The sequence below is a fragment of the Nocardia flavorosea NBRC 108225 genome, from assembly GCF_001613385.1.
GTDB lineage: Bacteria > Actinomycetota > Actinomycetes > Mycobacteriales > Mycobacteriaceae > Nocardia > Nocardia flavorosea.
Genome location: NZ_BDCG01000023.1, coordinates 1 through 56,573 on the forward strand (window position 1 = coordinate 1; position 56,573 = coordinate 56,573).

At 68.4% G+C, this 56,573-nt stretch carries 54 protein-coding genes, 1 tRNA gene and 2 pseudogenes (1 of these 57 running past the window's edge); 24 read left to right on the forward strand and 33 right to left on the reverse strand.

What is annotated here, in order from left to right; translation table 11 throughout:
• Together NFL01S_RS29305 and NFL01S_RS35825 are read left to right on the forward strand one after the other, a co-directional pair.
• Positions 1-211, forward strand: a 211-nt coding sequence (locus NFL01S_RS29305) for a cytochrome P450 (RefSeq protein WP_157117075.1), incomplete at its 5' end; no start/stop codon positions are given.
• 361 nt (positions 212-572) lie between these two features.
• Positions 573-800: a hypothetical protein gene (locus NFL01S_RS35825; protein WP_157117077.1), complete on the forward strand. Its 228-nt coding sequence runs from the start codon at positions 573-575 to the stop codon at positions 798-800.
• Positions 801-1,085: 285 nt separating this feature from the next.
• On the opposite strand, the gene NFL01S_RS37720 is transcribed toward NFL01S_RS35825, so the two are convergent.
• A complete protein-coding gene (locus NFL01S_RS37720; protein ID WP_062979565.1) occupies positions 1,086-1,361 on the reverse strand; it encodes a hypothetical protein in 276 nt (91 codons plus the stop codon).
• Positions 1,362-1,649: 288 nt separating this feature from the next.
• Here NFL01S_RS37720 and NFL01S_RS29320 point away from each other — a divergent pair, with 288 nt between their 5' ends.
• The gene (locus tag NFL01S_RS29320) at positions 1,650-1,934 is read left to right on the forward strand and encodes an AbrB/MazE/SpoVT family DNA-binding domain-containing protein (RefSeq protein WP_062979566.1); all 285 of its coding nucleotides are present in this window, start codon (positions 1,650-1,652) and stop codon (positions 1,932-1,934) included.
• A complete protein-coding gene (locus NFL01S_RS29325) occupies positions 1,927-2,379 on the forward strand; it encodes a hypothetical protein (RefSeq protein ID WP_062979567.1) in 453 nt (150 codons plus the stop codon). The genes NFL01S_RS29320 and NFL01S_RS29325 overlap by 8 nt, the downstream gene beginning before the upstream one ends.
• Before the next feature lie 328 nt (positions 2,380-2,707).
• Here the strand turns inward: NFL01S_RS29325 and NFL01S_RS29335 are convergent, their stop codons facing one another.
• The 4 genes from NFL01S_RS29335 to NFL01S_RS29350 all read right to left on the reverse strand — a co-directional run bounded on the left by NFL01S_RS29335 (position 2,708) and on the right by NFL01S_RS29350 (position 6,262).
• Complete coding sequence (locus tag NFL01S_RS29335) at positions 2,708-3,028, reverse strand: hypothetical protein (protein WP_062979569.1); 321 nt, start codon at positions 3,026-3,028, stop codon at positions 2,708-2,710.
• Between the two features lie 237 nt (positions 3,029-3,265).
• Positions 3,266-4,036, reverse strand: a complete 771-nt coding sequence (locus NFL01S_RS29340; RefSeq protein ID WP_062979570.1) for an SDR family NAD(P)-dependent oxidoreductase — start codon at positions 4,034-4,036, stop codon at positions 3,266-3,268.
• 62 nt (positions 4,037-4,098) lie between these two features.
• Positions 4,099-5,460: a cytochrome P450 gene (locus NFL01S_RS29345; RefSeq protein ID WP_062979571.1), complete on the reverse strand. Its 1,362-nt coding sequence runs from the start codon at positions 5,458-5,460 to the stop codon at positions 4,099-4,101.
• A gap of 49 nt (positions 5,461-5,509) precedes the next feature.
• Positions 5,510-6,262 (reverse strand): SDR family NAD(P)-dependent oxidoreductase, encoded by a 753-nt coding sequence (locus NFL01S_RS29350; protein WP_062979572.1) that lies wholly within the window; start codon positions 6,260-6,262, stop codon positions 5,510-5,512.
• A gap of 406 nt (positions 6,263-6,668) precedes the next feature.
• Between NFL01S_RS29350 and NFL01S_RS29355 the strand changes: the two genes are divergently transcribed.
• Positions 6,669-7,337, forward strand: a complete 669-nt coding sequence (locus NFL01S_RS29355) for a nitroreductase family protein (protein WP_062979573.1) — start codon at positions 6,669-6,671, stop codon at positions 7,335-7,337.
• Here the strand turns inward: NFL01S_RS29355 and NFL01S_RS29360 are convergent.
• Positions 7,303-7,646: pseudogene (locus tag NFL01S_RS29360) on the reverse strand (hypothetical protein); the annotation flags it as partial. The gene NFL01S_RS29355 and the pseudogene NFL01S_RS29360 overlap by 35 nt on opposite strands.
• A 472-nt stretch (positions 7,647-8,118) precedes the next feature.
• Here NFL01S_RS29360 and NFL01S_RS29365 point away from each other — a divergent pair.
• Positions 8,119-8,538 (forward strand): annotated as a pseudogene (locus NFL01S_RS29365) (cytochrome P450); the annotation flags it as partial.
• 90 nt (positions 8,539-8,628) lie between these two features.
• Here NFL01S_RS29365 and NFL01S_RS29370 read toward each other — a convergent pair.
• Entirely contained in the window at positions 8,629-9,285 is a 657-nt protein-coding gene (locus NFL01S_RS29370; RefSeq protein WP_062979574.1) for a TetR/AcrR family transcriptional regulator, read from the reverse strand.
• 133 nt (positions 9,286-9,418) lie between these two features.
• On the opposite strand from NFL01S_RS29370, the gene NFL01S_RS29375 reads away from it, so the two are divergent.
• The 4 genes from NFL01S_RS29375 to NFL01S_RS34920 all read left to right on the forward strand — a co-directional run bounded on the left by NFL01S_RS29375 (position 9,419) and on the right by NFL01S_RS34920 (position 11,882).
• Positions 9,419-9,982 carry a nuclear transport factor 2 family protein gene (locus NFL01S_RS29375; RefSeq protein ID WP_062979575.1) on the forward strand — a complete coding sequence of 188 codons (564 nt, stop codon included), beginning with the start codon at positions 9,419-9,421 and terminating at the stop codon, positions 9,980-9,982.
• A gap of 120 nt (positions 9,983-10,102) precedes the next feature.
• Positions 10,103-10,291 (forward strand): hypothetical protein, encoded by a 189-nt coding sequence (locus NFL01S_RS29380; protein ID WP_157117079.1) that lies wholly within the window; start codon positions 10,103-10,105, stop codon positions 10,289-10,291.
• Complete coding sequence (locus tag NFL01S_RS29385; protein ID WP_062979577.1) at positions 10,291-11,199, forward strand: NADP-dependent oxidoreductase; 909 nt, start codon at positions 10,291-10,293, stop codon at positions 11,197-11,199. The genes NFL01S_RS29380 and NFL01S_RS29385 overlap by 1 nt, the downstream gene beginning before the upstream one ends.
• Before the next feature lie 275 nt (positions 11,200-11,474).
• Entirely contained in the window at positions 11,475-11,882 is a 408-nt protein-coding gene (locus tag NFL01S_RS34920; RefSeq protein ID WP_157117081.1) for a hypothetical protein, read from the forward strand.
• On the opposite strand, the gene NFL01S_RS29395 is transcribed toward NFL01S_RS34920, so the two are convergent.
• A tRNA-Pro gene (locus tag NFL01S_RS29395) sits at positions 11,864-11,937 on the reverse strand. The genes NFL01S_RS34920 and NFL01S_RS29395 overlap by 19 nt on opposite strands.
• Positions 11,938-12,362: 425 nt before the next feature.
• Positions 12,363-12,575: a PASTA domain-containing protein gene (locus NFL01S_RS36205; RefSeq protein ID WP_062979579.1), complete on the reverse strand. Its 213-nt coding sequence runs from the start codon at positions 12,573-12,575 to the stop codon at positions 12,363-12,365.
• 251 nt (positions 12,576-12,826) lie between these two features.
• Here NFL01S_RS36205 and NFL01S_RS29405 point away from each other — a divergent pair, with 251 nt between their 5' ends.
• The 3 genes from NFL01S_RS29405 to NFL01S_RS29415 all read left to right on the forward strand — a co-directional run bounded on the left by NFL01S_RS29405 (position 12,827) and on the right by NFL01S_RS29415 (position 14,638).
• Complete coding sequence (locus NFL01S_RS29405) at positions 12,827-13,297, forward strand: MarR family winged helix-turn-helix transcriptional regulator (RefSeq protein ID WP_062979580.1); 471 nt, start codon at positions 12,827-12,829, stop codon at positions 13,295-13,297.
• A 59-nt stretch (positions 13,298-13,356) separates the two neighbouring features.
• Positions 13,357-13,734, forward strand: a complete 378-nt coding sequence (locus NFL01S_RS29410) for a DUF5313 family protein (protein ID WP_062979718.1) — start codon at positions 13,357-13,359, stop codon at positions 13,732-13,734.
• A gap of 271 nt (positions 13,735-14,005) precedes the next feature.
• Positions 14,006-14,638, forward strand: coding sequence for a hypothetical protein (locus tag NFL01S_RS29415; protein ID WP_245670947.1), 633 nt, complete (start codon positions 14,006-14,008; stop codon positions 14,636-14,638).
• A 457-nt stretch (positions 14,639-15,095) separates the two neighbouring features.
• Here NFL01S_RS29415 and NFL01S_RS29425 read toward each other — a convergent pair whose 3' ends face one another.
• The 3 genes from NFL01S_RS29425 to NFL01S_RS29435 all read right to left on the reverse strand — a co-directional run bounded on the left by NFL01S_RS29425 (position 15,096) and on the right by NFL01S_RS29435 (position 19,409).
• Entirely contained in the window at positions 15,096-16,061 is a 966-nt protein-coding gene (locus tag NFL01S_RS29425; protein WP_062979582.1) for a hypothetical protein, read from the reverse strand.
• Positions 16,062-16,255: 194 nt separating this feature from the next.
• Complete coding sequence (gene hrpB / locus NFL01S_RS29430; protein WP_174555734.1) at positions 16,256-18,715, reverse strand: ATP-dependent helicase HrpB; 2,460 nt, start codon at positions 18,713-18,715, stop codon at positions 16,256-16,258.
• 151 nt (positions 18,716-18,866) lie between these two features.
• A complete protein-coding gene (locus NFL01S_RS29435; RefSeq protein ID WP_157117087.1) occupies positions 18,867-19,409 on the reverse strand; it encodes an STAS domain-containing protein in 543 nt (180 codons plus the stop codon).
• A 292-nt stretch (positions 19,410-19,701) separates the two neighbouring features.
• Between NFL01S_RS29435 and NFL01S_RS29440 the strand changes: the two genes are divergently transcribed.
• The 3 genes from NFL01S_RS29440 to NFL01S_RS29450 all read left to right on the forward strand — a co-directional run bounded on the left by NFL01S_RS29440 (position 19,702) and on the right by NFL01S_RS29450 (position 23,353).
• Positions 19,702-19,887 (forward strand): DUF2795 domain-containing protein, encoded by a 186-nt coding sequence (locus NFL01S_RS29440; protein WP_062979584.1) that lies wholly within the window; start codon positions 19,702-19,704, stop codon positions 19,885-19,887.
• A gap of 149 nt (positions 19,888-20,036) precedes the next feature.
• Positions 20,037-21,305, forward strand: coding sequence for an ATP-grasp domain-containing protein (locus NFL01S_RS29445; RefSeq protein ID WP_245670948.1), 1,269 nt, complete (start codon positions 20,037-20,039; stop codon positions 21,303-21,305).
• 2 nt (positions 21,306-21,307) lie between these two features.
• On the forward strand, positions 21,308-23,353 hold the full coding sequence (locus NFL01S_RS29450; protein ID WP_062979586.1) for a CocE/NonD family hydrolase: 2,046 nt from the start codon (positions 21,308-21,310) through the stop codon (positions 23,351-23,353).
• Positions 23,354-23,398: 45 nt separating this feature from the next.
• Here the strand turns inward: NFL01S_RS29450 and NFL01S_RS29455 are convergent, their stop codons facing one another.
• The 3 genes from NFL01S_RS29455 to NFL01S_RS35830 all read right to left on the reverse strand — a co-directional run bounded on the left by NFL01S_RS29455 (position 23,399) and on the right by NFL01S_RS35830 (position 26,424).
• Positions 23,399-25,387: an erythromycin esterase family protein gene (locus NFL01S_RS29455; RefSeq protein ID WP_062979587.1), complete on the reverse strand. Its 1,989-nt coding sequence runs from the start codon at positions 25,385-25,387 to the stop codon at positions 23,399-23,401.
• 67 nt (positions 25,388-25,454) lie between these two features.
• Entirely contained in the window at positions 25,455-26,174 is a 720-nt protein-coding gene (locus NFL01S_RS29460) for a PAS and ANTAR domain-containing protein (protein WP_062979588.1), read from the reverse strand.
• Between the two features lie 88 nt (positions 26,175-26,262).
• Positions 26,263-26,424, reverse strand: a complete 162-nt coding sequence (locus NFL01S_RS35830) for a hypothetical protein (protein ID WP_157117089.1) — start codon at positions 26,422-26,424, stop codon at positions 26,263-26,265.
• 151 nt (positions 26,425-26,575) lie between these two features.
• Here NFL01S_RS35830 and NFL01S_RS29465 point away from each other — a divergent pair, with 151 nt between their 5' ends.
• On the forward strand, positions 26,576-28,729 hold the full coding sequence (locus NFL01S_RS29465) for a catalase (RefSeq protein ID WP_371851875.1): 2,154 nt from the start codon (positions 26,576-26,578) through the stop codon (positions 28,727-28,729).
• 515 nt (positions 28,730-29,244) lie between these two features.
• Here the strand turns inward: NFL01S_RS29465 and NFL01S_RS29470 are convergent.
• From NFL01S_RS29470 to NFL01S_RS29520, 11 genes are all read right to left on the reverse strand, one after another.
• A complete protein-coding gene (locus NFL01S_RS29470; RefSeq protein ID WP_062979589.1) occupies positions 29,245-30,561 on the reverse strand; it encodes a UDP-glucose dehydrogenase family protein in 1,317 nt (438 codons plus the stop codon).
• Positions 30,554-31,504: a glycosyltransferase family 9 protein gene (locus tag NFL01S_RS29475; protein ID WP_062979590.1), complete on the reverse strand. Its 951-nt coding sequence runs from the start codon at positions 31,502-31,504 to the stop codon at positions 30,554-30,556. The genes NFL01S_RS29470 and NFL01S_RS29475 overlap by 8 nt, the downstream gene beginning before the upstream one ends.
• Positions 31,495-32,184 carry an SDR family oxidoreductase gene (locus NFL01S_RS29480; RefSeq protein ID WP_062979591.1) on the reverse strand — a complete coding sequence of 230 codons (690 nt, stop codon included), beginning with the start codon at positions 32,182-32,184 and terminating at the stop codon, positions 31,495-31,497. The genes NFL01S_RS29475 and NFL01S_RS29480 overlap by 10 nt, the downstream gene beginning before the upstream one ends.
• Positions 32,185-32,204: 20 nt before the next feature.
• On the reverse strand, positions 32,205-33,581 hold the full coding sequence (locus NFL01S_RS29485; protein ID WP_062979592.1) for a PfkB family carbohydrate kinase: 1,377 nt from the start codon (positions 33,579-33,581) through the stop codon (positions 32,205-32,207).
• Positions 33,578-34,141, reverse strand: coding sequence for a D-sedoheptulose-7-phosphate isomerase (locus NFL01S_RS29490; RefSeq protein ID WP_062979593.1), 564 nt, complete (start codon positions 34,139-34,141; stop codon positions 33,578-33,580). Before NFL01S_RS29490 ends, NFL01S_RS29485 begins: the two co-directional genes overlap by 4 nt.
• Positions 34,138-35,181 carry a glycosyltransferase family 9 protein gene (locus NFL01S_RS29495; protein WP_062979721.1) on the reverse strand — a complete coding sequence of 348 codons (1,044 nt, stop codon included), beginning with the start codon at positions 35,179-35,181 and terminating at the stop codon, positions 34,138-34,140. Before NFL01S_RS29495 ends, NFL01S_RS29490 begins: the two co-directional genes overlap by 4 nt.
• Positions 35,182-35,236: 55 nt before the next feature.
• Complete coding sequence (locus NFL01S_RS29500) at positions 35,237-36,736, reverse strand: HAD-IIIA family hydrolase (protein WP_062979594.1); 1,500 nt, start codon at positions 36,734-36,736, stop codon at positions 35,237-35,239.
• Positions 36,733-38,355: a carbamoyltransferase family protein gene (locus tag NFL01S_RS29505; RefSeq protein WP_062979722.1), complete on the reverse strand. Its 1,623-nt coding sequence runs from the start codon at positions 38,353-38,355 to the stop codon at positions 36,733-36,735. Before NFL01S_RS29505 ends, NFL01S_RS29500 begins: the two co-directional genes overlap by 4 nt.
• Positions 38,356-38,526: 171 nt before the next feature.
• On the reverse strand, positions 38,527-39,519 hold the full coding sequence (locus NFL01S_RS29510; RefSeq protein ID WP_062979595.1) for a UDP-glucuronic acid decarboxylase family protein: 993 nt from the start codon (positions 39,517-39,519) through the stop codon (positions 38,527-38,529).
• A gap of 87 nt (positions 39,520-39,606) precedes the next feature.
• Positions 39,607-40,827 carry a glycosyltransferase gene (locus NFL01S_RS29515; protein WP_062979596.1) on the reverse strand — a complete coding sequence of 407 codons (1,221 nt, stop codon included), beginning with the start codon at positions 40,825-40,827 and terminating at the stop codon, positions 39,607-39,609.
• A 44-nt stretch (positions 40,828-40,871) separates the two neighbouring features.
• A complete protein-coding gene (locus NFL01S_RS29520; RefSeq protein ID WP_062979597.1) occupies positions 40,872-41,843 on the reverse strand; it encodes a glycosyltransferase in 972 nt (323 codons plus the stop codon).
• Between the two features lie 124 nt (positions 41,844-41,967).
• On the opposite strand from NFL01S_RS29520, the gene NFL01S_RS29525 reads away from it, so the two are divergent.
• The 5 genes from NFL01S_RS29525 to NFL01S_RS29545 all read left to right on the forward strand — a co-directional run bounded on the left by NFL01S_RS29525 (position 41,968) and on the right by NFL01S_RS29545 (position 48,479).
• A complete protein-coding gene (locus NFL01S_RS29525; RefSeq protein WP_062979598.1) occupies positions 41,968-43,359 on the forward strand; it encodes an aldehyde dehydrogenase family protein in 1,392 nt (463 codons plus the stop codon).
• 303 nt (positions 43,360-43,662) lie between these two features.
• Complete coding sequence (locus NFL01S_RS29530) at positions 43,663-44,550, forward strand: polysaccharide pyruvyl transferase family protein (protein ID WP_062979723.1); 888 nt, start codon at positions 43,663-43,665, stop codon at positions 44,548-44,550.
• Positions 44,551-44,924: 374 nt separating this feature from the next.
• A complete protein-coding gene (locus tag NFL01S_RS29535) occupies positions 44,925-45,980 on the forward strand; it encodes a glycosyltransferase family 2 protein (RefSeq protein ID WP_245670949.1) in 1,056 nt (351 codons plus the stop codon).
• A 4-nt stretch (positions 45,981-45,984) separates the two neighbouring features.
• A complete protein-coding gene (locus NFL01S_RS29540) occupies positions 45,985-46,881 on the forward strand; it encodes a glycosyltransferase family 2 protein (protein ID WP_062979599.1) in 897 nt (298 codons plus the stop codon).
• 65 nt (positions 46,882-46,946) lie between these two features.
• A complete protein-coding gene (locus tag NFL01S_RS29545) occupies positions 46,947-48,479 on the forward strand; it encodes an FAD-dependent oxidoreductase (protein ID WP_062979600.1) in 1,533 nt (510 codons plus the stop codon).
• Between the two features lie 19 nt (positions 48,480-48,498).
• Here the strand turns inward: NFL01S_RS29545 and NFL01S_RS29550 are convergent, their stop codons facing one another.
• Complete coding sequence (locus NFL01S_RS29550; RefSeq protein WP_062979601.1) at positions 48,499-49,860, reverse strand: cytochrome P450; 1,362 nt, start codon at positions 49,858-49,860, stop codon at positions 48,499-48,501.
• 191 nt (positions 49,861-50,051) lie between these two features.
• On the reverse strand, positions 50,052-50,891 hold the full coding sequence (locus NFL01S_RS29555; protein ID WP_062979725.1) for a glucose 1-dehydrogenase: 840 nt from the start codon (positions 50,889-50,891) through the stop codon (positions 50,052-50,054).
• A 221-nt stretch (positions 50,892-51,112) separates the two neighbouring features.
• Between NFL01S_RS29555 and NFL01S_RS35835 the strand changes: the two genes are divergently transcribed.
• Complete coding sequence (locus NFL01S_RS35835) at positions 51,113-52,219, forward strand: hypothetical protein (RefSeq protein ID WP_157117091.1); 1,107 nt, start codon at positions 51,113-51,115, stop codon at positions 52,217-52,219.
• Positions 52,220-52,284: 65 nt separating this feature from the next.
• Here NFL01S_RS35835 and NFL01S_RS29565 read toward each other — a convergent pair whose 3' ends face one another.
• Entirely contained in the window at positions 52,285-54,066 is a 1,782-nt protein-coding gene (locus tag NFL01S_RS29565; protein ID WP_062979603.1) for a thiamine pyrophosphate-requiring protein, read from the reverse strand.
• A gap of 142 nt (positions 54,067-54,208) precedes the next feature.
• Between NFL01S_RS29565 and NFL01S_RS37215 the strand changes: the two genes are divergently transcribed.
• Entirely contained in the window at positions 54,209-54,598 is a 390-nt protein-coding gene (locus tag NFL01S_RS37215; protein WP_062979604.1) for a hypothetical protein, read from the forward strand.
• Positions 54,599-55,015: 417 nt separating this feature from the next.
• Here the strand turns inward: NFL01S_RS37215 and NFL01S_RS29575 are convergent, their stop codons facing one another.
• From NFL01S_RS29575 to NFL01S_RS29590, 4 genes are all read right to left on the reverse strand, one after another.
• The gene (locus NFL01S_RS29575; RefSeq protein ID WP_062979605.1) at positions 55,016-55,345 is read right to left on the reverse strand and encodes a hypothetical protein; all 330 of its coding nucleotides are present in this window, start codon (positions 55,343-55,345) and stop codon (positions 55,016-55,018) included.
• Positions 55,335-55,637, reverse strand: a complete 303-nt coding sequence (locus NFL01S_RS29580) for a hypothetical protein (RefSeq protein WP_062979606.1) — start codon at positions 55,635-55,637, stop codon at positions 55,335-55,337. Before NFL01S_RS29580 ends, NFL01S_RS29575 begins: the two co-directional genes overlap by 11 nt.
• A gap of 64 nt (positions 55,638-55,701) precedes the next feature.
• Complete coding sequence (locus tag NFL01S_RS29585; protein ID WP_062979607.1) at positions 55,702-56,151, reverse strand: SgcJ/EcaC family oxidoreductase; 450 nt, start codon at positions 56,149-56,151, stop codon at positions 55,702-55,704.
• Between the two features lie 88 nt (positions 56,152-56,239).
• A protein-coding gene (locus NFL01S_RS29590; RefSeq protein ID WP_062979608.1) for a fused (3R)-hydroxyacyl-ACP dehydratase subunits HadA/HadB crosses the window boundary here: on the reverse strand, positions 56,240-56,573 show its end. 722 nt of this gene lie beyond the right edge of the window; 334 of the gene's 1,056 nt are visible here — the last part of the coding sequence; its start codon lies beyond the right edge, outside the window; its stop codon occupies positions 56,240-56,242.

A 56,573-nucleotide genomic window follows, 5' to 3' on the forward strand; every position in this document is an offset into this window, starting at 1 on the left:
CAAAACACACCGATACGCCTGGATGCCGTTCGGCGGCGGCGTGCACAAATGCATCGGCTTGTACTTCGGTCAGATGGAAGTCAAGACCATCATGCACCACCTACTGCTGACCCACGAATGGTCCGTGCCCGCCAGTTACACGTGGCAGCTCGACTACACCACGCTTCCGGTGCCCAGAGATGGGCTGCCTGTGCGCCTGAAAAAGCTCTGAGGCGTCCTCCCTGTACTCGAGTGGTCCATCGGATCCGTGCGATCGATCCCGCCTGGGACGCCGAGGAACTGGGGCCGATCAGTGCTCCGAGGAGCTTCGCGGTCTGTCCCTGCGAGACCTCGAAGGCGGGGCACGTCGATACCGGCGGAACAGTTCGGTGATGAGCAGGCACAGCGCCGCCAGTATCCTTCCGATTGCGAACAGGTCTTTCGTGCTCGGCCAGATTTCCGCTGCCGCGACCAGTAGCGCGATGGATGCGATCAGATGCGGGGCTGCGGGCAGGAGCGCGGCCGTTGTCGGTCGTCTCATCCGGGGCCGTTCGGCGCGCACAGTAGGTGTTGACGACGCAAACGGCTGGCAAATGCGGTCGGATACGCGACTCCCAGCGAAGAAGGCGACCAGTGCTTCCACAGTTTCGGATCAGATACCGATATACCTTTCCGCTGCTGACCTCGGTGTTACGGTACTGACCTTCCTCGTCGGAGTCGGCGGGACCAGTGGAGCCTCGGCGATCGCGGCAGCGGTGGGCCTGGGCGCACTCGCCGCAGGGCTGCTGTGCCTGGGCTGGTATTTGTGGCTGCACCCGTGACATCGAAAAGCTGTCGAAACGGTGCGACCGGGCCTGCGCATCGACGACCGCACGCTCTCTGTGACGCGAGCGTGCGCTGGTCCTTCTCGTCGATGGGGGGCACGGCGCAGATGAAGCCGAGTACGGCGCACGGAGCGATCAGGACGAAAGCGGAGACGATGACGGTGTGGTAGGGCGTCAGGTTCGAAATCGTACTGATGGTCGAGGTAGCGGGAGCGCGCCGGGACGAACCACCTGGCCAGTGCGTAACCGAGGGGGTCGAGGGAAACGCCCACGAGCACGCTGTCACGGCGGATGTTGCGCAGGTCGTTGCGGCCGTAGGAGGCCATTACTGCGCTTTCCCTGGGAGGCGACGATATGACGGTCGAACATGCGGCGTGAGACCACGCCGAGTATGCCTATCGACACCAGCGGGTCGTTCGGTGGGGAGGCCAGGGCGGCGATCGTGTCGTCCACGACGAACGCCACCCGATCGCAGAGTTGGTCGGCGGTGGCCATGTCGCGAGTGGCAAGGAACATGGTGCGGCCCTCGGCGAGGCCGACGCGTTCCAGTAACGGCACCGGATCCTCGGTGGGCCGGAGTGCAACGAGGCGAAGAACTCGAGATTCTCGCGTCCGTCGGTTTCAAGTAGTGGTCCGGAGTTCGGCGGTCGGTGCTCGGGCGGTCGGCGGGGTGCGGGGGCCCGTCCTCAGGTGCCCGGTATCGGGGGAAGCGGAACACTCCTCGAACCCGGTGCCGGCGAGGTTCGGGCCATGACTCGCTCGGTGCTTTCTCGTTCGTTATCTGGGTGGGTCTACACGCAAAAACATGTATTATATGTATTTCATGCAATAGGAAGGGTGTGGTCGATGACCCAGGAGCAAGCAGCCTCGTATGGACCGGGCGGGCGCGGGTTCTACGGGGCGGTGACGGTCAGTGAGCGAGGACAGATCGCGATCCCCGCCCAGGCGCGCCGCGACCACGGCATCGTCCCCGGGGACAAGCTGTTGGTACTCGGAGATCCCGAACAAGGGTTGGCACTGATGAAGCTCGAAGTGCTGCTACGGAACCTGCACGGCTCCTCCGAGCTGCTCCAGCAGATCCTCAGTCTTTCGGGAAACGCCGAGACCGAACGGAAGACCGACCATGCGTGAGACCGCACCCGGCACGCGTCGCTCGGCACCTTGGCACCTCTGGATCGTTGCCGCCCTATTCCTGCTACTGAATCTGGGCGGTGTCTACGACTACGTCATGGCGCTCAGCGAAAACGCCGACTACTTCCGATCGCAGAACTACGACAGTCAACAGATCCGGTACTTCACCGACTATCCACTCCTCCCAGCTGTCTTTTGGACCATCGCCATCTGGGGCGCGCTGGTGGCGGCGCTCCTGCTGCTACTGCGCAGCCGGTGGGTACTGCCGGTGGCGATTACCGCACTGGCGGGCCAAATAGTCCTCGACATCCTGACCTTCGGGTTTCGCGACCGCTGGCAGATCCTCGGACCACGCCTGGCCATGTTCGATCTCGTGGTGCTCCTGCTGACAACAGGGTTCGTCATCTACTGCCGGACGTTGGCATCCCGGCAGATCCTGCGTTGAAACACCTGGACGGCCATGCCGACCGCCCTGACCCACGGTCCGATGCGAGGCGCCGGTAGTAAAGCGGGTGGGAACATACCGAGGTGAACCCGGCCATCGGACCGGCCGACCGGAACGACGGCTCGGCATCCTCGGGATCGCCGAACCTCCGGATACCGGAAATGCTCACGAAGTCCCCCGGATCACCGCCGATTCCCGGCCGCGTCCACGGGTTCAGACCCGGCGGCACGAACCCGGACAGGCGCTCGCGGCCGTCACGGCACTCTGCGGGAACCCTCACCCGGAATGACGGCCACTTCAACGCTCGGTCTGAGCGACCGCGGACCTCTCATGACAAGGGCGGCCCGGAAGTCTCGGCCTGTTCGAGGTCGATACGGTAGTCGTTCATCCACGCTTGGCTGCCGAACCGTGCGATCAGGGCGAACACCACTCGCAGTGTCGTGTCCCGGATCAGCAGCGCCGCGGGATTTGTCGAGCCCGTCTTCTGATTGCCGCGCCTGCGTCCCTCGGCTGCGATGCGTCCTGCCCGGGCACGGCGCCGGTGGATCCCGACCGAGAACACCAGCAGATACCCCGTGACGACCCACACCAACTCGGCCTCGGAGGCGCCGCATTGTTCTCCCGTCAACGGTAGGACGAGATTGACCATCTCGGATCGCTTCGGGGGTATACGCGGACAAGAACGATTGATTCGGCGCGGTTGCCGGCGAATTCGAGTCTCGCCGGCGCGCCGCCCGACGGGGCGAGGACCGGGGTGCGCTGGGGTAAGGGCTCATGAGGCTGAAACGTTGGCCTGGTAGCGCGGGGCCCTAGTGATCGAAATCGTGGATGCTGCGGGGGCGGCGTACACGCCCAGTTCAGGGTTGTCCGCAGATCGCGAGCCGCCTCAGATGCCGGCCGGACCTGGCCCGCCGTGCATGTAGAGGGTCTGGCCGGAGCAGAAACTCGATGCGTCGGAGGCGAAGAAGAGGACGCCGTAGCCGATTTCGTCGGGTTCGCCGAGGCGTCCGGAAGCGTTGGACATGGCGACTGCTTCGGGGTCGAGGCCGTAGCGGGCGGCGTCGTCGGTGAGCGTGGCGGCGCGTACCGCGCCTACCGCGATCGCGTTGACCCGTACCCCTTTTCGCGTCCAGGCGGCGGCCAGGGAGCCGGTGAGGTTGTTCACCGCGGCTTTCGCCGCGCCGTAGGGGGCGGCTTGCGGCATGGACAGCAGACTCGCGCCGGAAGATATGTTGACGATTGCGCCCCGGCCCTGCTCGATCATCGATGGGGCGGCGGCGCGGGAAACATGCCAGACCGCACCGAAATTGAGCGCGAGTGTTCGTTCGAAATCGTCGTCGGGCCATTTGAGGATCGATTTGGTCTCGGCGCCGCCGGCGCAGTTCACCAGAATGTCGATCCGGCCGAATTCTCCGAGCGTGGTGTCGATCAGTCCGCGGCAGGCCGCGGGATTGGTGACATCCGCCGGGGCGGCCAGCGCTCGCCGGCCCAGTGCCCGCGCCTCTGCGGCGGTGGATTCGAGGAGGTCCGGTCGCCGTCCGGCCAAGACGACGTCGGCGCCGTGCTCGGCCAAGACGAGCGCGGCGCCGCGGCCGATTCCGGTGCCGCCGCCGGTCACGACAGCGACGCGCCCCTCCACTGAGAATCTGTTGTTCACGGTGTTCTACTCCTTTTCGCGCCCTGCGGTGCGACCGCGGGGCGCCGGCTGGTCTCGCTGAATCAGTCGATCTGCGCGATGGTGGTTTGCTGGGTGACGGGCCGGGCCAGTCCTTGTTCGTCGCAGGCCCGTTGCAGTTTCTCCAGGGTCTGCGCGAGTCCCGGGCCCAGTGGTTGTCCGGGTGTGAATGTGGCGGGCAGGTGCCGCATGCCCTGGATGACTCCGATGGTGTCGTAGGCGACGGTGCCTTCGGGGTCGCAGCGGAAATCGGGCATGCGGTCGAGTACTGCTGTGAGCATGGCTTTGAATACGGTGCGCGCGAAGTTGGAGCCGATACAGCGGTGGGCGCCCAAGCCGAAGCTGAAGTGGCGGTTGCCGCGCCGATCCAGCACGATCGCGTCCGGTTCCTCGAAGATTGCGGGGTCGCGGTTGGCCATCGCCCACGACAGCCACAGCCGTTCGCCTTCTTCGAATCGGGTTCCCGCCACATCACAGTCCTCGGCGATGGTCCGGGCGTCACCTGGTGCGGGGGTGAAGTAGCGCAGGAATTCTTCGGTGGCCGAGTCGAGCAGGTCGTCGCGTTCGCGGTCGAGCAGGGTGCGTTGGTCGGGATGTGCCGAGAGCCAGTCCAGGGCGCGGGCGGTCAAGGCGGTGGTGGTGTCGAAGCCGCCACCGATGAGCAGGTTCAGCATTCCGAGCAGTTCCATATCGGATGGGGGGCCGCCGTCGATGCGGATCCTGGCCAGTGCGTCGATGATTCCGGGTCGCGGGTGTTCCCGGATCTCGTTGAGGTTGGTCAGCATGTTCAGCCCCATGGCCATGTACAACTCGGCCCCCCGGGGGGCGTCGGGGGAGTCCGGGGGTGTGTAGACCCCGGCGTGTGCGGGTTCGTTGTAGATTTCCCAGTTCTTCAGCGGTATGCCGAGCAGGGCGAGGGTGAGTACGGCGGGCACGATGTTGGCCAGGTCGTCGACGAAGTCGATCTGTCCCAGCTCGATCTTCTCGTCCAGGCAGGCGCGCACGATCTCGTCGATGAAGGGCACCCACCGTTCGATGGCGGCGGGGGAGAGGTAGGGGTTGAGCGCGCTGCGGTAGATGCGATGCTCCGGATCGTCCATCTCGAGCATGCCGCCGCGTGCCGGGCTGGACTCGATCATGGTCGGAATCGAGATGCCCTTGTATCCGCGGCGTTCGTTGTGGATGTCGTGATCGTTGGACACGTAAGGGCACCGGGCGAGTTCGAATACTGCGTCGGCGGATGCGGCGACCCAGTGACCGCCGTAGGTAGAGGTCCAGGCCACGGGGCAGTGTTGCTGCAGGTGGCGGGTGACTTCTTCGAACTGCTCCCGGTATTGCGGCGTGTGCCGGTCGAAGTGGAAGGTGTTCTTCTTGCGTTCGTCGTTCGGGGCGTTGTCGGTGCTCATGGTGCCCTCTCGGGGGAATTTCTCTGGAAACTGCGGGGTTCGGCGGCTGTTACAGCACTGCTCCACCGTTGACGGCGATGACCTGACCGGTGAGGTAACTTGCGGCCTCCGAGCACAGGAACGCGCAGACGGCGGCGATTTCGTCACCGGTGCCGACCCGGCCGGCGGGTATGAAGCGCGCCATCATCTCGGGGCCGGGCACCTGTTTCGCGCGTTGCGCCTCCTGCAACATGGGCGTGTCGGCGGTGAACGGAGGCACCGTGTTGACGGTGATCCCCCGTGCGGCGTATTCGAGTGCCACGGTTTTCGTCATCGCGATGACACCGCCCTTGGAGGCCGAATAATGCCCCTGGCGCAGCGCTCCGGCCTGCCCCGCGGCAGACGAGATGGTCACGATGCGGCCCCAGCCGCGCTCGGCCATGTCCGGCAGGCCCGCCTGCAGGCACAGAAAGGTCCCGGTGAGGTTGACTGCCAGGTAGCGGTTCCATTCGTCGAGCGAGATCTTCTCGAACGGTGTGAAACCGGAGATGCCGGCACTGGTCACCAGTATCTCGACCGGCCCCAGTTCGGTGCGCACGGTATCGAAGGCTGCGCGGACTTCGTCGTGCTCGGAGACATCGACCGGGATCCCGATCGCGGACCCGCCGTTGAAACGGATATCCGCCGCGACCTTTTCTGCCGCCTCGCCGTCGAGGTCCAAGACGCCGATCCGATGATGGGCGGCCGCGAGATGCTCGGCGACGGAACGGCCCAGGCCTGATCCTGCGCCGGTGACCACCGCGACGCGGCTCGGTACGTTCATATCTGTTCGGCTCCCTGTCGACTCGAAGATGGGTGACTTCGGCGCCGCGGTCCGGCCGCCGTGACTCGTATGAATCCCCGGCCGGCGCGGTGGCCTGATCGATGATGCGGCGTGCCATCGGTACGCCCTGGCTGCCCGGTCCGATGAATCCCACTCGCATCACCGCACCTCCTGCGGCGCGCCCGGTCGCTATTTGCCGATGGTGTGGGCCGGTAGTGGCCGCTGAGATTCTCGTCGATGATTCATGGAGGTCTCCAAAGTGGTGCTGTACGACTGTATAGCGTAATGGAGTATGCCTGGTTGCATCGCCGGATTCGATGAAAAGATCAGTGGCACTGGTGTCCACCGCGGCGGCGATGAACGCGTGGCACTCGACATCGCCGTGGACGTCGAGTAGACCGATGAGATGTCTTCACCGAGTCATGATGTCTGGGAAGTGCTTTCCACGGCGCGATCCATTCGCCGGTTCACCGACGAGCCGGTCGACGGAGCCACGCTGGAGCGGTGCTTGCAAGCGGCGACGTGGGCGCCGAACGGCGCCAACGCGCAACTGTGGCGTTTCATTGTTCTCGATGCGCCCGAGCAGCGTGCCGCCGTGGCGGAGGCGGCCCGTGTCGCCTTGCGTTCGATCGAATCGATCTACGGCATGAGCCGGCCTTCCGATGACGACCAGAGCCGGGCCGCGCGGAACAACCGTGCCACCTACGAACTACACGACCGGGCCGGAAATTACACCTCCGTGCTGTTCACGGCATTCAAAAACGACTTTTCCTCGGAATTCCTGCAGGGCGGGTCGATCTATCCCGCCATGCAGAACTTCTACCTCGCGGCGCGTGCGCACGGGCTCGGGGCCTGTATGACGAGCTGGGCGTCGTATGACGGTGGACAGGTGCTGCGCGAATCGGTCGGTGTACCCGACGAATGGTTCCTGGCGGGCCATATCGTGGTCGGCCGGCCGCGCGGGCGGCACGGACCGGTGCGGCGGCGGCCGCTGGAGGAGGTGGTGTTCCGCAATCGATGGAATCCCGAGCGCGCCGACATCACCTTCGGTAGGGGTGCCAGGCCGAGGAGTTAGCCGCTAATCGCATCAGGTCGGCCTGCTGCTCGAGCGGGTGAACGTCGAAAAGGTCCCGGTAGGAGGGGTGGTTGGCGGCCGTCCTCGTTCCGGATGCCGTATCGGCTCGCCGGTTCCGCGCCGATCAGAGTCTTACCGCTCGGATTCATCGGTTCGGGGTCGTTGCAGCTCCCAGGTGACATGTCCTGTCAATTCGGGTGTCTCGGCGGAGTCGAGGATATGCCCGAACTTCTCGGGATCGGCCGCGATGATCGTGCGAACTCGGTCGGTGAGCAGGGAATCCGTCCAGATCGACACCGCCGCCGGACCGCCACACCCTGTCCACCGGCTCGCGTCACGCCGCCGCGGCCGGCTCCCGTGACAACGGCGACGGTCTCGGCTTCGGGCATCTGTCCCTGCATTCGGCCGGTGGTCCGTATGGATTTGCTCAAAAGTGCCGACTGCCGGCATTCGGTCGGTGCCCGGCGCGGGACACCGTCACCGGGCGCGTGCGGGTATCTCGCGGTTGACGTCGACGGGACTCGCCTGCCCACATCGTTTCTCGTTCGTGCATGAGTGAGCGGCCGGGCTGCCGCGCCCGTCGAGCCCGGCGGCATGGCCGGTGACGCCCTGTCACCTCCGGACGCAAGGCGCCCGTGATGCCCGCGCAGGTACCCGCTCCGGGCTCGACGCTCCCTGGGGTGCTCGCGGCAGCTCGGTTTCCTCTGGTCTACCTGATGGACAGCCCTCGACGAATGCTATACAACCGTACAGCACCGTGCTGTACGGTTGTATAGTGCACCGCGCGGAACTGGCCGAGGACCACCAGCTGATACCGAACGCCATCGAAGAACTGTTGCGCTACGAGCCGCCGGGACCGCATGTGGCACGCTATGTCGCCACCGACGACGTCACATTCCAGGGGCAAGTCGTACCCGCGGGCAGCGCCCTGCTGCTGATGCTGGCCTCGGCCAACCGCGACGAGCGCCACTTCGGCCACCCCGACCGTTTCGATATCCACCGCAAACCGGGAGGTCATCTCACCTTCGGCCGTGGGCCGCACTTCTGTGTCGGCTCGCCCTTGGCCCGATTGGAGGGTCGTGTGGCACTCCAGGAGGTGCTGAAGCGGTGGCCCGCATGGGAGATCGATATGTCCGGAGCACGGCGGTCGCGGACCTCGACCGTGCGAGGCTGGGACAGCATGCCTGCGGTCGCCGCATGAGCGAGGCGACCCACCGCGTCGCCGTCACTACCATCGGCGGCCGGCGGCCAGGATTGGAGTGCGCTGGGGATCCGGCGATGTAGCTGGTGCCTACCGATCGGTGCTCGGCGTCGAGCGTCTGCGGCGTGCTCGGGACGGCAGGGCTCCAGATTTCGCTCCGGTGGCCCGGTGTGAATCCAGATAGTTCTCGAAGGTGTCGACGAGCTCCTGATGGGCGGTGCGGACGCCGATGCCCTCTTCGAGGTTGAGGAACTTCGGGATGCCGGTGATGAGTAGCAGTAGTGCGCCCGGGGTGAGTTGCTGATCGAGGAAATCCGGTCCCTCGAAACTCGTTGCTAGGGCGTCCAATTGGACCTTCCGTACCTGCTCGGTCGCTTCGGCGATCTCGGCTCGTACCGATTCACGATGGTTACCCAGCGCCATGAACTCTGTGGTCAGCGCGCTGGTGGCTTCGTCCCAGCTGTATTCCCAGAGCGCACGTGGAAGCTGATCGGCGGGTACGTCCAGGGCCTTGGTGAGGTGTCTGATATTGCGTTCGGTGTAGCGGCGGATCGCAGCGAGGAAGATGCCGTCGAGCGTGCGGAAGTAGTACTGGACCAGGCTCGGGGTGACCTCGGCTTTGGCTGCTACGGCGCGGAATGTCACCGCCGCGTAGCCCTCTTCGAGCATCAGCTGTTCCACGCAGTCCAGAAGGACGCTTCGGGTCTTCGACGTCTCGGTGCCGGTGCGCCGTGACGATGCCGCCATGTCCCGCCTCCCTGATCTTCCGGATGAACACATATCCTCTCACCTCTTGTGCTGTACGATCGTACAGCAAGGGGGTGGGGCCTCTGCGGGGTGCGCGGGTACCCGCGGGTACGACTTGTCACCGAGGAGAGTTATGGGCATCGACAGTGATGTGGAAGCGCTGCGGCGAGACGTGGGATACCTGATGGACCGGGCGGCGATCCTGGATTGTGTTGCGGGCCACGCGCGCGGCTGTGATCGTCACGATCCCGATCTCGTCACGGCCGCCTATCATGACGACGGAATCGACGAACACGGCGCCGCGGTGAATCCCGGCCCGGACTACGCCGAATGGGCCAACCGCACACACGCGGCGACCTCCCGCGTGCACACCCATCACATCACGACTCATACCTGCGAGATCGAGGGCGATACCGCCCATACGGAGAGCTATGTCATCGTCGTTCTGCTCGGGCTCGACGGGCGCAGCGCCCAGGTGATCACCGGCCGCTATCTCGATCGGCTCGAACGCCGGGAGGGCCGGTGGCGGATCGCGGTACGGCGCTCCACCGTGGAGACGATGTTCGGTGCCGACGCGTCGATGCTGCAGTCGAACTTTTTCAAGAAGGCGGGTTATCTCGTGGGCACGCGCGATGAAAGCGACCTGTCCTACCAGCGGCCGCTGTCCATGGATACCCCGGCGCCGGCGCGTTGGTGATTCGGTAGTCGGGGACGGCGTTGCTACTCGAGTTGATGGCCAGGCGTCGACCATCGATAGCTTCCGCGATCTGCCGGCGGCGAGCGGCTGCGCAGCGCGTCGGTGACCACACTCGAACCTGTGCTGCGTCAGTATCGGCTCTCCGGCCATGAGGTACCGGCGTCCGCGGTCGTCTTTCTCTTGTCCGCGATCCCCCGGATGATCCATCTCGAAGAATCCCTCGGCGCCTACACCGGTCACGCGGAAGCCGTAGACCTGATCGAGAGGTACCTGGACCGAGCGGAGCCGAAGAAGGCAGGCGACCAGTGATGAAGACCGTCAGTCAGCAGAGGTTCGGTGACCCGGATGTACTCGACACAGTGCAGACTGCGATGCCGGTCCCGGGTCGTGGGGAGGTTCTGCTCCGGCTCGGTGCGGCCTCGGTGAATCCGGTCGACTGCAAACTCAGGGCGGGCCGGGTGCGGTTCCTCGGTGATCCGCCGTTCACACTCGGCTTCGATGTCTCGGGGACGGTTGTCGCGATCGGTGCCGATGTCACCGGAATCCGCCGAGGCGACAACGTCTTCGGCATGGTGCACAGCCGCACCGGAACGTACAGCGAATTCGTCGTAGCGCGGGCGGACACACTCGTAGTCCACCCGCCGGGGTCGGACCATGTGACGGCTGCCGCCATACCTACCGCGGCACTCACCGCATGGCAGGCGTTGGATGCGGCAGATCCGAAACCGAACGAAACCGTCCTGGTGCACGCCGCGTCCGGCGGTGTCGGGCACTTCGCTGTCCAGTTCGCCGCCCGGCGCGGTGCGAAAGTCATCGGTACCGCACGCCGGCGCAACCATCACTTCGTGCGCGGACTCGGCGCAGCCGACGTTGTGGACTACACCGAAACCGACTTCACGACGGCTGTCGGTCGGGTCGATGTAGTGCTGGACCTCGTGGGCGGCGAGTATGGCAAACGATCACTCCGAGTACTGGATGACAGCGGCCGCTACATCACCGTCCAGGACTCCGATGCCCTCGGTGATCCCCGCTCCCGGTCGGTGACCGGCAAACCTTCGACGGTCTTGCTCACCGAAATCGGAACATCGGTCGCGCGAGGGCAGGTAACAGTACACATCGACCGCGTACTGACCATGGACGAAGTGCGGGAAAGCCACCGGCTGAGCGAATCCGGGCGAGTACGCGGAAAACTGGTACTCACCCCGTGGGTCGCCTGATCTCTTTAGCGAACCTGCCGAATAGGCGGCACGCGGTCAGCGGAGTGAGTGTTCTGGGGATGGCCGGCGCGGGGGCGTGCTCTGGGTGCTTGTTCGGGGCCGGCGGGCCTTAACCACGTGCCCAGCGGTAGATGAATGTTCCGGGTCGAACTCGTAGTCATCGCTGATGGGGAGTTCGGCCGCACAGTCGTTGCCCACGGTGGATCTCGGAATGTCTCTTTCGGGCTATTGCCGGTTCTGCGTACGCATCACCTCGGCCTGGCTGTCAACGCACCGTGACGCGAACCCTGCCGAGGTTGCGCCACGGCTCGGACGGCGATGTCGTCGGCCTGCATTATGCCGACGACATCGAGAGTTGCGGTGTCCCGCAACCGGACTGTGCCGGCATCGTCGGCGATGGCGAGGACTTCTCCGCCGGGACTCGCTACCAACGCGTCGATCGCGTCACCGCCGGCGGGCGGAATCGCCGTGACCTCACCCTCGTCCATATCCCAGCGATGCACTCTGCCATCGGCACCACCTGTGAACACGAGATTTTCACGCTGACCGAACACTACGGCATGGTGAGGACCGCTCTCGGCGGAATACTCGAGCGCATCCTCGCCAGGAGCGCACAGCCGAACCGTACCGTCGTCACCGGCCGTGGCCACGGTTTCCATCGCAGTCGGGCTGACAGGATTTGAACCTGCGACCACTTGACCCCCAGTCAAGTGCGCTACCAAACTGCGCCACAGCCCGTTGCACCCCGCCGGGGTGCTCGATGAGACTACCTCAGAGTCGTTTGCGACTACTAATCGGCAGGTCAGAGGAGTGTTGATCGGCTACACCGGACGACCGTCACCGTCTCGTACTGCGGCGTTCCCCCCGGGGCCCGCACGAAGGTCCCGGATACCCGGCCACAGGCCCTCGACGGCCTTGTCGAGTGACCGGCGATCGAGCTTCACGGTCCGGCGTGATCAACACCGACAGATGCGGAAAGCCGGGCATTCGTCCCGATACGCGCGCCCGAAGCCGTTCGGATCGCGGGAAACCGGCACCATCGATTCGGTGGCCTTCCACCATAGAAAATCCCTCCTGACCAGCGCGGGAGGGATTTGTCATCCATCTATCCGGAGAGTGGTACCGGAAGCGTACAGTCCACCGTATCGGACGTATGTTCGATTCTAGGCGTTGTCCTTCGTCATGGTGAGCACGACGACCGAGTCCGACGGGACAACCGTTCCCGGCCCCGGCTCGATCGACACCACTGTCCAGTTGGCGCGTAGCAGAACCACATCCTTACCCGGGGTAGCAGACGCGTAGTGCACGTTGGTGAATCCGAGGTCTTCCAGGCGGTCGCCTGCGACTGCGCCGTTGACGCCCACGAGATCGGGCACCGTCAAGTCCGTTACCGCTGCCGCGGTGCCGGCCGGGGTGGCAAGCTCGGGGGTGGCAGGTGCCGGCGCCCCAGGTGTGGAAGCGACGGGGGTTTCTCGGGCTGTCTCGTTACAGGTGTTCCCGGCGGTTGCTCCCAGTGGGTGCGGGCGTGGGCCGGTGATGGAACCACCCGGTGAGCGAGAACTCGCGCGAATAGTTTGTGCATTAATTATTCGCGGGTTATGTTGGAAACCGGATCGGTGGAGGTGTGATGACTGCGGAGAGCGATGATCCGTTGCGGTTGGAGCGGCAGGTGTGTTTCGCGCTTGCCGTGGCCAATCGCTCGGTGCTCGCTGTGTATCGACCGTTGCTGGAGCCGCTCGGATTGACGCATCCGCAGTATCTCGTCATGTTGGCGCTGTGGGGGGAAGCGCCGATGTCGGTCAAGGCGATCGCGGAGGCGATCCAGCTCGATTCGCCCACGTTGTCGCCGCTGCTCAAACGTTTGGAGGGCGCCGGTCTCGTCACCCGGCGGCGTGCCCCCGGGGACGAGCGGACTCTGGTGGTCGACCTCACGGAGGCCGGGCGTTCGCTTCGTCGCGAAGCCGAACGGATTCCGCCCGCTGTTGTCGAACGACTGGGTGTTGGACTGGGGGACCTCGAGGAGTTGCGTGAAGTGCTCGGCCGGGTCAATGAGGCGGCCCGCCGGGCGGCGCACGCGTATCCGGAGGGCAAATCATGAACGCGCCCGTGAGTCGCCGCAGTTCGGCGCCGCTTTCGGACCGCCGGCAGGAGGATCTTGTGACCGATCGGACTCCCACACCGATCCAGCGCATCCGCTACATTTTCGGCCGGCCGCTGCCGTCCTCTATGCAGGAATGGGTACTTCGGGACCAGACCGGCCCGGGCGCCACCCGGCGGTACCTGCAACGCTTCCTGTTGCCCCCGATTCCGTTGTTGTGCCTGTTCGCGCTGGTGCCGGGCCCGTGGTGGATGGGCGTTTCGATGGCCGCGCTGGTGTTCCTGCCCCTGGCCTTCTTCGCGGTCGCCCTGGTGTATGTCCATCGGCGTCATATGCTGGTCAAGCACGGGCTCGATCCGGTACTGGCCGACCCGGACCGGCATCGCCGCGCGGCTGAGGAACGCGCAAGCTACGAGAGGCGCCACAACCGCGGCTGATACCTCGTTTTCCGGTACCGGCGAAACATTCGCGGGCGAACCGCGTCGGAATGGTCTCCTCGGTTATGCCGCTGCATCCGCAGTCGCGACGGGTCGGAATGCGACCGGAAAACGGACTTTCTGGTGCAGTCGGCAGCGCCACGCCCTCGAACGGCGGCGCGGCACCGGGGCGGGCGCACGTTCGGCAGGCGATTCCGGCGCCGAGACCTGCGTAGATCTGCTCGATCCGGGTATTGCGTGGTCGGCATTGCTGTCGATGATTGGAGGCGTCATGCGAGACGTCGACGAAAAAGTTGCCGGCGGGCGCGGAGGGCGTCTGCATATCCCGCGTAGCCGCGGTGCCCTGGGCGGTCTGGCTGTCTTGTTGCTGGGTATCTGGGGTGCGCTGATCCCGTTCATCGGGCCGTATTTCAGTTTCGCCTACACTCCCGACGAGCCGTGGGCATGGTCGGCCGCACGCGGCTGGCTGCAGGTGCTGCCGGGGGTGGTGGCGATAATCGGCGGGCTGCTCATGCTGCTGAGCCGGAACCGGATCGTAGCGAGTACGGGTGCGTGGCTGGCCACGGCGGCCGGTGCGTGGTTCGTGATCGGCCCGCTGCTGGCAGGCCCGTTGGGTCTCGGCGATATCGGTGAACCGGTCGCGGGATCCGACTGGAAGCAGGCCCTTGTGCGGCTGACATTCTTCTACGGGCTCGGCGCGCTGATCCTGTTCTTCGCCGCGACGTCGCTCGGACGGCTGTCGGTGCGCAGTGTCCGCGATATTGCCTTCGACCGGCGTGAGGCCGATACGGTCGAGGGGCGTCGGGTCGCCGATGAGCCGGCGCACGCCGCAGCCGCCGGCGATCGCCGCGTCCGACGGCCCGGCTTCCGCGGGACACCGGGGCTACACGGTGGGCCGGCCTGATAGTCGGCCGGTCGGCGGGGGCCTCGCCGGTGCGGTTCTCGCGCGGCCGCGCTCTTCGCGGCCGCGGGGGCGCCGGCGGTGGCCGCTCCGGGCAGTGCACCGCCCGGGCAGCTCGTGGTACTGAACGAATATTGCGAGGAGCCCGGAGCGGTCGCACATGTGGCGGACGGCCGCGCTGCCTATTGCACGCAGGTGGAGGCGAACGATGCGTTCGTCTGGTCTTATTCACCGGAGCCGATACCTTTCGATCCCAACACTCGCGAGTACACGTGCGCCGAGGACGGCTGTCGCTATCCCGAGGGATCGGAGGTGCCGGGATATCAACGGTGCGGGATTCTGTGCGGTGAACCGCCTACATCCGGCGATGTGCAGAGTGGCTTGGCCGAGTGCTTCGACTCGGGTACGCCGTTCGAGGAATGTGAACGACGGCTGCCCGAGTGAGCCGCCGACGGTGCTTTCACTGCGGGAAGAGTGTCAGAACCTGCGACATCACCTGGCGAGCGACGTCGTCGGTGGCCGAGGTGACTTCGACCGCCGGTACACGGGGGACGAAAGCCGTGCTGCCGGCAGGTAGTTCGGGGCCGACGACCGCGGAGTAGATCGGGATACTGCTGTCGTAGAGGGAGGTCGTGCGGAACACGGTGCGGTCGTCGATCTTCTCCTCGGTGGCGCGGGCCCGCACCTGGTCGGTGACGCGGTAGTCGTAAGCCACGGTGACGGTTTCGTCGCGATACCGGAACAGGCATTGGGTCAGGCGGCGTTCGTCGGTATCGGCGGTGCCGTCCAGTTTCGCGCGAACCGCACACGGGTCGGCACCGAGCAGGACGGTGTCGACGGTGTCGGGGGAGGTGCCCTGGACCGGCGACTGCCGCCAGCGATCGATCATACCGGGCAGCAAACCATCAGCGATCGCACACGAATCGCGGTTCGGGATGGAGAGTCCGAGGTAGAACGCTGCGCCCGACGCGAAGCGGGCGGTCGCGCCGCATGCGCGTGCGCCGGGGGCGCGGTCGGGGACCAGCAGGAGGTGCACGTCGCCGAGATGTTTGTCGATACCGAGTCTCGGAGCCAGCGGGGGCAGCAGGGTCGAATGCCAGGTGAGGGTGGCGGCTTCGGCGGGGGCGGGATCGCCCAGGACGGCGCGACACGAGTCCAGGCCGATCGTCACGTCCTGGATCTCGCCGAGGTCGAGGTCGACGAGGGTATCGCGGGGGAGCAGGGCGCAGACGTCGATCTGGCGGGTTGCCCGGGCGACAGCGGCCTGCTGCTGCGGGGTGTCCGCGGGCGCCGACCAGAAGTGCGGCGGCGGGGCGGGGATCGCCGGCGACCGGGCGGCGCCTTCGCCGGTGTTCGGTTCGTCTCCGCAACCCGCCACGGCGAGCAACACGGCTGCGACAAGTGCGAGCGTGCGGTAAACCGTCACCCGTGACCTCCCGGTGCGAGCTGAACAGGACGATCGCCCGCATCGAGTCTGCGGCACCGGCAACCTCTGCGCAAATATGTCGAGGGCATCGGCACTCGCTCGGGGTCATCTGCAGGTCGCGGTGCGATCCCTGCTTCCGCACTCGGCTCGGGACTCGGGCCGTGGCCCCGCCTGCCCGGTCGACGGAGTAAGGCTCAGCGTGGTGCCGCCGGCCGTTCGCGACCTGCGTTGCGGGCCGTGCCCCGGTGGGCGGGCACGGTGGTGGGATCTTCCGGCCAGGCGTGCTTGGGATAGCGGCCGCGGAGGTCGGCGCGCACCTGCGGCCAGCCGGTCTGCCAGAACGAAGCCAGATCCGCGGTGACCGCGACCGGGCGCCGGGCGGGGGAGAGCAGGTGCAGCACGATCGGAATACGTCCCCGCGCCAGGCGCGGAGTCTCTTTCCAGCCGAAAACTTCCTGCACTTTGACGGCCAGTACCGGTTGGTCGGCCGCGTAGTCGAGGCGGAGGCGGCTGCCGGAGGGCACCTCGATACGGTCCGGTGCCAGCTCGTCGATCCGGGCGGCGTCCGGCCAGGGCAGGAGACGCTGCAGTGCCTGTCCGGTGTCGACGCGTTCGAGGTCGGCGCGCCGGCGGGCGGCGGCGAGTTCGGGCCCCAGCCACGTGTCGGCGGTGGCGAGCAACGATTCGTCGTCGACCGGTGGCCACGGGGCCCCGAGGGTGCGGTGCAGGAAATCGAGGCGCTGCCGCAGGGCGACGGCGTCCGCGTCCCAGGGCAGCAGGCCGACCCCGGTCGAGGTGAGCCCGCGCCGCACCGCTGCGGCGAGCAGGGGGCGCTCGGGGTCGCGGAGCGGTCGTTCGGACAAAATGATTGCGCCCAGGCGTTCGATCCGTCGCGCGACCACATCGCCGTCGACCCACTCGATTTCGTCGGCGGTGGTGATCAGGTTCGCCGCCGCGCGGCGCGCGAGCTGTTCATCGGCGACCGCCGCGAGCCGGATATTTCCCTCGGACCGGCCGGGGTCACGCGTCGCGACACCGACGGCCAGCCATTCCGGGGCGCCCGTTCCGGCGCCGGCGGGCAGGGTCACGGCGGTGCCGCCGGCCATGAGGTAGCTCGCGGAACCCGGGCCGCGGCGGCGGGCCAGCCGCTCGGGATGGGCCAGTGCAACGACATAGGCGGGATCGTCGTCGCCCTCCGGTCCCTCGACCGTCCGGGCCAGCCGCTCGACCTCGCGTCGCCAGCGTGCCGGCTGCTCGCGCCGCAGCGCACGCAGGCCGGCCGCCAGATCGACCCCGGCCGCGTGGGTGTCGTCGTCGAGGACGGTGACCACTTCGGCGGCCGTGCGGGCCCCCACCGCGGCCGCACCGTCGAGCAGTGCGCGTGCCAGCCGCGGATGCAACCCGATACGTGCCATCCGCCGCCCGCGGTCGGTGACCACGCCGCCTTCGTTCACGGCACCCAGTACTCGCAGTACTTCGCGTCCGGCGGCAAGTCCGCCGGCCGGCGGGGCATCCCACCAGATGAGGCCGTGCCCGTCGGCGGTGCCCCAGCATGCCAGCTCCAAGGCCAGCCGGGTCAGGTCGGCCGTGCGGATCTCCGGCTCGGGGTAGGCGGGCAGTGTGGCGTGCTCGAACTCCGGCCAGCAGCGCCACACCCGCCCCGGGGCCTCGCGGCCCGCCCGCCCCGCGCGCTGGCCGGCCACCGCCGCCGAAACCCGCACCGTCGCCAGGCCGGACAATCCCCGAGATCGGTCGATCCGCGGTACGCGGGCGAGCCCCGAGTCCACGACGGCCCGGACGCCGGGCACGGTCAGACTGGACTCTGCTACCGCCGTGGACAGCACCACGCGCCGTCGTGGGCCGGGCCGCAACGCGGTGTCCTGGTGCGCTGTCGACAGCCGGCCGTGCAGCGGAACGATATCGACGTCGTCGAGGTCGGCCAGAAGTGCCGTCGTCCGCCGGATCTCGGCTGCGCCCGGGAGAAAGACCAGGACGTCACCGTCGGTTCCGGCGAGCGCGGCCCGGGCAGCGCGGGCGACCTGTGCTTCCTTGCGCTCACGCGGCAGTGGCGGAAGGTATGTCGTGCTCACCGGATGAGTGCGGCCCTCGACCTGTACCACCGGCGCCGGAACGGGGTCGCCGAGCAACGTTGCCAGACGGTCGGCGGCCACGGTCGCCGAAGTGGCGAGCACCCGCAGATCCGGTCGCAATCCGGCCCGGGCGTCCAGGAGCAATGCCAGCAGCAGGTCCGCGTCGAGATGGCGCTCGTGACATTCGTCGAGAACGACGGTAGTGACGCCCGCCATCTCGGGATCGTCCTGCAACCGCCGGACCAGCAGGCCGGAGGTCACGACCTCGATCCGGGTCCGCCGCCCGACCCGGCGATCTCCCCGGACGGAGTAGCCGACGGTTTCCCCCACCTGCTCGCCCAGCAGCGTGGCCATTCGCCCGGCCGCGGCCCGCGCGGCCAGCCGGCGGGGCTCGGCCACGAGCACCCGGCCGGTGCCTCCCGCGGCCAGCGCCAGCGGGACGAGCGTGGTTTTGCCGGTTCCGGGTGGTGCGACCAGGACGGCCGTCTCGTGTTCGGTCAGCGTCTCGACAAGACGATCGAGAACACGACGGATCGGTAGATCGGGAAGCTCGGGCAGTTTCATCACTGAACAGTGTGATACCTCGGCTCCGAGCCGCCACATCCACCGCTCGACCAGCCCGGCCGGGCGGGCGGGCGTGCGGTACCGGGCTGCGTGCAGGTATGCCGTTCACCCGGGTGCCGAGCGGTCGCCGGATCGACGGCCGGTATCCGGGTCAATTGCGCTGCGCGAGCTCACGGAGCAGTCGGTCGTGCTCGGCGTCCGGTTCCTCGCGGGTGATCTGCGGGGGCCGGTAGGGTTGCGGTCGAGGGGGCCGGGGTTCGTTCTGCCGGCGAAGCTGCAGGGAGGTCAGTGCGCTGACCACCGTCGTGCAGACCGGGAGGTGGCGGATCCGCGGATCGTCGCCCGCGAGGCGGGCGATGCGCGGGTTCGGGGTGACCAGGCATATCTCGATGCCGTCGCCGCGATAGTGTTGCGCGTCCTCGGCCAGCGCCGCGAGTGTGCGCAGCGACAGGAATTCGAGTCTGGTGGTGTCGACGATCAGTGCGCCGCGCCCGGCCGCCGCCATCTCGACGGCCTTCCCTACCTCCTGCCGCCACAGCGGCAACGTATACGCGTCGGCTTGCCCCCGGGCCGACAGGACGACGATCTCGCCGCGGCGCCGGATCCGGAAGAGTAGTTGCTGCTCGGGCGAGCGCGTATACGGCGACGCGGCATGGGCCGAAGCGAAGGACGAAGAGTTGGTATCGGAGTTCATACTGCACCCGACTCGGCTCAGGATGCGTTCGCGCATCGCGGTCACGCCGACCCTGGATGTCTCAAGGTGAATCCGCGACCATGTCCCACCCTAGCCCACACGGCCGGTTACGGGCGGGTCGATGCGATCTCGGTGCCTTCGCTCGGATGCGGGTTTGCCCGGTTCGGAGCCGGGTAGGCCGCTCGCCGGCGGCAGTGGGCCGTCGCCGGCCGACAGCGGTGGGGACGAGCATCGCACCGGCCGGTCCGTTGTCGCACTGTGCGTTCCCCAACCTTCGAGAAGGGAGTTCACCATGAGCCAGATCAGCCCCGTTCAGGTCCAGAAGTATCTCTCCGGTATCGACTATCCGTGCAACCGTGACGGCTTGGTCGCCGCCGCGGAGAACAACGGAGCCGACGCGGAGGTCCTGCACGCCCTCGAGGCGCTTCCGGACCGGACATTCGACGGGCCGAGCGCGGTCAGCCAGGCAATCTTCTGAACCGCGAGCACAGCGAGTTGTCCGGGTGGGGCCGCACCGGCACGGTGGGCCCCACCCGGTTCCTGCCGCAGACTGTCACGGCGCGGCCGCGACAGACGTTTGGCCCGGTTCATCCGGGATATCCGGCGCGGGTGAAGTAGAATATTTTCGTGCCGGCTCTCACCGAGACCCAGCGCGGGGAAATAGGAACGGTCGATATCCCCGATGGAATATCGCTACACGGACTGCTCGATTACGAATCGCTGATATCCGCCGAAGAATTGGATTTCGACGAATTGCTGGATCGGGCTCGCCGGGAACTACGCGCCTTCGACGGCCCGGTGGATGCCATTATCGCGCATTGGGATTTCCCCACCAGCGTTATCGTACCTGTTCTCGCGCATGAATTCGGGCTGCCCGCGCCGACTCTGGAAAGCGTCTTGAAGAACGAGCACAAATACTGGAGCCGGGTGCTGCAACGCGAAGTCGTACCCGAGTGTGTTCCGAAATTCTGTGCATTCGACCCGTTCGACGACAACGCGCTCGACAGTATCGATATACCGTTCCCGTTCTGGGTGAAACCGATCAAATCGCATTCCTCCCAGCTCGGTTTCGAGGTCCCGGACGCGGATGTCTTCGCCGCCGCGGTACAGCAGATCCGGGAGGAGATCGGCCGGATCGCCGACCCCTTCGACCAGGCGCTGGCGCGGGTGGAGGTGTCCGGCGACATCCGGATGGCCGGTGGGCGCACCTGCCTGGCCGAGGAGATCGTCACCGGGACGCAGGCCGCGCCCGAGGGGTCGATGTTCCGCGGTGATTACCACGTGCACGGGGTGTTCGATATGCGCCGGGATGCCGAGGAACGCAGTTTCACCCATCTCGACTATCCCGCGCGCACGGTGCCGCCGGACGTACAGCAGCGGATGATCGACGTGACCGAGCGCTATCTGCGCCATACCGGCTTCGACAACGGCTGCTTCAACTCCGAATTCATGTGGGACGGCGAAACCGGGAAGCTGTGGCTCATCGAGGTCAACACCCGCATCTCACAATCGCACAGCGATCTGTTCGCAAAGGTGGACGGTAGTTCCAATCATCTCGTCGCCATCGATGTGGCATTGGGCATCCCGCCACGGATGCCGCATCGGAAGGGCGAGTTCGCGGTGGCCGCGCAGTGCCTGGTGCCGCGCTACGAGGACGGGTTCGTCACCAGGGTTCCGAACGAGGAAAAGATCGCCGCATTGCGCAACCGTTTCCCGGGCACCGTGGTGAAGATCGATGTCGAGGTCGGGGAGAAGCTCTCGGAAATGCCCAATCAGGACGCCTACCGCTACAAACTCGCCACCCTCTATATCGGTGCCCCCGGCGCCGACCAGCTCGAGCAGCGCTACCACGATGCCATCGCGGCGCTGCCGTTCGAATTCGAGGAGGTCCACTGAGGTTGCGCACCGTCGATACTTTTCCCTACCGGGTCACCGAGACCGAGAACGTATTCATCCCGATGCGCGACGGCGCGCGTCTCGCGGCCCGTATCTGGCGGCCGGATACCGGCGAACCGATGCCCGCGGTATTGGAGTACATCCCTTATCGGAAGCGGGATCTCACCCGCGCCCGGGATGCCCTGAACCATCCGTACCTGGCCGGGCACGGCTATGTCAGTGTGCGCGTGGACCTGCGCGGCAGTGGTGATTCCGACGGTGTCCTGACCGACGAATACCTGCCGGTCGAACACGAGGACGCCTGCGAGGTGATCGAATGGCTGGCCGCGCAGCCGTGGTGCGACGGAAATGTCGGAATGATGGGAATCTCCTGGGGCGGTTTCAACAGCTTGCAGGTGGCCGCGCGGCGGCCGCCGGCGTTGAAGGCGATCATCAGCGCGTCGGCGACCGAAGACCTCTACGTCGACAATATGCATTACATGGGCGGCTGTCTGCTCTCGGACAATCTGTCCGAGGCGACGGTGATGTTCGCATTCAACAGCCTGCCGCCGGATCCCGCGATCGTCGGGCACCGCTGGCGCGAGCTGTGGCACGAACGCCTGGCGGGCAGCGGCCTGTGGATCGAGAGCTGGCTGGAACACCAGCATCGCGACGACTACTGGAAACGGGCCTCGGTGAACGAGGACTACCGCGCGGTGCATTGTCCGGTGCTGGCCGTCGGTGGGTGGGCCGACGGATACACCAACGCGATTTTCCGGTTGCTGCAACATCTCGAGGTGCCCCGGCGCGGACTGATCGGGCCGTGGGGGCACAAATACCCGCATTTGGGTGTGCCGGGGCCGGCGATCGGGTTCCTGCAGGAGGCGGTGCGCTGGTGGGATCACTGGCTCAAGGGGCGTGATACCGGCGTCATGGACGAGCCGATGTTGCGGGCGTGGATGCAGGACAGTGTTTCGCCGCTCCCGTCCTACGCCGACCGGCCGGGCCGCTGGGTGGGGGAACCGGTCTGGCCGTCGCCGAACACGACCCCGCGCCGCTTCACGCTCACCCGATACGCACTGACCGAGGACGCCGATCATGCCGAGCACCGCCGGATGGATGTGCAGTCACCGTTGAGTGTCGGTATGTTCGCCGGGAAATGGGCGTCCTATGCGGCCACTCCGGATCTGCCCGCGGATCAGCGGGAGGAAGACGGCGGCTCGCTGATCTTCGAAACCGAACCGCTGGACGAGACGTTCGAAGTGCTGGGTATCCCCACCCTGGATCTGACGGTGTCGGCCGACGGGCCCGATGCGATGGTGGCGGCCCGGCTGTCCGATGTCGCACCCAACGGCGAGGCCACCCGGGTGACCTATGGGCTGCTGAACCTGACCCACCGGGACGGCAGCGCGGCGCCGGAGGCGCTGCAACCGGGCCGCGATTATCGGGTGCGGGTGCCGTTGAACGGGATGGCGCACTCCTTCCCGCCCGGCCACCGGATCCGGTTGTCGATCTCGTCGTCGTATTGGCCGCTGGCCTGGCCGTCACCGGAAGCGGCGATGCTCACGATCACCACCGGGGAGAGCGCGCTGATGTTGCCGCATCGCCCGCCGCGTGACGAGGACCGGAAGTTGCCCGCGCTCGGCCCGCCCGAGGGTGCGCCCGAGGCGCCGTCGACGCATCTGGAACCCGGGCGGCATCATTGGAAGGTCGAACGTGACCTGGCGACGGGGGTTTCGACCCTGGAGATCGAGAACGACCAGGGCGCGATCCGGCTCGACGACACCGATACCGTCGTGCGCCGGGCGACCACCGAATGGTTCAGCTTCCGCGGTAACGACCCGGAATCGGTCTGGGGCGAGACGCGGACCGTGCGCCGGCTCGAGCGCGCGGACTGGCGTACCGAGGTCACCACGCACACCACACTGCGCTGCACCGCGGAGGAATTCCTCCTCGATGCCGAACTCGACGCCTACGAACTCGACGATCCCGCCGCCGACCCGCGTACGGCCCAGAAGCGGGTGTACTCACAGAACTGGCATCGCCGGATCCCCCGTGACCTGGTGTAGCTCGAGCGCGCGGACCGGACGGGTGGTGTAGCGCAGACCTGCGGCTCAGACAGCGTGGGGGTAGGTGTCCCCGGGTTCGTCCGGCCCCCGGTGTGCAACGAGGTCCAGGGGGGTCAGGGCCGTGGTTTCGTCGATATGCAGCAGGGCGTCGAACCGGTCCGCCGGCCGGGCGTGGAAGTAGTGGCTGCGTCGTTCGTTGTCCGGACGGTAGACCACCCCGATCGCACGTTCGAGCTGCGGCGCGTCGAGCGCGGCGACCGGTTCGCGATCGAAACGCAGCAGGAACCGCTCGATCCCGGTGCGGTGCAACAGATTTTCCACGCTGCCCGGGAGCGACGGCCGTACCCGCTTCACCCGGGGCGGGCCGTCCCATGCGTCGGCGGCCAGCACGGTGCCGGTGTGGGTGGTGAAACCCAGGATGCGGGATTCCCCGGGGCAGTTCTGCCGGACCAGTTGGCCGAGATTCAACTCCCCGGCCGACCCGAGCTCCGTAGCGCGTGCGTCGCCGAGGTGCGAGTTATGGGCCCACACCACGATTTTCGCGTCGGAGCCGATGCGCTGCCGCAGATGTCCGCGTAATGCCGTGAGGGTGGCGAACATATGCTCGTCGCGTAGATTCCACGACGATACGCGGGAACCGAACATCGCCCGGTAGTACTGTTCGGCCGCCGCGACCAGGCGGGCGTTCTGTTCGGCGTAGAACTGTTCGTCGGGGTCGCCCTGCCCGTCGGTGCGCAGATCCCGCATGCTCATCCGCTGCAGTTCCGCCAACTGGGCGACCACCGCGTCCGCACACTCCTCGCCGGCGCCGAACGCTGCGGCGTAACCGTAGTGCTGTTCATCGGTGTGCTGGTCGAAACAGGCGTACCGGTCGCGGGCGCGCTGTGCGGCGGCCGGGTCGACGCGGTCGAGGTAGCCGATCACCTCGGCCGCGGAGCGGCGCATGCTGTACAGGTCGAGTCCGTAGAAGTCGACGGTGCGCGCCGGATCGCGGCGGTTGTATTCGCGCAGCCATTCCACGAAATCGCGGACCACGGTATTACGCCACATCCACATCGGGAAACGCTGGAAACCGCGCAGTGCCTGCTCGGCGTCGCCGTCGTCGCCGCGGCTGCGGATATAGCGGTTTGCGCGGTGGGCGTCGGGCCAGTCGGCCTCCACGGCGACGGCGTCGAAACCGGCGTGTTCGATGAGGGTGCGCGTCATCCGGGCCCGCGCGGCGTAGAACTCCGACGTGCCGTGGGTGGCCTCGCCGATCAGCACGTACCGGGCATCACCCACCAGGTCCAGCAAGACCTCCTCGGACGGGACGCCGTCCGGCAGCGGGGTGAGGGCGGACCGGACGCCCACCTCCGGGCCGGTGGCGGCGGCCCGCTGTTCGCCCGCCGGAAGCCGCGCAGCGCGGTCGAGCAGATCGCGGATCTCCTCGTCGGAGCTCTGGGTGAAGTCCTGGTACTCCGCGCTCACCCCGGCGAACCCCGCGGGTACACGCGCGCAGACCATCTCGTCCACCCGTCCGCGCAGCCCGGCGCAGGTGGCTTCGAGGGCGACGGGTACCGCGACGACCACCCGCGCCGGATCCATCCGGTAGACCGTCCGGACAGCCGCATCCATGGTCGCGCCCGTCGCCAGGCCGTCGTCCACCAGGATCACCGTCCGTCCTGTGACATCGAGCAGCGGCCGCTCCCCCCGGTAGACTTGTTCCCGCCGGCGCAGCTCCCGGCCCTCTGTACGGGCTATCCGTTCCAGGACATCCGGGCCGACCTGTTCCGCGGCCAGGACATCCCCATTGGTGACCAGAACACCGCCGCTGGCGATCGCACCCAACGCCAGCTCGGAGTTACCAGGTGAGCCGAGCCTGCGGACGACCAGCACATCGAGGGGCACCTCCAGGGCCTGCGCCACCTCATAGGCCACCGGCACACCACCCCGGGGCAGACCCAGGACGACGGTATCCGGATCGCGGAAACGGCCGAGTAGCGTCGCGAGTGTCCGGCCGGCCTCACGGCGGTCACGGTAAGCGCTTGTCGCCATGGGAGCGCGCTACCCGATGCGGTCCTGGGCAAACAGGGCAGGCCGGGGGCGCGCCGGGCCGGTCCGGTCAGCGCTGACGAGAAGGCGCCGCGGCCGCATCGCCGTCGGTGCCGCCTGCGCCGATATCGTGGTGCAGCGTCAGCAGTACATGGTCCAGGCGGGTCCGCAGCCGGACCTCCTCATCGGCGATACCCGGAAGTGCCGCGACCATCCGCTCGGCGACCCGGCGCAGCTTGATATTCGTTTCCTGCGACCGCCAGCGCAGCACATGGAAGGCCTGGTCGGCATTGATCCCGTAGGCGAGCATGAGCGCGCCCTTGGCCTGCTCGATGACCATCCGGGCGTCCAGCACCTGCGGCAGCGTGTCGTCGAGGGCCTCGCGGCGAAATTCGTCCGCAGTGGCCGACAGGTCGATATAGAAGCCCTCGGTACCGATCGCTGCACCGGCCTCGTCCAGCATGGGCTCGGAGACCACGAGCACCTCCTTGACGTCGCCCGCCGTATCGATGATGCGGTGGCGGCTGGAGAACGGGCCCCCGTCCTCGACCGACAGGATCATGGCCTCGAGCCGGTCGCGATCGTCGGGGTGCTTATGGGAGAGCAGCAGCTCGGTGGTGGGGCGGGCCTCCGGAGGGTGGCCGTGGATCCGGGCGGCCTCCGCCGACCACTCCCAGGTCCGGGTCGCGAAATAGTACCGGAACCGCCCCACTTGCAGGGGGTCGCCGGCGCCGACCACCCGTTCCACGAGTTCGACTTCGGATTCCGGCAGCTCGTCCCGCGCGTTCATGGCTGTGATTATTCCCCGCGCTGCCCGTGGGGTGGCGGCCGACCGGTGTCGTGGCCCGGCGGTGCTCCGCTGGGCGGCGGAAGAGCGGTTATGAATCCATACCGCTGTGCCCCTTCGGAGTGGATTCGTCGGTTTCGATCTGTTCGCCGGTGGGGTGTTCGTCGGCGTGGGTGGGTTCGGCGTGCTCCTCGGCGAAATCGGGTTCGTCCCGATCGGCCGCGGCCCGGGGGCCGGGATCCGGTGTGGTCATAGGAGGGCGGGTACCCCGTCGGCGGCCGGCGACACAGCCCCCGATGCTTCGGTGTTTATCGCCCGCGGATCCGGGAAGCCGCCGACCGGGAAACGACCATGCTCACAGGCCGGTACGGCACGGCCGCGCACGCCATCGAGGAGGACAACTCGTGGACCGAACATCGGATCAGGGATCTGCGACACCCGCCGCATCCGAGGCGGCGCAGCGCCCGCTCGGCGAAGGCCGGGGCGATACCGACCCCAAACAACAACAGCTCGATCCGCTGCGGCAGGACCGGGAGAGTGGGTACCTCACGACACAGCAGGGCGTCCGGGTGGATCACACCGACGATGCGCTGAGCGTCGGTGCGCGCGGGCCCACACTGCTCGAAGACTTCCATGCCCGCGAAAAGGTCACCCATTTCGACCACGAACGCATTCCGGAACGCGTCGTCCACGCCCGCGGCGCGGGTGCCTACGGCTACTTCCGGCCCTATGACGATTCGCTGGCGGAATACACAGCCGCGAAGTTCCTGACCGACCCCGGTACCCGGACCCCGGTGTTCGTCCGTTTCTCCACCGTTGCCGGATCCCGCGGCTCGGCCGATACCGTGCGCGATGTTCGCGGGTTCGCCACGAAGTTCTACACCGAACAGGGAAATTACGATCTGGTCGGAAACAACTTCCCGGTGTTCTTCATCCAGGACGGAATAAAATTCCCGGATTTCGTGCATGCGGTGAAACCCGAACCGCACAACGAGATCCCGCAGGCGCAGTCGGCGCACGATACGCTCTGGGATTTCGTGGCCGAACAGCCCGAAACCCTGCATGCGATCATGTGGCTGATGTCGGACCGCGCCCTGCCGCGTAGCTACCGGATGATGCAGGGGTTCGGCGTCCACACATTCCGGTTCGTCAACGCCGAAGGCCGCGGAACCTTCGTGAAATTCCACTGGAAGCCCGCCCTGGGCGTGCACTCCCTGGTATGGGACGAATGCCAGCAGGTCGCCGGGCGCGACCCGGACTACAACCGGCGCGATCTGTGGGACAGTATCGAAGCCGGCGATTTCCCGCGCTGGGAACTGGGCGTGCAGCTGGTACCGGAGGAACAGGAATTCGATTTCGATTTCGACCTGCTCGATTCCACCAAGATAATCCCGGAAGAACAGGTCCCGGTGCGCCCGGTCGGTGAGATGGTGCTGGATCGCAACCCGGACAATTTCTTCGCCGAAACCGAACAGGTCGCCTTCCATACGGCCAATGTCGTACCCGGTATCGATTTCACGAATGATCCGCTGCTGCAGCTACGGAACTTCTCCTATCTGGACACCCAGCTCATCCGCCTCGGCGGGCCGAATTTCGCGCATCTCCCGGTGAACCGGCCGCTGGCCGATGTCCGCACCCATCAGCAGGACGGCTTCGGCCGCCACGATATCCCGCACGGCCAGGCGTTCTACACCAAGAACACCCTCGGCGGCGGCTGCCCGGCACTCGCCGACGAAGAGGTGTTCCGTCACTACACCCGGCGAGAGGAAGGCGATACGCTGCGGATCCGCAGCGACAGCTTCAAGGAGTACTACCGGCAGCCCCGCATGTTCTGGCGCAGTATGACGCCGACGGAGGCCGAGCACATCGTCTCCGCGTTCGCCTTCGAACTCGGCAAATGTAAACGTGTGGAGATCCGCTCGCATGCGCTCGAGCAGCTGGTCCGGATCGACCCGGATATGGCGAGCCGGGTCGCCGGCCGGCTCGGCCTGCCCACCCCCGAGGCCGGCCCGGTGGAGGATGTGCCGTTGTCGCCGGCGTTGTCACAGGTGAAGGATCCCCCGGCCACCATCGCGACGCGCAAGATCGCCGTTCTCGCCGCCGACGGAGTCGATGTGGCAGGCGTCGAACGGTTGCGTACGGCGCTGCGCGAACGCGGCGCCGAGACCGAGGTGCTGGCCGAACACGGCGGCGAACTCCGCGGTGCCACGGAGGGGGGCCTGACCGTGGACAAAACCCTGGCGACCATGGCGTCGGTGCTCTACGACGCGGTGGTCGTGGCGGGCGGTGACACCGCCGCCCGCACTCTCGCCGCCGCGGGTCCCGCGGTGCATTTCGTGACCGAGGCGTACAAGCACTTCAAACCGGTGGCAGTGCTCGGTGCGGGCGCCGAAGTCCTGCGGGCCGGCGGTATCGCAGTCCCCGCCGAACCGGACACTCCGGTCGACGGTGTACTCCAGTCCGGCGACGCGGTGTCCGACGGTTTCGTGGAATCCTTCGCCACGGTGCTCGCGGGCCACCGCATCTGGGAGCGGGACACTACGGCGATACCCGCCTGAAGCGCGGCGTCTCAGACGAAGGGCAGGGCCCGGCCGCCGCGAGACCACGCCCCGGCCGGGTCCTGTGCGCATGCAGCGAGAAAGGCGAAGGGGCGCCACCGGTCGATCGCAGCCGCCGCACAGGGCGGCAGGGTTCCCGGCGGACCGAGAGTATGCGTATGAACAGTTGGCCGGCGCCCGGACAGGGTGCCGGCACGGGCCTGCACGTCCGGTGACCCGGGCCGGGGAGTGGTACGTGACCGGTCTGTTCGCCGGTCGGCATGCCGAACGTGTTCGCACCTGCTCTGCCCGCCGGCCATTCGACAGACGCCTGCGAGTCGACAGACGGCGAGACCGCGGCGGCCGCGACGGCGTCGCCGATGCGGAAGCGGGCCGAGAGATCAGGTCCTCGTACGCCGGTAGGCGCGTGCATGCCCGCACGATCACGGTGTGGGGCCGAGAGTCGTTCTGGGCCGGCGCGCGGGTGTCCGGTTTACGGTGCGCGCCGGGTGCCGGCGTCTCGGGAAAGCGGACTCTCAGGCGTGTGTGCCCGGCTCGCCGGTGCCGATGCCGATTACTCGGAAACCGGTGTGGCCGAGCGTGGTTCCGCCGAGCAGGTTACGGGTGTCGACGATGATCGGCTGGGCGGCCACGGCCTCCAGTCGCTGCCAGTTCAGGGTCAGGAACTCTGGCCATTCGGTGAGAACCACGAGTGCGGAGGCGTCCTTCGCCACCAGATAGGGGTCGTCGACCACGTGCACCGGATCCAGCCCCGGTGTCCCGGCGGGTACGCACGGATCGTGGGCGACGACGGTGACCCCGTGGCGGCACAGCTGCTGCGCGACCGCCACAGCGGGGGAGTCGCGGAGATCGCCGGTTCCGGCTTTGAATGCGAGGCCGAGCACACCGATTCGGGTGCCGGTGAGAGTGCCGTCCACCGCGCCGGTGACCGCATAGCGGATTTTGCGCACCACCATCGCCTGCTGGCGCTCGTTGGCTCTCACCGCATCGCGGACGAGCGCGAAATCCACGCCCTCGGCCTCGGCGGCACGCAGGAGCGCGTGGGTGTCCTTGGGTAGGCAGGAGCCGCCCCAGCCCGGGCCGGGGGCGAGGAAATCGGGGCCGATGCGGCCGTCCATGCCCATGGTGTCGGTGACCCGGGTGATATCGGCGCCGACCCGTTCGCACAGATCGGCCATCGTGTTGACGAAGGAGAGCTTCACCGCGAGGAAGGCGTTGCTCGCGTATTTCGCGAGTTCCGCACTGGCCGTATCGGATCGGACGACCCTGGCGCCGGTGCCCGCGTACAGTCCCGCGACCCGGTCGGCGGCCTCGGTATCCCCGTGGCCGGCGCCGACGAGGATACGATCCGGGTGCAGGAAATCGTGCACCGCGTGGCCTTCCCGGAGGAATTCGGGGTTGCTCACCACGGCCCGGCCGGCGAGACCGGGTGCTTCGGTGAGACGGGCCGCCGTTCCGACCGGAACGGTGGATTTGGTGACCAGCGTGCAGTCCGGGCGCAGGACGGTGGCCAAGGTGTCCAGGGCACGGTCGAGCACTTCCAGATCGGCCTCGCCGCCGTCACCCATGGGCGTCGGCAGGCACAGCAGCACTACTTCGGCCTCGGTCAGCGCGCACGGATCGGTGCTGAAGGCGAGCCGCTCCTCGGCCAGGCCCTCGCGCACGAGTTCGGCCAGCCCGGGCTCGACGATCGATACCGAACCCGCCCGCAGCCGTTCGACCTTGGCCTCGTCGTTGTCCACACAGATCACGTGGTGCCCGAGATGGGCAAGACACGCGGCGCTGGTGAGTCCTACGTATCCGGCGCCGACGACACCGACGCGACTACCCATGGTGTGCCCCCTTTCCGAGGACTTCGGCCGCGGCGGTGAGCACCCGTTCCGGTCGCACCATGAGAAGGCCGGAATCCGGGCGGTCGGCATGCGGATCACCGGTTCTGCCCGCCCACAACGCGATATGGTGCCGTGCGGTGACCGGCGGGCCCCAGGTATGGGGCGGGGTGGGGCCGAACAGCAGCACCGAGGGCGTCCCGTAGGCGGTGGCCAGATGGCCCACGCCGGTATCGCCGCAGATCACCAGCTGGGCCTCGGCCACCAGTGCGGCCAGTTCCAGCAGATCGGTACGACCCGCGTACACCGCCGAGGGCGGTAGGCCTGCCTGCGCGGCAACGGTATTCGCGAGCGGAACCTCCGCGCGCGACCCGGTGATCACCACGGGCCGGCCGCCGGCGCTCAAGGTCCGCGCCACCCGCGCGAATCGCTCGGGCGGCCAGCGGCGTGCGGGATAGGCGGCACCGGGATGGACCACCACTGCCCGCGATACCGGCGCCGGCACCGGTGGAGCAGGTAACCACAGCGCGTCACGATCGGTCGCGATCCCGCGGTACTCCAGCAGCCGGCACCAGCGATCCACCTCGTGCAGCCTCGTGGGCCAGTCCGGGCCGGCCGACCCCGGATAGGCCGGATGACGATGGGTCAGCAGCGATTCCGGGTCGGCCGACAGGAGATCGCGGATACTCTCCGGACCTCTGCCGTGCAGGTTGACCGCCAGCCGGGGGGCTGCACCCGGCCACCGTAGCGCTCCCAACCCGGGGGTCGGCAGCAGTTCGTCGACCGCCTCGATCGACGCCACCAGCCCACGCAGCGGTTCGGGCGCGGCGAGTACCAGGCGATCGTCCGGGTAGGCGGCGCGCAGCGCACGTAAGGCGGGCACCGCGGTCAGCAGATCGCCGAGGCCGAGTGCCCGCAGTACGAGTATCGATCCGCTCAGGGCCACGACCCCTCTTCCGAGGTGCAGACGACCAGTTCGCGGACCTCGCAGCCCGGCGGCTGGCTCAGCGCGAACAGGACGGATTGCGCGACATCGGCGGGCTGGTTGAGTTTCGCGTCCGGCGGCGGTTTGTACTGTTCGGCGCGCCCGTCGAAGAAGGCCGTATGCATACCGCCGGGGATCAGCAAGGTCACGCCGACGTCACCGGCGGTTTCGGCGGCCAGCGCCCGGGTGAAGCCGACCACGCCGAATTTCGAGGCGCAGTACGCGGTGGCGTCGCCGACCGCCTTGATTCCCAGCGTGGACGCACAGGTCACCACGGTGCCCCGGTGGGCCCGCAGGGCCGGCAGGGCGGCCCGTACCACGGCGACCGTACCCAGCAGGTTCACCTGGACCACCCGCTCCCAATCCTTGGCCGGCACGTCGTCCAACCGCCCGCAGGCATCGGTGCCCGCGGCGGTGAACACGCCGTCGATCCGGCCGTCCACGCGTTCGGACAGTTCCTGTACCGCGTTCTCCGCGGCCGCGGTATCGGCGAGATCGGCCCGCACGAAATCGACGGTGGTCTCCGGTTGTTCGCGGTCGATCACGAGGGGACGGCCCCCGCGTTCGAGGACCGCCGCCGTCACTGCCGCGCCGAGTCCGGACGCGCCGCCGGTGACCAGGATATTGCCGAGTGTTCGCATCGCGCTCCTTCGTGGTCGGGTCAGCCGCGGGACCGGCTGACCAACTGAGTCGTCGAATAACCGCGGACTGTGGGGATCAGCGCTATGTCGCCGCCGTGCCGGCGCACCACCTCGGCTTCGGGCAGTTCCGCCTCGGCGTAGTCGCCGCCCTTGACCCAGATATCGGGTCGCAGCCGATCCAGCAGCGCGCTCGGCGCGGATTCGTCGAATACCGCGACGGCATCGACCGAGGACAGTTCGAGCAGCAGCCGGGCGCGGTCGCGGGCGGCGACGATCGGCCGGCTGGGGCCTTTCAACCGGCGCACCGAATCATCGGAGTTCAGGCAGACGATCAAGGCATCGCCCATGGCCCGCGCCTGGCGCAGCAGGCTCACATGGCCGGGATGCAGCAGATCGAAACAGCCGCCGGTGGCGACCAACCGCCCACCCCTGTCCCGGACCGCCGCCGCCAGCTCGAATGCCGAACCGGCGGCATCGGTTTCCCCGGTGGCGGTCGCCGCGGGACTGTCGCAGGTCGACAGGGTGGTGGCGGCACCGGTGGCGACGAATCTGGCGGCCGTATCCACGGCATGGGTCACCGCCTCGGCCACCGTCGACCCGTCCAGCAGCGCCGCCGTCGCCGCGGAAGCGAATCGGTCGCCGGCACCGCAGGTATCGGGAGCGATACGGTCCGCGCTGCGGATCGACGCGGGAACGGGAACCGTCGCCAGCCGTTTACCGTTGGCCAGGACCGCCCCGGACGAACCGAGCGTCACCGCAACCGAATCGGCGGACCATTCGTCGCGCAGGACCTTCGCCAATTCGTCGGGTTCGGCGTATCCGGGCGCGAACTGCCGGGCCTCGTTCAGATTCGGTGAGACCAGCGATACGCCCGCTGTCGGCGCCGGTCCGCGCGGATGCGGATCCCACACCACCGGCACGGCCCGGGCGAGTTCGGTGAGCAGGCGCCGGATCCGCGGATGCGCGGCCACCCCGCGGCCGTAATCGGCGACCAGGATCGCCCCGGCCGACCGCAGCATCCGCACCACCGCCGAACTCACCGGCCCGGCATCGGCGGTACCGTCTCCGGTGTCCAGCCGCACCAGCGACTGGCCGCCCGCCCGAACCCTCGTCTTCCGTACTGTTTCCCCGCGCAACACCATGGGCACGACGTCGACCTCTTCACCGAGCAGCCGCAGCAGACTGCGACCGCCGTCGTCCTCGGTGAGGGCCGTGATCAGCGCGACCTCGGCCACGGACCGGGCGGCCAGCAGCGCGGCCAGCCCGGCGCCACCGGGGCGCAACCAGCGGCGTTCCACATCCACCACGGGGACCGGCGCCTCGGGGCACAGCCGGTCGGCGGCGCCCTCGATATCGACGTCGAGCAGGGTATCGCCGAGGACGACCAGCGGTTTCACGCCGGAATTCCCAATGCCTCGTCGAGCGCCGCGCACAAGGCGTGCACCAGCGCAAGATGCACTTCCTGCACCGTGGCGGTGGTTGCCGCCTCCACCGCGATGGCGTCGTCGCACAGCGCCGCCAGCGGATTCGGCATCGGACCGGTCATCGCCCAGGTACCGACACCCAGTTCCTGGGCGGTTTTCGCGGCGGCCACCACATTCTGGCTGGTACCGCTGGTGGACAACAGGACCAGGACATCACCTGGCCGGCCGTGCGCGCGGACCTGACGGGCGAACAGTTCGTGCCCGCCGTAGTCGTTCACGATCGCGGTACCCGCCGAGGTATCGGCGTGCAGGGCGATCGCCGACAGCGGTTGCCGTTCGTGGTGGAACCGGCCGACCAGTTCCCCGGTCAGATGCTGGGCTTCCGCCGCGCTACCGCCGTTACCGCAGGCGAGCAACCGGCCGCCGTTGTCGAGCACGGCCGCCAGCTCACGCCCCCATCCGCTGATCTTCGGAGCGAAGGAACTGGTGCGCTGCAGCGCTGTGCACAGCGCCGCGAAATGTTCCTCGATCACGACACACCTCCTGTCTGCAGACCCCCACCCCGGTCCGCGCTGAGTTCTTCCGCCGCCTGTACCACCTGATCCGGGGTGATGGATTCCAGGCACGGATGCCCCGCGATCGGGCAGTTCCGGACCCGGCTGTCGCGGCACGGTGCCGCCTGATCGCCGAGGACGATCACCGGAACGCCGTAGGGCGCCCACCGTGCGGCGGGTACGACCGGCGCGAACAGCGAGACCACCGGCGTACCGACGGCCGCGGCCAGATGGGCGGGTCCGGTATTCGGTGCCACCACTACGGTCGCGTCCTGGAGCACGGCGGCGAGTTCGGGCAGGCCGGTCCGTCCGCCGAGATCGACGGCATGGTTGCCCGCGACCGCGGCGGTGAGCGGGCGGTCGCCGGGGCCCCCGGTCACGACCACCCGGTGACCGGCCCGGACGAGGGCGGTCACCGTCGCCGCCGACCGCAATGCCGACGGTTGCCGGGCCGGTACCGACGCGGCGGGATGCACCACCACATAGCCCGGCCGGCCGGTGAGCGCGTGGGTATCCGGCAGCGGTCGGCGCACGGCGAGTTTCCCGTCGTCGCCGGGCGGCAACCGGAACCCGGCCGCCGTCGCAAGGGACAGTGCGCGCTCGGCCTCGGGCGGATCGCCCTCGACCCGGTGCCGCAGATCCAGCAGCGAACCCGGATAGTCTTCGGAGATCGCGCCGACCCACGGGATCCCCGCCATTCGGAGCAGCAGTGCGAGCGGGAGCGGCGACTGGTGGAACGACGTGAGGATCAGTGCGCGATCCAGTTCGAGGGCGCGCAGCCGGTCGACGAAGGCGCTGGTATCGGCCGGCGAGACCGGCGCCGGCTCCGGGTCGATCCACGGTGCGCACCAGGTGAGGATTCGGTCGACACCGGGTAGTAGCTCCGCTCCGGCACGGCCGCGGGGTCCGGCGAGCAGGGTGACGTGGCCGGCGCCCGCGGCGACCGCGCGGACACACGGCCCGGCCAGCAGGACATCGCCGACGTTGTCCATGCGCGCCACCAACACTCGGCCCGTCACAACACACCTCCCCACGTCGATCCAGGCGTTCCGGTGCGGTTCCGCCTCGGCCGTGTCATGAGGCACCCGCCAAGGCCAATCGGACCGCTTCGGTGAGATCGGGTGCGACCAGCGCCTCGGCCCGCGCCTGCTGCACCTCTTCGGGACGTGTGCGTGCGGTGGGGACCAGAATGGCCCGTGCCCCGGCCGATAACGCGGCGGCGATATCGGCGCCCGTATCGCCGATGAGCACGCACCGGCCCACCTCGACACCGAGATCGGCCGCGGCGCGGCGCACCATGGCGGGCGCCGGTTTACGGCAGGCACAACCGTCGTCCTCGCCGTGCACACAGACCTGCCAGGTCGCGAACGGGCCGAGTAGTTCCTCGACCCGCCGATTCACCGCTGCCAGTTGCCCGGGGGTGATCAGCCCTTTGGCGACACCGGACTGGTTGCTGACGACGCCGAGCTGGATGCCGGCCGCGCGCAACATCCCGAGTGCGTCCGCGGCGCCCGGGACCGGTTGCACACCGGTCGGGTCGGCGAGATAAGGAATATCGACGATCAATGTGTCGTCGCGGTCGAACAGCAGCGCATGGGGTGCGGGATGCGTGGCGTGGCGGTGCCGCAGTTCACCGCGCAGCCGATGCCAGCATGCGGCCGGGGGGATGAGCGCACTGGTCACCGTCATCCGGGTGATCTCGCCGGGCGTGCGGGGTCCGGGCAGGATTCGGCGGATCGCGAACTGGGCGGTGAGTGCGGTCCAGACAGCGGCGAATCCCAGTGCGGGGCGGGTTCGTCCGGCGAGGCCCGCCCCCACGCTCGCCGCGCCCAGCGCCGTGGTGAGGGCATGCCGGGGGAGCAGGCCGGAGCCTTCGCCGATGCGCCGGCGCCAGTGGGCGCCGAATTTGCGTCGCATCAGCGCATTGTCGGCGTTTCCGCGTTGCGCGCGGAGACTGGCCAGTGGCCCCGAGTTCCGCGCCGGGTGGACGGTGACCCGCTCGCCGTCCGCAATGGCGTAACCGGCCAGACAGACCCGGAGGGCGAGGTCGGCGTCCTCGCGGTAGGCGCGGGGGAACCGCTCGTCGAAACCACCCACCACGTCGAGCACGGAGCGGCGGTAGGCCATATCCGCGGTGATCCAGCGCGCGCTCGCCAGCCCCGCGGTACCGCGCTCGTCGTCGGTCGGCCGGCGATCGGGCGGCAGCGGGACCTCGATCCGTGCGGTGGACGCCCCGGTCGTCTCGTCGAGTCCGAGCAGATCACCGGCCAGCCGTGCCGGCCAATCGGGGGCGACGAATACATCGTCGTCCAGGAAAGCGATCCAGGTTCCCGTGGCGTGCCGCCATCCCGCATTGCGCGCGGCGGCCGGACCCCGGCCACCGGAACGGATCACCTGCGCAGGCGGACACCCTTGCGTCAGTATGAGTTCCGTACCGTCGCGGCGGTCGTCCACCACGATGATCTCCCGCGGCGCGGGGCCGGTGGCGGTGGCGAGCGCTTCCAGTAGCAGCCGGAGGCTGTCCCGGCCCATGGTCGGGATGACGATGCTGTAGTCGAGCTGCGGCCCCTTCATCGGCGACGCACCAGGAACGGGCCGAGAGCGAGTAGGTCGATGGGCGCGGAACCGAAACATTCGAGGGCATCGCGCGGCGAATCGACCATCGGCCGGCCGGCGGTGTTGAGGCTGGTGTTGACCACGATGGGCAGCCCGGTGCGGCGCTCGAACTCCGTGAGCATCCGCGCCGTCAGCGGGCTGTCCGCGGAATCGACAGTCTGGACTCGCGCCGTGTGGTCCACATGGGTCACGGCCGGAATCCGGTCGCGCCAAGCCGGATCCACATCGTGGACGAACAACATGTACGGGCTGGGCAAGGGGCCGCGATGGAAGATGTCGGCCGCCCGATCGGCGAGCACCATCGGCGCGACGGGCCGGAACTGCTCGCGTCCCTTCACATCGTTGAGGCGTTCCAGGTTGGCCGCCCGGCCGGGATGCGCCAGCAGGGACCGGTGCCCGAGCGCGCGCGGACCGAATTCGGCCCGGCCCTGGAACCAGGCCACCACCTGATCCGCCGCGAGCGCCTCTGCCACCTCGTCCGCGATATCCGCGGGTCGCGTGTAGCGGACCCGTGCTGTGCGCAGTACGGATTCGAGCTCCCCGTCGGACCATTCGCGACCGAGATCGGCCCCGCGCATCGGGGCACCACGCTCCCCGAATTCGGCGGCCAGCTGGAGTGCCGCGCCGAGTGCGGTACCCGCATCGCCCGCCGCGGGCTGTACCCAGATCCGGTCGTAGGGTCCTTCGGCGTGCAGCCGGGTATTCGCCACACAGTTGAGTGCGATACCGCCCGCCAGCGTCAGATTCGGCTGACCGGTCTGCCGGTGCAGCCACGAGGTGAGCTCCAGCAGTACTTCCTCGAGCCGTTGCTGCACACTCGCCGTCAGATCGGCGTGGTCGCGGCCGAGTTCCCCGCGGGTGACGGCGGGCGCGAAATCGTCCCAGCGCACCGGTTCGGTTCGGAAACCGCCGTCGGCGGTGGTGTAGATCAGTTCCCGGAAGCGATCGAGGAACCGCGGCGTACCGTAGGACGCCAAGGCCATCACCTTGTACTCGTCGCTGGAGCGGGCGAAACCCAGATGTTCGGTGAGGTCCTCGTACAGCAGCCCCAGCGAATGCGGCAGCCGCTGGGCGGCGAGTTCGACGAATTTGCCGTCCCGGTACTCCCCGGCCAGATACGACTGGCTCTCACCGCGGCCGTCGGCCACCAGGACGGCCGAATCGCCGAACGGAGCGGCGAGTGCGGCCGAGGCCGCATGCGCGACATGGTGGCGGACGAAACGCACGATCGACGGGTCCAGTCCGGGCAGTGCCGTTCGCAGGAAAGCGGGCGCCCGGCGCGCGTAGTCGGTGCGGGTCTCCTCACTCGACGCGTCGAGACCGCCCAGCGAATGATCGACCAGACCCGGGTCGTAGGAATAGCCGACCGCATCGAGCTGGTCGGGCCGGAGACCGGCCCGCTCCAGGCACCAGGCTGCGGCCTGTTCGGGCATCTCCCACGCCGAGAACGGCACGGGCCGCTTACCGTGCTTACGACGGCTGAACCGTTCCTCTTCCGCGGCGGCGACGATTTCGCCGTCCACGACCACCGCGGCCGCGGGATCGTGGAACACTGCGTTCACACCTAGTATGCGCACCGGCTGCCCTTCCACTCGGAACGCGGGCTCGGCCCGCCGATTCGTTCTAGGCGCTACCCGGCGTGGTGAGCGCCAAACCGGGACGCCTTGCTTCGTTACTCAGCGGCGACTGCGCGGAGCGCTCAGCGCGGCGAATATGCCGGTCCGCGGGGCCGCGCAGGCACCGGAAGTTCAATGCGGCGGACTACCGGCCACCGGGCTGAGCGTGTGCGCGGGCGGTAGGGTGCGCCCGGCGAACCAGTCGATCGTGCGGCGCAGACCCTCGGTACGGTCGATCCGCGGCTGCCAATCCAGCTCACGTCGCGCCAGGGTGATATCCGGGCACCGGCGTTGCGGATCGTCGACCGGACCGTCGATGTACTCCAGTGCGGATCGGCTCCCGATCGCGGCGCGGACCTCCTCGGCAAGCGCCCGCACGGACAATTCGTGCGGGTTGCCGATGTTCACCGGGCCGGGGTGCCCGGAGTTCGCGAGCGCGTGCAGCCCGCGCACCGTGTCCTCGACATAACAGAGCGACCGCGTCTGCTCGCCGGTGCCGGCGACGGTCAGCGGTGCCCCCGACAACGCCTGGGCGATGAAGGTGGGCACCATGCGGCCGTCGTCGGCCCGCATCCTGGGCCCGTAGGTGTTGAAGATCCGGGCGATCGCTGTGTTCGCTCCGCGCTCGCGGCGGTAGGCCATGGTCAGTGCCTCGGCGTACCGCTTGGCTTCGTCGTAGACGCTGCGGGGGCCCACGGGATTCACATGACCCCAATAGCTCTCGGGCTGTGGGTGGACACCCGGATCGCCGTACACCTCACTCGTGGAGGCCAGCACGAACCGGGCACGGTGACGTTCCGCGAGCTCGAGCGCATTCGCCGTGCCCAGTGATCCCGCCCGCAGTGTTTCGAGGGGCAGACGCAGGTAATCCGGCGGGGAAGCGGCGGAAGCGAGATGGAAGACGATATCCGCGCAACCGATCTCGGGAAACGGCTCGGTCACATCGTGGCGGACGAATTCGAAACCCGGCCGGTCCAGCAGGGCGGCGATATTGTCCGGCGCCGACGTCGCGAAATTGTCGAGCGCGAGTACGGCCGTGCCGGTATCGAGAAGATGCCGGCACAGATGCGAACCGACGAAACCGGCACCGCCGGTCACCACCGCGCGTTGACGGCTTCGGGCCATATCTACTCCTACCCGGGCAGCCGGGCCGCCGATCGATGCGCGCGGCCCTGTCGTCTGCCCTGACTCGTCACGGGTGCGTGCGGCCTGTCATTGGGCCTGTTCCCGGTCTGTTCCGGCGGCAGCGGTGGCGGCAGCCACCCGGTGGTAGGCGCGCAGGGTCTCCACGGTGATCCGATCCCAGGAATAGCGCGTCCGGACACGATCACGCCCGGCGCGGCCGAACCGCTGCCTGGTCGCCGGCGAATCCAGGAGTTCGCGCACCGCGTCGGCCAGCTCGTCGGGGGCCTGGGGGGTGACCAGCGTGCCGGTGACACCGTCGACCACTGTGTCGGTCAGGCCGCCGACCGCCGCCGCCACCACAGGCACCCCGCAGGCCATGGCCTCGAGCGGGGTGATGCCGAACGGTTCGTACCACGGGGTGCAGACGGCCACATCCGCCGAGCGCAGCAACGGGGCCATATCCTCCCGCGGCACCTGACCGAGCAGCCGGACCCGGTCGCGGACACCGAGCTCCTGCGCCAAGGCCAGCAGCCGGACCGCCTCCGGATCGTCGGCGAGATTGCCGTCGTCCGGTCCGCCGACGAGAAGCAGCTCGGTATCGTGCAGCCCGGTGAGCGCGGTGATCGCGATATCGAAACCCTTCCGCGGCACCAGCCGGCCCACGCTGACCATGCGATACCGCCCCGACCGGGGCGCGCGCGGACCGTCCGGTGTGAACCGTTCGAGGTCGACACCACAGGGAATCACCGAGGTCCGGGTTCGCGGCAGGCCCAGGCGGGCCAGTTCGAACACCTCGTCGGTGCAGGTCGCGATCACCCGGTCGGCCTGTTCGGCGATACGCCGTTCGAGTTCCACCCGCCCGGCCGGACTGGTGTCCTTGGAGCCCTGGTAGCGGCGCTTGACCACCCCGAGCGCGTGGAATGTCTGCAGCATCGGGATACCGAGAGGCCGGCTGGCGGCGAGGGTGGCGAGCCCGGACATCCAGAAATGCGCATGCGCCACATCGGGGGGCCGGTGCTGCCATTCAGCGCGCAGAAACGCGCCGAATTCGTCCATGTGCGGGAGGAGTTCGTCCTTGGGCAGCGGCTGCCGCGGGCCCGCCGGGACGCGGGTCACCCGGTATCCCTGTTCGGTCGTCACGGTGCGCGGCTCGTCGGGCTGTTCGTGCCGGGTGTAGACGGTGACGTCGTACCCTCGCCGGGAAAGGCCCGCGGCCAGTTCGGCGACATGGACGTTCTGCCCGCCGGCGTCGACACCGCCCAATGCGGCGAGGGGGCTGGCGTGTTCGGATACCATCGCGATCTTCATCGGTACGCCCTTTCCGACCCGGCTCGAGGCCTCGGGGTGTTCGGCTAGGTGACTTCGGCGAGCAGGACATCCCACCGGCGCAGAAAGGCGCCGAGCCCGTAGTGCTCCACGGCGAACTGCCGGCCCGACTTACCGGCCAGGACCGCCAGATCGGGTTCATGCAGGAATCCGTGGAACTTCGCGGTGAGGGCCGCGATATCGGTGGAGATCGCACCGGCCTCCGGCGGTACCGCGGCGACCGCCTCGGTGGTCGCGAGGGCGACCACCGGCATACCCAGGTGCATCGCTTCGAGTAGGGACAGACCCAGGGAGGTCCACCGCGCGGTGTGCAGGTAGACCCGTCGCCGCGCCATCGCGGCATGCAGCCCGGGGTGGGCGAAATCGCCGATACCGCGCACCGGATGCAGCGTGCGCCCCGGCGGGGCGAACTCGCCGGCGCCGATCCCGTACAGATCGACGGGCCCGGCCCGGGCGAAATCGGCCAGCAGATCGCTGCCGGTGACCCGGGTGCGGCGCCGTGCCTCGTTGATCAGCGCGACCCCGTGCGGTAACTCCCCGGTGTAGAGCGCCCCGGGGTCCACGATGCCGTGCGGCACCACGCGGGTCGGCGCGCGCCCGCTGTCCCACATCAGCTCGTTGAAATGGGTGACGTGCACGAGTGGGATATCGGTGCGTTCGGCCAGCGGATGCCGGCTGGTGGCCGCACCGTCGCGGGGAGCGTTGTGCTCGACATAGACAGCCGGGATATCGATACCCGGCCGACGGCCCAGCCAGCGTTCGGTGAGGTCGATTTCCTCCGGCCGCTGCAGCACGACCACGTCGGGTTCGGCCATTCGCAGCGCGTCCGCGGGGATCTCTTCGGCGGCCGGCCAGTCGCGGCCGCACCGGCCCCGGCCCCACGGTCCGCCGCCCTCCACCACCGGGAGCAGATATCGGTGCCCGCCTCGGACGAACGATGTGGTCCACGAGCCGTGGACATGCCAGAGCAGAACCCTGAGCTGCCTCGTCTCGATCATGTCGGTAGCTCTTGCCGGTTCTCACCGGTTCAAACCTTCCGCTGTCCAGCGGCAGATACGGATCGTGTTCCGCGCGGCCGGACACCGGTGTTTGAACCGTCCGCTACCGGCAAAGCCGGGAGGCATGAGCGGACCGAGCACTGTCACAGAACCCATCGGGTACCCGGTAACCGACACGATCGAGATCATCGATCCGGCCACGGGCGGCGCCGTCGGCACGATCCCGGTGACCGATATTGCGGAGGTGGACCAGCGGATCGCCGTTGCCCGGCGCGCGCAATCGCAGTGGGCGTGCACCCCGGCGGCCGAGCGTGCCGCGGCGTTACGTACGGGTGCCGGCCGGCTCCGGGCACGCGCCGACGAGATCGCCGCGCTCGCCGAATCCGAAACCGGTCGCCCGCGGGCCGAGGGCGCGGAAGGTATCGCCGCCGGTGCGGCGACCTTGGAGCAATACGCCGAACTCGGTCCGGTGCACCGGGGCCGCAGCCTGCAGGGCGATATCGGCGCCACCGATCTGATGGTGTGGGAACCGCGCGGCGTGGTCGTGGCGCTGACACCGTGGAACGATCCCGTCGCGGTGTCCTGCGGTCTGCTCGGCGCCGCCTTGGTCACCGGCAACACGGTGCTGTACAAGCCGAGCGAACGCGCCCCCCACACCGGCGCCCTGCTGGGTGAGCTCCTCGCGGACGTGCTGCCGGACGCGGTGCTGCAGACCGTGCAGGGCGACGGCGCCGTCGGCGCGGCCCTGGCCGCACATCACGATATCGATCTCATCGCGCATGTCGGCAGTACCGCCGCGGGCCGGTCGATCGCCCGGAGCGCGGCCGCGACCGGCGCGCATGTGCTCCTGGAGAACGGTGGTAACGATGCGTTCGTCGTCGACGCCGATGTGGATCCGGAATGGGCCGCGGAACAGGCCGCGCTCGGCGCCTTCGCCAACTCCGGGCAGATCTGTGTCGCCGTGGAACGGATATTCGTCCACGAGGCGATCGCCGAACCCTTCCTGGCAGCGTTGACCGGCGCCGCCCGCTCCTGGACCCCGGCCCCACTGGTCGATCGCCGCCATCGCGAGCAGGTACACGCTCAGGTGCGTGAAGCGGTGGCCGACGGCGCCCGGGCGTCGACGGGCGGGACCGTGCCGGACGGACCCGGTGCCCATTACCCGGCGACAGTTCTGACCGGCTGCACCCCTGCGATGCGGGTCATGCGCGAGGAAACCTTCGGCCCGGTCGCACCCGTACGGGTCGTCCCGACATTCGACCAGGGGCTCGCCGAAGCCGCACGAGACGACTACGGGCTCGCGGCGACCGTTCTCACCTCCTCGATGGCCAACGCCCAGACCGCGTGGCGGCGGCTGCCGGTCGGCACGGTGAAGATCAACGCGGTGTTCGGTGGCACGCCCGGCGGCGCCGCTCATCCCCGCGGCGCCAGCGGGAGCGGCTACGGCTACGGCCCCGAACTACTCGACGAGATGACCCGGACGAAGGTTGTGCACCTGCAACCGCCACCCCGGTGATCGGTCCGGTGCCGGACTGTTGCTGCGGCGTTCTGCCACCGGTGCCTGTGGGCTGCCCCGGTCCCGCGGGCCTGGTCAGGTGTGACCAGAGCGCACACTCGCTGACGGATCGGGTGCGCGTGCCCGGCCGGTGGCCCACGACCGAGCGAGCACTGCCCCCGAGACCGACAACACTCGACCCGATGCGCTCGCCGCTCGCGGAAGAACACGTGTGGCGGTGCGTGCGGCAGGCACCGGATCACTGTGTTGCACCGGCGACCGGTGCGGACGATTGGTGCGGGGCGAACCGGGTAAGTGCGCACCATGCGCGTTCTGGTGACCGGATGGTCCAGCTTTGTGCACGGGGAAGCGACGGCGGGGGATGTACTGAGCATGCGCCGTGTCGGCGAAACCCTCGCCGGGGCCGGGATTCCGTACGAGACAGCATGGAGTCCCGGATTCCGGCCCGAGGCACTCCACCTCGACGACGCCGACTCCGGCCGCTACTCGCATCTCGTCTTCGTCTGCGGCCCGGCGCACGGCGAACAGGTCCGCACCCTGCACGAACGATATGCGAGCTGCCGCCGCATCGCCGTCGGTGTCTCGGTACTCGACCCGGCCGACGCGGCGGTCACCGGATTCCATCGCGTGCTGGCGCGCGACGATCCGGCTACTGCGCGGCCGGATATGTCGGTATCGGCGAGCACCGGCATCGTTCCGGTGATCGGCGTGGTCTTCGCCCCCGGACAGGCGGAATACGGATCGGCGCGGCGGCACCGATCGGTGCACGAGGCATTGGAGCGCTGGCTGGGCGGTCTGGACTGCGCTCGTTTACCGCTGGACACCCGGCTCGCCGGCGACGATTGGCGCCGATGCCGCACCCCCGACCAGCTCGCCTCGGTTTTTGCGCGCCTCGACGCGGTGGTCACCACCCGGCTCCACGGTCTCGTGTTCGCCTTGCGGGCCGGTGTCCCTGTTCTGACAGTGGACCCGGTAGCCGGCGGCGGAAAGGTGACCGCGCAGGCGGCTGCCCTGGGCTGGCCCGCGCTGATACCCGCCGAACAAGCCCTCGACACCGAGGTGGTCGACCACTGGTGGCAATGGTGCCTATCGGCCGCGGGCCGCGAACACGCCCGCCGCAACGAGTTCCCGGCCGCCGATTCCCTGGCGTCCGCTCTGCTCGACGAACTACTGCCGAGCCGTTCCGCATGAACCCGGCCGGCAACACGACGCACGCCGCGACCGGCCACCCACCGCGGCTCACCACCGGCAGCGCTGCCGGAACTGTGGTCGGCACCGGCGCAGGGGCGGGCCGAAAAAACCCTGCGCCGGTAACGGCCGATGGAGGTCCGGAGACCGCTGCCGGTGACGGATCGGAAGTTGCTGTTGCGGAAAGCCCGGATTTCGCCGTCGGCCGCGCGGCCGGGACCGCGGCTGGTTCCGAAGGCAGGGGACATGCCGCCGAGGCAGAGCCATTCGATGGCGTCGAGGCGGAGAAGTCCAAGCGCGACAGCGGCACAGCTGCGGAAGGCGACGGAACAGTGGCCGCTATCGGCCGGGGACAAGAAGTAGCAGCATGTGAAGGCGTGGTCAGTGAGGTGGGTACCGGCACCGAACGCACGGGCAGCGACGAACTCGGTTCCGCGATCGGCCATAAATCAGAGATCCGGCTCGGCAACGGGACTGGACCTGTTGCCGCCGGAGGGATCGGCACCGCGGCCGGTGACACGGCAATGACCGCGGCCGGCGAATCAGGTCGTGTCGCCGGCGGGCGTGCGCGCACCACGGTGGTGATCGCGACCCGCAACCGCGCCCCCGAACTGGCGCGCACCTTGACCGAGCTGCGTGCGCTCCGGCCACGTCCGGAGATCGTGGTGCTGGACAATGCGTCCGACGACGACACCGCTGCCGTGGCCGCAACATTTCCCGGCGTGACGGTGATCCGCCTGCCGTGCAATCTCGGTGCGGCGGCCCGCAATCTCGGCGTCGAGAAGGCTCGCACACCGTATGTCGCGTTCAGCGACGACGACTCGTGGTGGGCCGGTGACGCATTGACCCGCGCGGAACAGCTGTTCGACGCCTGCCCCAGGCTCGGTCTCGTTGCGGGCCGCACCCTTGTCGGTGCCACCGACCGGGATGATCCCGTCAACGAACTGATGGCCACCAGCCCGCTGGGACATGCCGCCGACCTGCCGGGACCGTCGATTCTCGGGTTTCTGGCCTGCGCGGCGATCGTGCGCAAGCAGGCATATCTGCGCGTCGGTGGGTTCAGCCCGCTGCTGCATTTCGGCGCCGAGGAAAAGTTGCTGGCGCTCGACCTGGCCGCCGCCGGTTGGCAGCTCTGCTATGTCGCCGATATCCGCGCCCACCATCACCCTTCGGCGCAGCGGCCGGCGCCGGCGTGGCGCAGGCGTGCCGAACAGCGCAACAACGCGTTGATCACGTGGATGCGTCGTCCGCTGCGGCGGTGCGCGGCGGAAACGGCCGGCCTGCTCGGCCGGGCCGTCCGGGACCCGCGCACCGCGCCGGTGGTGGCCGGGGTTCTGCGCCGGCTGCCATGGGCGCTGGCGCAGCGGCGCAGGCTGCCGCCGGCGGTCGAGCGGGGTGCCGGAACGCTGGAACTCGCCGAGGAAAGGAAATGATCGGATGGGCACGGACCGCATCACGGTGGTGATCATGACCCGCGACCGCCGGGACCAACTGCTCGAAACACTCGGCGAGATGACCACCCTTCCCGACGCGGCGCCGATCATTCTGGTGGACAATGCGTCCACCGACGGGACAGCCGACGCGGTAGCCGCGGCGTTCCCGTCGGTGGAGGTGATCCGGGCATACGAGAACCTGGGCGCGCTCGCCCGCAACCTCGCCGTGGAGCGAGTGCGCACCCCGTATGTCGCGTTCTGCGACGACGACACCCAGTGGCAGCCGGGGGCCCTCACCCGCGCCGCCGATCTGCTCGACCGGTATCCGGGCCTCGGTTCGGTGACCGGGCGCTGCCTGGTCGCCCCCGGCCTGCGGGAGGACCCGATCACGCCGGAGTTGCGCGATTCACCGGTCCCCGGCCCCGAGTGGCTGCCGGGGCCGGCGTTGCTCGGCGTGATGGCCGCCCTGTCCGCATTCCGGGTGAGCGCGTTTCGCGAGGTCGGCGGGTTCTCCCGGCGGCTGTGGTTCGGCGGTGAGGAGGAACTGCTGGCCCTCGACCTGGCAGCACACGGCTGGTGGATGTGCTGGATCGAAGAGATGGTGATCCACCACGCCCCCTCGGTGCTGCGGGATTCGACCGGCCGCCGTGGTCTCGGTATCCGGAACACCCTGTGGACGCTGTGGTTACGCCGCCCGGTGCGCAGCGCGGCCCGCCGGACGGCCGCCGTACTGCGCTCCGCACCGGCCGACGCCGCCACGGCCCGAGCCGTGCTGGCGGCACTGCGCGGACTGCCGTGGGTGATACGCGAACGTGAGGTGGTGCCGGCCGAGGTCGAGGCCGGTCTCGTATTGCTGGAGGAATCCCAGGCGCGTTCACCGGCCCGGCGCTATGTGGGCTGAAACCGGCCCCACCGGACCTGTTCCGTGCGAAGTGTCGACGCCCGGGTCCCGGGTATCCGCGCCCCATGAACGCACCAACCGGAATGGCCGAGTCGTACTGGATGCATTCGACCGGGCCGACGACGTATCCGCGCGTCACCGAGGATCTCGACACCGACGTCGCCGTGATCGGCGGTGGTATCGCCGGGTTGTGCTGCGCCTGGGAGATCGCGGGCACCGGCCGGTCGGTCACTGTCCTGGAGGCGGACCGTATCGTCAGCGGAACAACCGGCTACACCACCGCGAAAGTCAGCGCGCAGCACACATTGGTGTACGACTTGCTGCGGTCGTCGTTCGACGCGGATACCGCGCGTTTGTACGCTCGCTCCCAGCAGGATGCCGTGGAACATCTGGTGCGTACGGCCGCCGATCTGGGTATCGATTGCGAACTCGAACGGGCACCGTCCTACACCTATGTCACCTCCGCGGACGAAGTCGCGACCATCCGGGCGGAGGTCGCGGCGGCGGCAGCGGCCGGGCTGCCGGCGTCGCTGGTCACCGAGACGGGGCTGCCGTTTCCGGTGGCCGCCGCGATCCGGGTGGACGATCAGGTCCAGTTCCATCCGCGGCGATACCTGCTCGCCCTCGCCGAGAATCTGATCCGGTCCGGGGGAGCGGTCTACGAACGGACCCGGGTGGCCGGGCTGGACGAAGGCGATCCCTGCCGGCTGACCACCGAACACGGTGCCACAGTGCGCGCTCGGGACGTAGTGGTCGCGACGCACTACCCGATATTCGACCGGGCACTGCTTTTCACGCGGTTGCAGCCCCGGCGGGAACTGGCGGTCGCCGGTCCACTGGCCACCGGCGCCGACCCGCACGGTATGTACATCACGCCCGAGGAGAACACGCGTTCCGTCCGCACCGCCCCCTACGGTGACGGCCGCAGGCTGCTCATCGTCACCGGCGAACATCTGCGGCCCGGCGTGGGATCGACCGCGGACGCCGTCGACCGGCTGGCCGGCTGGGCGCGGACACATTTCCCGGTGGACTCCTTGGACTACCACTGGGGCGCACAGGACAACACCACTACCGACGACCTTCCCTATATCGGCCGCTTCCATCCCGGAACCCGGCACGTCTATGTGAGCACCGGATTCGGCGGCTGGGGTATGACACACGGAATAATGGGCGGCCGGCTACTCGCGGCCGAACTGGCCGGTGAATCACTGCCGTGGGCCGGAATCTACGATCCCCGCCGCCTGCATCCCCGCGTCGAAACCGGCACGCTGCTGAAATCCGGTCTCGCGGTGGGCCGCCATCTGATCGGCGACCGTCTCGCCCCGAGTACCTTCGTCGATTCCGCCGCCGACCTCGCCCCGGGCCGCGGTGCGGTGATGCGCCGCTCCGGCCGGCGCAGCGCGGTCTACCGGGACCACGACGGCCGGTTGCACGCCGTATCCGCGGTCTGCACCCACCTAGGCTGTCTGGTCGCGTTCAACGATGCCGAAACCAGCTGGGACTGCCCGTGCCACGGGTCGCGGTTCGATATCGACGGCAATGTCCTGGAAGGCCCGGCCACCACCGCGCTGGACCCGATCGATCCGGACCACGACTGAACGACGTGCCGAAACAGTATCAACGCGGTGGCGCCACGCTCCGTAGCCCCGCCGGTTCGATCCCGAACTCCAGCCCGAAATTGTCGAGGGTGGCCGGAAGAGGAGCGCCCGGTGCGAGATCGTGCGAGCGCAACCGCAATTCGGATCCGTACAGCAGATGGGCGAGCAGCGAGCTGGTGAGGAAAAGCACCAGGTTCCGGCCGGGGCATTCGGCTGTCCCCGCGCTGAAGGGCACCAGTTGCGGATACTGTTCCGCGCGCCCGTCGAGCCATATCTCGGGTGCGAAGCTGTCGGCGAACGGCAGCAGCTGCCGGTCGCGATGGAACGCCGGGGCCAGGATCAACAGCGCCGCACCGGGCTCGAGCGCGAACTGTTCGGAACCCGTGCGCCACCAGGTCCACTCGGTGGTATCGCGCAGGATCACCGGGGTGGTGGGCCACAACCGGATCGATTCCAGGACACAGGCGCGCAGGTAGGGCCGCAGCCGCGCACGTCCCGGCTCCTCGGCATCGGCCCGGGCCCGGGCGTACTGGTCGGGATGCTCGGTGAGCAGGGCCAGCGCCCGCGACAGGGCGATTCCCGCCGCGTCGAAGGCGAACAGCCACTGCGGCATCTGGCCCACCGGATCGATCGCCCCGCCCGCGGGGGTATCGGCCAATGCGCCGGCCAGGCTGCCGGGCTCGGCGCTCTCGACGTAGTCGTAGAGCCGGGCCAGGAATCGATCTCGCCGTTTCCGCAACGGTGGCGCCACGAACGACCAGTTCGCCGCCGCGCGCAGCCGCCACAGCTCATCGGTGATCGCCTCATCGGTGCGAGCCCGTTCTCCCAGCACCACCCGGCGCACCAGCCGCCACCACGCGGCCGTGAAATCCGCTGCGTCCACGACGCCGCGCCGGCCGGCCTGTCCGAGCAGTTCATGGGCCTCGCCGGCCACTTTCGCCGCGAACGGCTCGGCCAGCTGGTGCAGCGGTACGCCGGTATCGAGTGCCGCCTCGTTCACGGCTCGCCGCCGTTCGCGGATCTGTCCCTGCGATACGAGTACACCGTGCGGCTGGAACTGCCGCAGCGCGGCCCGTTTCTCCCGGTTCGCCGGATCGAACGGGGCAGGTGCCCCCGCCAGCACCCGGCCGACGTCGTCCGGATCGAGTATCACGATCACCCGGCGCCCTGGCACGACCAGTTCCACCGGTCCCCGGCCGAACTCCGCACGCAACTTCTCCCACCGCCGGGCCGCGCGTTCGTCGGCCTGGATCCGTTCCAGCACTCCCAGCACGCGCCGGCGGCGCGCGATCACGCCGGCACTGATCGCGGGAAATCCGAGGTCCACCAATGCGGCGGCCGCTCGGAGCCCGGTCAATCGGTGCGCATGCACATCGGCCATTCCCTCTCCTTCTGTCGCCGTCGCCGTCTTGCCCGACGTGCGGGTCTGCGGGTCTGCGGGTCTGCGGGTCTGCGGGTCTGCGGGTCCGCGTACCCGGACCGTTCCCGGCGAAACAATGACCGCCCCGAGTGGCGCGCCGTTCCGATCCGTGGTGTGGCGTGGCTGCGTCGCGGCAGAATCGGCCGCCCGCTCTACAGAATCGGCCGGCCGCCGGTCACGGCGATCCGCGCGCCGGAAACGTAGCTCCCGTCATCGGAGGCGAGCATCACGTAGACGGGCGCCAGTTCGGCGGGGCGCCCGGCGCGCCCGAGCGGTGTGTCGTCGCCGAACGCACTGACCTTTTCGGTCGGCATGGTCGACGGGATCAACGGGGTCCAGATCGGCCCGGGCGCGACACTGTTGACCCGGATTCCCTTGTCGCCGAGCAGCTGCGCCAGGCTGGCGGAGAAGTTGGCGATCGCGGCCTTGGTGGCGGCGTAGGGCGCCAGCGTGGGGGAGGGGGTATCGGAGTTCACCGAGGAACTACCGATGATCGACCCGCCGGCGGGCATATGCGGCAGGACGGCTTTCACCAGGTGGAAGTAGGCGTGGATGTTCACTTTGAACGTGTAGTCGAACTCCTCGTCGCTGATCTCTTCGACGGTGTTGTGCGTCATCTGGTAGGCCGCATTGCTGACCAGGATGTCGACCCGGCCGAATGCTTCCACCGCGCGGTCGATCACCGCCCGGCAGTGCGCCGGATCGGACAGGTCGCCGGGTAACAGCACCGCTCGGCGGCCCGCCTCCTCGATCAGCGCGCCCACCTCGGCGGCGTCGTCGTGCTCGTCGAGGTAGGAGATCAGGACATCGGCGCCCTCGCGGGCGAAGGCGATGGCCACGGCCCGCCCGATCCCACTGTCGCCGCCGGTGATCACGGCCGTTTTACCGGTCAGCTTCCCGCTGCCCCGGTAACTCTGTTCGCCGCAATCCGGGATCGGTGTCATCCGCGACTGGACACCGGGCACCTCTTGCTGCTGTTCCTGGAACCCCATTGCTGTGCTCCTTCCGTGGCGAACGAGGACCGCCGTATCGATGCAGTACCGGTCGAGCACCGGATTGCCGCCGTGCCGCGATCGAAACCGGTCCGCGTGATCCGGCCGTCCGTGCGGTGTGCCGTTGTGTGACCGGTGTTTGGGTGCGCCCCGATCGGGAAGCGCGTCACTCGAGGAACGGCCCATCCCGGCCGTCGATCATGTGTGAGCAGGAGGATGTGGTGACAGAAACTTCGGATCCGGGCACTGTGGTCATCGGCGTGGTCGCGGATCCGGATCTGCCCGCACGCCTCGCCCGCGATCTGGCGCACTCCCTGCCGGCGGCGCTGGCCCGGGAAGACGACCGAACCGACTGGCGCGTGGAGGTTCTCGACGACCCGTTCGAAGCGATGTATCCGGATCTCGAATACGTCATCGACAAGGCCGGGCGCCATGTCCGCGACACCTCCTGGGATCTCGCCCTGTGCCTGACCGACCTGCCGATGCGCAGCGACGGCCGCCTCGTGCTGGCGTCACTGGACCTGCGGCACCGGGTCGCCCTGATTCCGCTTCCGGCGCTCGGCGGCGTGCGCTTGCGCTACCGGCTGCGGGAACTGGCGGCCGGAATCGTCAGGGCCTTACGCACCGGAGCCGAAACGGCCGTGCACCCCGGGCGTGAGGCCGCGGCCCGGGCGCCCTTCCGGGTCGTCCGGATCGTCGACGACGGTGCCGGCACAGTTCTCGTGGAGCGGGGCGGTCCGGCTCGTTTCGCCGGTCTGCTCGCCGGTATGGTGCGTGCGAACCGGCCCTGGCGGTTGTTCCTCGGACTATCCTCGGCACTGGCCGGATCTTTGGCCGGTACCGCGTTCGGAGTGCTCTATTCGAGTATCTGGCAGCTGGCGACCGCGCTGGGCGGGTTCCGGCTCACCGGAGTGGTTTTCGTGGCGATCACGGCGCTCGCGGTGTGGATCGTGGTGGGCCACAGTCTGTGGGAACGGCAGACTTTCCGGGACCCGATCCGAGTCGGCGATATCCGGCTCCGCAATACCGGAACTGCGGTCACGGTGGCCCTGGGGGCGGTGGTCTTCTACGCGGTACTCTTTCTTTTCACCTGTGCGGCAGTAGCTCTCGTCATCCCGCCGTCCTACTTGGAGACCGTGCTCGGTGGCCCGGTCGGCGTGCGGGACTACCTCACGATTGCCGCGATGGCGAGCGCGCTGGGTACCGTGGCCGGCGCGGTCGGGTCGGGATTGGAGGACGACCTCACCGTCCGCAAGGCCACCTACGGCTACCGCGACCGGGAACGCCGCAACTGGGTCGATCGGCAACGCGATCAGGAGGATCCGTGAACCGGCGGTGCGCCGTCGTCTCCGGGGCGTCGCCGGTGAGGAGCAGGCCAGGAACGTCGCGCGGCTCAGATCCGTAGCTCCTGAGCTTTGGTTTTGGCGCCCTGCACCATGAGATGGAAGGCGTCCGGGTCGCCGCGCAGCAGGGATTTGCCCAGATCCTTGATCTGTTCGTAGGAAGCGTGCGGCGGAATCGGCGGAACATCCGGGTCGCAGCGGACATCGAGCACCGTGGGACCAGGGGTGGCCAGCGCCCGGTCCCACATCTCCCCGATATCGTCCGGATGGTCGATGGCGATCCCCTCCAGGCCCATCTCGTGCGCCAGATCGGCGTAGGGCACATCGGGAAGGTTCTGGGATTCCTCGAATTTCGGTGCACCGCCCATGGCGCGTAGCTCCCAGGTGACCTGGTTCAGATCGTTGTTGTGGAAAACGCAGACGATGAGCCGGCGGTCTTCCCAGAGGTGCTGGTAGCGCGCGATGGTCATGAGTTCCCCGAGCCCGTTCATCTGCATGGCGCCGTCGCCGACCAGGGCAATCACCGGCCGGTCGGGATGGGCGAATTTCGCGCCGATCGCATACGGCACACCGGGACCCATGGTGGCCAGCGTGCCCGACAGCGAACCACGCATCTCGCCGCGGAAGCGCAGACAGCGGGCGTACCAGTTGGTGGAGGATCCGGAATCGGCGGTGACGATGGCGTTCTCGGGAATTCGCTCGGATAGTTCGGTGACCACTCGCATCGGGTTGATGGGTTTCGCCTCGACCGCCGCCTGCTGTGCGATCGTCTCCCACCAGCGCGCGACATTCTTCTCGACGGTGTCCCGCCACGAGCGGTCCGTCGTGCGTTCGAGCAAGGGGATCAGGTGCCGGAGGGTGGCTTTCGCATCGCCCACCAGGTTCACCTCGGTGGGATAACGCATTCCGATGAGCGCGCCGTCGATATCGATCTGCACGGCACGGGCCTGATCGAAATCCGGCAGGAACTGGCTGTAGGGGAAATTGGAACCCACGATGAGCAGGGTGTCGCAGTCGCGCATCAGTTCGTAGCTGGGCCGGGTGCCGAGCAGTCCGATGGAGCCGGTGACGAACGGCAGTTCGTCGGACAGCACATCCTTGCCCAGCAACGCCTTGGCGATCCCTGCGCCGGTGAGTTCGGCGACCTCGAGTACCTCTGCGGCGGCGGTACGCGCCCCCTGGCCGATGAGCATCGCGACCCGTGATCCCCGGTCGAGGACTTCGGCCGCCCGTTCGAGCTCCGCCGCCGGCGGAATGAGGGTGGTGTGCTGGCTGCTGGGCGGGCTCGACGGTACCTGCTTGAACGCGTGCTCCGGCGGTTCGTACGGTTCTTCCTGCAGGTCCGCGGGCAGAATCAGCACCGTCGGCGCGCGCCGGGCCATTGCGGTACGGAAGGCGCGGTCCAGCGCGTTCGGCAGCTGGCTCGCGACATTGACCTCGACGAGATAGTCCGAGGCGACATCTTTGAACAGCGATTGCAGATCGACTTCCTGCTGGTAGCTACCGCCCATCGCGCTGCGTGCCGTCTGGCCGACGATCGCCACCACCGGAACATGATCGAGTTTGGCGTCGTAGAGGCCGTTGAGGAGGTGGATGGCGCCGGGACCCGAGGTAGCGGTGCATACTCCGACCTTCCCGCTGAACTTGGCGAAACCGGTCGCCTGGAATGCCGACATCTCCTCGTGACGCGCCTGCACGAAGCGGGGCCGGTTGTCGGCCCGGCCGAAGGCGGCCACGAGACCGTTGATCCCGTCACCCGGATATCCGAAGACCTGCTCGACATCCCATTCGCGGAGACGTTGCAGTACGTAATCGCCCACCTGCAGCGGCATGAGTCCTCCTGGTTCTGTGGATGGCGCGGCGTCGCGGGCGGCCTACCCGCTCGGCGCCGGTTCAACCACGGCGGGCGGTGTGGTACGTGGACAGTGCCGATATTCGGGTACCCCGTGCCGGAGAGCCCCTGGAGGTGGTGGCATGAACGAATACGGTGGCGCCGGCCGCGATCCCGTACAGCCGGTCGGCCCGGTGAACCCGGCCGATCCGGTGGATCGGGCAGACCCGAGGTCTCCGGTCTTCCCGGTGCCGTCGGGCGAACAGGCGGATCCGGTGGCGCCCGGCGATCCGGTGAGTCCGGTGAACCCTGCCGACCCGATGGAGCCGAGAGTGCCGATCGTCCGGGAGAAGCCGCTGCGGACCTGGCTTTGGCCCACGTTGTTGGTCTTCGGGTTCGTCGTCGGTGTAGCCCTGGTGGTGATGATGATGGTGAGTTCGGCGGATTTCGGTGACGAACCCGCACGAGTGACCCCCACACCGGGATCGTGCCATCCTTTCTGCACGAATACCGGTGCGCCGCCCGCGCCCTGACTGGTTCCCCGGCGCGTAGCCCCCGGACCGGCGCCGAGCCGGGGCATACGCTCGGGGGCGGGCGCGTTCCTGGACTCGATCGGGACGGAATGCACTTGATCCGACCGGCCGGCCGGCCGGCCGGACTATCGGCGCGGCGGCGCTCGGAGCCGCGGCCGGTGCGTCGGGGCGGCACCGTTCGCGCTCGTCGGCGTCGGCGGGGCAGATCGGGCTGGTCGTCGGGTTGCCGTTTGCGCCGATCGGGCCGGGCTCCGGCACCGCCGGGTGCGGCCTACGGCGCTCATATCCGCCCTGCTCGCGGGAATCGGCGCCGGTATCGGTTCCGCGCGTACCCCTGAGTGCACCGCGGAGTCCGGCGCCGGTCGAGCGGGCAGTGCTCGCGAGCTGCCCCCCGGCCCGGGTCACCGCGGGCCGGGGTCAGGCCGAATGCGGCAGGCTGGTCAGCGCCCGGACCGCGTCGGCCAGCGGGATCATCCGCTCGGACTGTTCGGAAAGCAGACCCATCTCGATGTACTGGCGGATCAGGATGGACGGTGTCACCCCGTGTTCGGCCGCCTTGCGCCGGACCCGGTCGCGCATCTCCGGTGTCCATTTGAACGAAGTGGCGACCATACCGTGTTCGATCCGGTCGGTGGCCGGCGGTAGCGGCGGCAGAGTCGCGGTGTCGTCGTAGGTGAGCGTATTCAGGAAGTCCTCGGCCGCCTCGGGAGTCCGGGGGTAGCCGGGGTCGGGTTCGTTATCGATCATCTCGGGTCGCCTCCCATGCGGTGTATTCGGCGAGCTGGTGGGGCCGCATCGGGCTCGCCAGCAGGATTTGCCAGCGAGTATCGGCGCGCAGCCACCGCAGCAGCACGATCAGGGCGCGGCCGTCGTCGGTACGACCCCAGACGGTCGCGGTGGGTAGTCCCTCGCGGCTCGTCGCCACCCGGGGCCACCGCCGTGGCGAATACAGCACCTCCAATACTTCCCAGGGCTCGATTCCGCTGCGGTGGAGCAGGTCGTATGCTCCGGCCCACCATTCGTATTGCCCGTGATCCACGGACAACCAGGATAATACCCCGGTATTACCTCCGCGGCCCAGAGCCCATCCCCGAGGGGTGCGGTCAGGCGGGCGCCGGCACCGGGGTGTTCTGCCGCGCCGCGACCCACCAGCGCCCGTCCTCCCGGACCAGGACGTACAGCGCGACCATCGCGGGATCGCGGTCGATGAGTTCGCCGTGCTCGGTGACCGCGCGGGCCGTCTTGTGTGCGATCGCGATATCCGGGCGCAGGAAAACGATATCGGTCACCGCATAACGCACGTATTCGTCGGCCAGGAAACCTGCCAGCCCGCGCCGGGCGGAATCCAGGAGGGTGTCGTAGCCGGCGATGATCGTGCCCACCGCGTTGCCCGCAGCGGCGTCGGCGGTGAATCCGCTGACCATCAGCTCTGCGTCGTTGGTGTTGTAGCCGGTTTCGACATCGGTGACCAACTGCTGGATCGCAGCGATATCGGCGGTGTGGTCGACCGTGCTGTCCTCGACCGAAGGGCGTTCGTATGCTGTTTCGCTCATGACAACAGCCTCGAACCTCGAGAGAGGTTGAGGTCAAGCGAGGCCGGGGTCGAACGGGCGGAGTGTGGCGACCGTCACGACTCGCCGGTCAGCGCAACTGAACCACCGCGGTAGCGCGGCCGAACACCCGGCGGCCCTGGTGCCGGGCGGTGAGCGCGATCGTCGCGGTCCGCGCTGCCGGATCGGTCGCCTTCACCCGGCCGCCGAACTCGATCTCGGCGCCCTCCCGCGTAACGAAGACCGGACTGGTCAGCCGCACCGCGTATTCCCGGAGAGCGCCCGGATCGCCGAGCCAGGAGGTGACGAAGCCCGCGGCGGTACCGATCGTCAACATGCCGTGCGCAACCGGGGCCTCGAGATCCACGCGATCGGCGACCTCCGCGCTCCAATGAATCGGGTTGGGATCTCCGGAAACTCCGGCG

What these genes read in the sequence shown, in the direction of transcription:
- NFL01S_RS35825 (WP_157117077.1), top strand. Translation starts at nt 573, where the DNA reads ATGCGGTCGGATACGCGACTCCCAGCGAAGAAGGCGACCAGTGCTTCC.
- NFL01S_RS29320 (WP_062979566.1), top strand. Translation starts at nt 1,650, where the DNA reads ATGACCCAGGAGCAAGCAGCCTCGTATGGACCGGGCGGGCGCGGGTTC.
- NFL01S_RS29325 (WP_062979567.1), top strand. Translation starts at nt 1,927, where the DNA reads ATGCGTGAGACCGCACCCGGCACGCGTCGCTCGGCACCTTGGCACCTC.
- NFL01S_RS29335 (WP_062979569.1), bottom strand. Translation starts at nt 3,028, where the DNA reads ATGGTCAATCTCGTCCTACCGTTGACGGGAGAACAATGCGGCGCCTCC.
- NFL01S_RS29345 (WP_062979571.1), bottom strand. Translation starts at nt 5,460, where the DNA reads ATGAGCACCGACAACGCCCCGAACGACGAACGCAAGAAGAACACCTTC.
- NFL01S_RS29350 (WP_062979572.1), bottom strand. Translation starts at nt 6,262, where the DNA reads ATGAACGTACCGAGCCGCGTCGCGGTGGTCACCGGCGCAGGATCAGGC.
- NFL01S_RS29355 (WP_062979573.1), top strand. Translation starts at nt 6,669, where the DNA reads ATGTCTTCACCGAGTCATGATGTCTGGGAAGTGCTTTCCACGGCGCGA.
- NFL01S_RS29370 (WP_062979574.1), bottom strand. Translation starts at nt 9,285, where the DNA reads ATGGCGGCATCGTCACGGCGCACCGGCACCGAGACGTCGAAGACCCGA.
- NFL01S_RS29375 (WP_062979575.1), top strand. Translation starts at nt 9,419, where the DNA reads ATGGGCATCGACAGTGATGTGGAAGCGCTGCGGCGAGACGTGGGATAC.
- NFL01S_RS29385 (WP_062979577.1), top strand. Translation starts at nt 10,291, where the DNA reads ATGAAGACCGTCAGTCAGCAGAGGTTCGGTGACCCGGATGTACTCGAC.
- NFL01S_RS29405 (WP_062979580.1), top strand. Translation starts at nt 12,827, where the DNA reads ATGACTGCGGAGAGCGATGATCCGTTGCGGTTGGAGCGGCAGGTGTGT.
- NFL01S_RS29415 (WP_245670947.1), top strand. Translation starts at nt 14,006, where the DNA reads ATGCGAGACGTCGACGAAAAAGTTGCCGGCGGGCGCGGAGGGCGTCTG.
- hrpB (WP_174555734.1), bottom strand. Translation starts at nt 18,715, where the DNA reads ATGAAACTGCCCGAGCTTCCCGATCTACCGATCCGTCGTGTTCTCGAT.
- NFL01S_RS29435 (WP_157117087.1), bottom strand. Translation starts at nt 19,409, where the DNA reads ATGAACTCCGATACCAACTCTTCGTCCTTCGCTTCGGCCCATGCCGCG.
- NFL01S_RS29440 (WP_062979584.1), top strand. Translation starts at nt 19,702, where the DNA reads ATGAGCCAGATCAGCCCCGTTCAGGTCCAGAAGTATCTCTCCGGTATC.
- NFL01S_RS29455 (WP_062979587.1), bottom strand. Translation starts at nt 25,387, where the DNA reads ATGGCGACAAGCGCTTACCGTGACCGCCGTGAGGCCGGCCGGACACTC.
- NFL01S_RS29460 (WP_062979588.1), bottom strand. Translation starts at nt 26,174, where the DNA reads ATGAACGCGCGGGACGAGCTGCCGGAATCCGAAGTCGAACTCGTGGAA.
- NFL01S_RS35830 (WP_157117089.1), bottom strand. Translation starts at nt 26,424, where the DNA reads ATGACCACACCGGATCCCGGCCCCCGGGCCGCGGCCGATCGGGACGAA.
- NFL01S_RS29470 (WP_062979589.1), bottom strand. Translation starts at nt 30,561, where the DNA reads ATGGGTAGTCGCGTCGGTGTCGTCGGCGCCGGATACGTAGGACTCACC.
- NFL01S_RS29480 (WP_062979591.1), bottom strand. Translation starts at nt 32,184, where the DNA reads ATGCGAACACTCGGCAATATCCTGGTCACCGGCGGCGCGTCCGGACTC.
- NFL01S_RS29500 (WP_062979594.1), bottom strand. Translation starts at nt 36,736, where the DNA reads ATGAAGGGGCCGCAGCTCGACTACAGCATCGTCATCCCGACCATGGGC.
- NFL01S_RS29510 (WP_062979595.1), bottom strand. Translation starts at nt 39,519, where the DNA reads ATGGCCCGAAGCCGTCAACGCGCGGTGGTGACCGGCGGTGCCGGTTTC.
- NFL01S_RS29515 (WP_062979596.1), bottom strand. Translation starts at nt 40,827, where the DNA reads ATGAAGATCGCGATGGTATCCGAACACGCCAGCCCCCTCGCCGCATTG.
- NFL01S_RS29520 (WP_062979597.1), bottom strand. Translation starts at nt 41,843, where the DNA reads ATGATCGAGACGAGGCAGCTCAGGGTTCTGCTCTGGCATGTCCACGGC.
- NFL01S_RS29525 (WP_062979598.1), top strand. Translation starts at nt 41,968, where the DNA reads ATGAGCGGACCGAGCACTGTCACAGAACCCATCGGGTACCCGGTAACC.
- NFL01S_RS29530 (WP_062979723.1), top strand. Translation starts at nt 43,663, where the DNA reads ATGCGCGTTCTGGTGACCGGATGGTCCAGCTTTGTGCACGGGGAAGCG.
- NFL01S_RS29540 (WP_062979599.1), top strand. Translation starts at nt 45,985, where the DNA reads ATGGGCACGGACCGCATCACGGTGGTGATCATGACCCGCGACCGCCGG.
- NFL01S_RS29545 (WP_062979600.1), top strand. Translation starts at nt 46,947, where the DNA reads ATGAACGCACCAACCGGAATGGCCGAGTCGTACTGGATGCATTCGACC.
- NFL01S_RS29550 (WP_062979601.1), bottom strand. Translation starts at nt 49,860, where the DNA reads ATGGCCGATGTGCATGCGCACCGATTGACCGGGCTCCGAGCGGCCGCC.
- NFL01S_RS29555 (WP_062979725.1), bottom strand. Translation starts at nt 50,891, where the DNA reads ATGGGGTTCCAGGAACAGCAGCAAGAGGTGCCCGGTGTCCAGTCGCGG.
- NFL01S_RS29565 (WP_062979603.1), bottom strand. Translation starts at nt 54,066, where the DNA reads ATGCCGCTGCAGGTGGGCGATTACGTACTGCAACGTCTCCGCGAATGG.
- NFL01S_RS37215 (WP_062979604.1), top strand. Translation starts at nt 54,209, where the DNA reads ATGAACGAATACGGTGGCGCCGGCCGCGATCCCGTACAGCCGGTCGGC.
- NFL01S_RS29575 (WP_062979605.1), bottom strand. Translation starts at nt 55,345, where the DNA reads ATGATCGATAACGAACCCGACCCCGGCTACCCCCGGACTCCCGAGGCG.
- NFL01S_RS29585 (WP_062979607.1), bottom strand. Translation starts at nt 56,151, where the DNA reads ATGAGCGAAACAGCATACGAACGCCCTTCGGTCGAGGACAGCACGGTC.